At 59.8% G+C, this 55553-nt stretch carries 58 protein-coding genes (2 of these 58 running past the window's edge); 14 read left to right on the top strand and 44 right to left on the bottom strand.

What is annotated here, in order from left to right:
• The 5 genes from ASD95_RS08410 to ASD95_RS29425 form a co-directional block, all read right to left on the bottom strand.
• Positions 1 to 301, bottom strand: the beginning of a protein-coding gene (locus ASD95_RS08410) for an OprD family porin (protein WP_056723858.1). Its footprint begins 1025 nt before the window's first position; 301 of the gene's 1326 nt are visible here — the first part of the coding sequence; it begins with the start codon at positions 299 to 301; its stop codon lies beyond the left edge, outside the window.
• Between the two features lie 295 nt (positions 302 to 596).
• A complete protein-coding gene (locus tag ASD95_RS08405; RefSeq protein ID WP_056723856.1) occupies positions 597 to 1475 on the bottom strand; it encodes an alpha/beta fold hydrolase in 879 nt (292 codons plus the stop codon).
• Entirely contained in the window at positions 1472 to 2431 is a 960-nt protein-coding gene (locus ASD95_RS08400; RefSeq protein WP_056723854.1) for a class I SAM-dependent methyltransferase, read from the bottom strand. Before ASD95_RS08400 ends, ASD95_RS08405 begins: the two co-directional genes overlap by 4 nt.
• Entirely contained in the window at positions 2428 to 3663 is a 1236-nt protein-coding gene (locus ASD95_RS08395) for a YcaO-like family protein (protein WP_056723852.1), read from the bottom strand. The genes ASD95_RS08400 and ASD95_RS08395 overlap by 4 nt, the downstream gene beginning before the upstream one ends.
• Positions 3664 to 3709: 46 nt before the next feature.
• Positions 3710 to 3850, bottom strand: a complete 141-nt coding sequence (locus ASD95_RS29425) for a hypothetical protein (protein ID WP_177336466.1) — start codon at positions 3848 to 3850, stop codon at positions 3710 to 3712.
• A gap of 92 nt (positions 3851 to 3942) precedes the next feature.
• Between ASD95_RS29425 and ASD95_RS08390 the strand changes: the two genes are divergently transcribed.
• On the top strand, positions 3943 to 4287 hold the full coding sequence (locus tag ASD95_RS08390) for a hypothetical protein (protein WP_156385748.1): 345 nt from the start codon (positions 3943 to 3945) through the stop codon (positions 4285 to 4287).
• A gap of 75 nt (positions 4288 to 4362) precedes the next feature.
• Here the strand turns inward: ASD95_RS08390 and nuoN are convergent, their stop codons facing one another.
• The 23 genes from nuoN to ASD95_RS29420 form a co-directional block, all read right to left on the bottom strand.
• Complete coding sequence (nuoN, locus tag ASD95_RS08385) at positions 4363 to 5826, bottom strand: NADH-quinone oxidoreductase subunit NuoN (RefSeq protein WP_056723848.1); 1464 nt, start codon at positions 5824 to 5826, stop codon at positions 4363 to 4365.
• A 7-nt stretch (positions 5827 to 5833) separates the two neighbouring features.
• Positions 5834 to 7366 carry an NADH-quinone oxidoreductase subunit M gene (gene nuoM, locus ASD95_RS08380; RefSeq protein WP_056723846.1) on the bottom strand — a complete coding sequence of 511 codons (1533 nt, stop codon included), beginning with the start codon at positions 7364 to 7366 and terminating at the stop codon, positions 5834 to 5836.
• Between the two features lie 39 nt (positions 7367 to 7405).
• Positions 7406 to 9259, bottom strand: a complete 1854-nt coding sequence (gene nuoL / locus ASD95_RS08375; protein WP_056723844.1) for an NADH-quinone oxidoreductase subunit L — start codon at positions 9257 to 9259, stop codon at positions 7406 to 7408.
• Positions 9256 to 9564, bottom strand: coding sequence for an NADH-quinone oxidoreductase subunit NuoK (gene nuoK, locus ASD95_RS08370; protein ID WP_007946416.1), 309 nt, complete (start codon positions 9562 to 9564; stop codon positions 9256 to 9258). The genes nuoL and nuoK overlap by 4 nt, the downstream gene beginning before the upstream one ends.
• Before the next feature lie 2 nt (positions 9565 to 9566).
• Positions 9567 to 10070: an NADH-quinone oxidoreductase subunit J gene (gene nuoJ / locus ASD95_RS08365; RefSeq protein WP_053161453.1), complete on the bottom strand. Its 504-nt coding sequence runs from the start codon at positions 10068 to 10070 to the stop codon at positions 9567 to 9569.
• A gap of 9 nt (positions 10071 to 10079) precedes the next feature.
• Positions 10080 to 10625, bottom strand: coding sequence for an NADH-quinone oxidoreductase subunit NuoI (nuoI, locus tag ASD95_RS08360; protein ID WP_015094374.1), 546 nt, complete (start codon positions 10623 to 10625; stop codon positions 10080 to 10082).
• Positions 10626 to 10637: 12 nt separating this feature from the next.
• Positions 10638 to 11645 carry an NADH-quinone oxidoreductase subunit NuoH gene (gene nuoH, locus ASD95_RS08355; protein WP_056723843.1) on the bottom strand — a complete coding sequence of 336 codons (1008 nt, stop codon included), beginning with the start codon at positions 11643 to 11645 and terminating at the stop codon, positions 10638 to 10640.
• Complete coding sequence (gene nuoG, locus ASD95_RS08350) at positions 11642 to 14356, bottom strand: NADH-quinone oxidoreductase subunit NuoG (RefSeq protein WP_056723839.1); 2715 nt, start codon at positions 14354 to 14356, stop codon at positions 11642 to 11644. The genes nuoH and nuoG overlap by 4 nt, the downstream gene beginning before the upstream one ends.
• A 136-nt stretch (positions 14357 to 14492) precedes the next feature.
• Positions 14493 to 15848: an NADH-quinone oxidoreductase subunit NuoF gene (nuoF, locus tag ASD95_RS08345; protein ID WP_056723837.1), complete on the bottom strand. Its 1356-nt coding sequence runs from the start codon at positions 15846 to 15848 to the stop codon at positions 14493 to 14495.
• The gene (gene nuoE / locus ASD95_RS08340; RefSeq protein ID WP_046037843.1) at positions 15845 to 16342 is read right to left on the bottom strand and encodes an NADH-quinone oxidoreductase subunit NuoE; all 498 of its coding nucleotides are present in this window, start codon (positions 16340 to 16342) and stop codon (positions 15845 to 15847) included. Before nuoE ends, nuoF begins: the two co-directional genes overlap by 4 nt.
• Before the next feature lie 2 nt (positions 16343 to 16344).
• Entirely contained in the window at positions 16345 to 18129 is a 1785-nt protein-coding gene (nuoC, locus tag ASD95_RS08335; RefSeq protein ID WP_056723835.1) for an NADH-quinone oxidoreductase subunit C/D, read from the bottom strand.
• 73 nt (positions 18130 to 18202) lie between these two features.
• The gene (locus ASD95_RS08330; RefSeq protein ID WP_007970441.1) at positions 18203 to 18877 is read right to left on the bottom strand and encodes a NuoB/complex I 20 kDa subunit family protein; all 675 of its coding nucleotides are present in this window, start codon (positions 18875 to 18877) and stop codon (positions 18203 to 18205) included.
• Between the two features lie 10 nt (positions 18878 to 18887).
• Positions 18888 to 19301 (bottom strand): NADH-quinone oxidoreductase subunit A, encoded by a 414-nt coding sequence (locus tag ASD95_RS08325; protein WP_003223812.1) that lies wholly within the window; start codon positions 19299 to 19301, stop codon positions 18888 to 18890.
• A gap of 544 nt (positions 19302 to 19845) precedes the next feature.
• On the bottom strand, positions 19846 to 21171 hold the full coding sequence (gene aceA / locus ASD95_RS08320) for an isocitrate lyase (protein ID WP_034146910.1): 1326 nt from the start codon (positions 21169 to 21171) through the stop codon (positions 19846 to 19848).
• 473 nt (positions 21172 to 21644) lie between these two features.
• A complete protein-coding gene (locus ASD95_RS08315; RefSeq protein ID WP_056723834.1) occupies positions 21645 to 22406 on the bottom strand; it encodes a secretin N-terminal domain-containing protein in 762 nt (253 codons plus the stop codon).
• Between the two features lie 223 nt (positions 22407 to 22629).
• Positions 22630 to 23055 carry a GNAT family N-acetyltransferase gene (locus ASD95_RS08310; RefSeq protein WP_056723832.1) on the bottom strand — a complete coding sequence of 142 codons (426 nt, stop codon included), beginning with the start codon at positions 23053 to 23055 and terminating at the stop codon, positions 22630 to 22632.
• Positions 23048 to 24217, bottom strand: coding sequence for a ribosomal protein uL16 3-hydroxylase (locus ASD95_RS08305; RefSeq protein WP_056723830.1), 1170 nt, complete (start codon positions 24215 to 24217; stop codon positions 23048 to 23050). Before ASD95_RS08305 ends, ASD95_RS08310 begins: the two co-directional genes overlap by 8 nt.
• A gap of 87 nt (positions 24218 to 24304) precedes the next feature.
• A complete protein-coding gene (gene purB / locus ASD95_RS08300; RefSeq protein ID WP_007972090.1) occupies positions 24305 to 25675 on the bottom strand; it encodes an adenylosuccinate lyase in 1371 nt (456 codons plus the stop codon).
• 124 nt (positions 25676 to 25799) lie between these two features.
• A complete protein-coding gene (gene hflD / locus ASD95_RS08295) occupies positions 25800 to 26423 on the bottom strand; it encodes a high frequency lysogenization protein HflD (protein ID WP_008053455.1) in 624 nt (207 codons plus the stop codon).
• Positions 26420 to 27553 (bottom strand): tRNA 2-thiouridine(34) synthase MnmA, encoded by a 1134-nt coding sequence (gene mnmA / locus ASD95_RS08290; protein WP_056723828.1) that lies wholly within the window; start codon positions 27551 to 27553, stop codon positions 26420 to 26422. Before mnmA ends, hflD begins: the two co-directional genes overlap by 4 nt.
• A gap of 59 nt (positions 27554 to 27612) precedes the next feature.
• Positions 27613 to 28059, bottom strand: coding sequence for an NUDIX hydrolase (locus ASD95_RS08285; RefSeq protein WP_056723827.1), 447 nt, complete (start codon positions 28057 to 28059; stop codon positions 27613 to 27615).
• A 169-nt stretch (positions 28060 to 28228) separates the two neighbouring features.
• On the bottom strand, positions 28229 to 30454 hold the full coding sequence (locus tag ASD95_RS08280) for an NADP-dependent isocitrate dehydrogenase (protein WP_056723825.1): 2226 nt from the start codon (positions 30452 to 30454) through the stop codon (positions 28229 to 28231).
• Positions 30455 to 30781: 327 nt separating this feature from the next.
• Positions 30782 to 30949, bottom strand: a complete 168-nt coding sequence (locus ASD95_RS29420) for a hypothetical protein (RefSeq protein ID WP_177336465.1) — start codon at positions 30947 to 30949, stop codon at positions 30782 to 30784.
• On the opposite strand from ASD95_RS29420, the gene icd reads away from it, so the two are divergent.
• On the top strand, positions 30948 to 32204 hold the full coding sequence (gene icd / locus ASD95_RS08270; RefSeq protein ID WP_007972065.1) for an NADP-dependent isocitrate dehydrogenase: 1257 nt from the start codon (positions 30948 to 30950) through the stop codon (positions 32202 to 32204). The genes ASD95_RS29420 and icd overlap by 2 nt on opposite strands.
• Positions 32205 to 32285: 81 nt before the next feature.
• On the opposite strand, the gene cspD is transcribed toward icd, so the two are convergent.
• Positions 32286 to 32540 carry a cold shock domain-containing protein CspD gene (gene cspD, locus ASD95_RS08265; protein ID WP_056723821.1) on the bottom strand — a complete coding sequence of 85 codons (255 nt, stop codon included), beginning with the start codon at positions 32538 to 32540 and terminating at the stop codon, positions 32286 to 32288.
• 224 nt (positions 32541 to 32764) lie between these two features.
• On the opposite strand from cspD, the gene clpS reads away from it, so the two are divergent.
• Positions 32765 to 33148 (top strand): ATP-dependent Clp protease adapter ClpS, encoded by a 384-nt coding sequence (gene clpS, locus ASD95_RS08260; RefSeq protein ID WP_056723819.1) that lies wholly within the window; start codon positions 32765 to 32767, stop codon positions 33146 to 33148.
• 30 nt (positions 33149 to 33178) lie between these two features.
• Entirely contained in the window at positions 33179 to 35449 is a 2271-nt protein-coding gene (clpA, locus tag ASD95_RS08255) for an ATP-dependent Clp protease ATP-binding subunit ClpA (protein ID WP_056723817.1), read from the top strand.
• Between the two features lie 204 nt (positions 35450 to 35653).
• On the opposite strand, the gene infA is transcribed toward clpA, so the two are convergent.
• The 4 genes from infA to trxB all read right to left on the bottom strand — a co-directional run bounded on the left by infA (position 35654) and on the right by trxB (position 38451).
• Positions 35654 to 35872, bottom strand: a complete 219-nt coding sequence (gene infA, locus ASD95_RS08250; RefSeq protein ID WP_002553999.1) for a translation initiation factor IF-1 — start codon at positions 35870 to 35872, stop codon at positions 35654 to 35656.
• 111 nt (positions 35873 to 35983) lie between these two features.
• Positions 35984 to 36691, bottom strand: coding sequence for an arginyltransferase (locus ASD95_RS08245; protein ID WP_056723815.1), 708 nt, complete (start codon positions 36689 to 36691; stop codon positions 35984 to 35986).
• 57 nt (positions 36692 to 36748) lie between these two features.
• On the bottom strand, positions 36749 to 37429 hold the full coding sequence (aat, locus tag ASD95_RS08240) for a leucyl/phenylalanyl-tRNA--protein transferase (protein ID WP_056723866.1): 681 nt from the start codon (positions 37427 to 37429) through the stop codon (positions 36749 to 36751).
• A gap of 62 nt (positions 37430 to 37491) precedes the next feature.
• Positions 37492 to 38451 (bottom strand): thioredoxin-disulfide reductase, encoded by a 960-nt coding sequence (trxB, locus tag ASD95_RS08235; RefSeq protein WP_056723812.1) that lies wholly within the window; start codon positions 38449 to 38451, stop codon positions 37492 to 37494.
• A 306-nt stretch (positions 38452 to 38757) separates the two neighbouring features.
• Here trxB and ASD95_RS08230 point away from each other — a divergent pair, with 306 nt between their 5' ends.
• From ASD95_RS08230 to cysG, 6 genes are all read left to right on the top strand, one after another.
• Complete coding sequence (locus tag ASD95_RS08230; protein ID WP_056723810.1) at positions 38758 to 41169, top strand: DNA translocase FtsK; 2412 nt, start codon at positions 38758 to 38760, stop codon at positions 41167 to 41169.
• Positions 41170 to 41235: 66 nt separating this feature from the next.
• Positions 41236 to 41859, top strand: a complete 624-nt coding sequence (gene lolA, locus ASD95_RS08225) for an outer membrane lipoprotein chaperone LolA (RefSeq protein WP_008049385.1) — start codon at positions 41236 to 41238, stop codon at positions 41857 to 41859.
• A 171-nt stretch (positions 41860 to 42030) separates the two neighbouring features.
• Positions 42031 to 43353, top strand: a complete 1323-nt coding sequence (locus ASD95_RS08220) for a replication-associated recombination protein A (RefSeq protein WP_056723808.1) — start codon at positions 42031 to 42033, stop codon at positions 43351 to 43353.
• Entirely contained in the window at positions 43353 to 43727 is a 375-nt protein-coding gene (gene crcB, locus ASD95_RS08215; RefSeq protein ID WP_056723806.1) for a fluoride efflux transporter CrcB, read from the top strand. The genes ASD95_RS08220 and crcB overlap by 1 nt, the downstream gene beginning before the upstream one ends.
• Before the next feature lie 16 nt (positions 43728 to 43743).
• Positions 43744 to 45024: a serine--tRNA ligase gene (gene serS / locus ASD95_RS08210; protein ID WP_056723804.1), complete on the top strand. Its 1281-nt coding sequence runs from the start codon at positions 43744 to 43746 to the stop codon at positions 45022 to 45024.
• Positions 45025 to 46419: a siroheme synthase CysG gene (gene cysG, locus ASD95_RS08205; protein ID WP_056723802.1), complete on the top strand. Its 1395-nt coding sequence runs from the start codon at positions 45025 to 45027 to the stop codon at positions 46417 to 46419.
• Positions 46420 to 46536: 117 nt separating this feature from the next.
• Here the strand turns inward: cysG and ASD95_RS08200 are convergent, their stop codons facing one another.
• From ASD95_RS08200 to ASD95_RS08160, 9 genes are all read right to left on the bottom strand, one after another.
• Complete coding sequence (locus tag ASD95_RS08200; protein WP_056723801.1) at positions 46537 to 47538, bottom strand: glutathione S-transferase family protein; 1002 nt, start codon at positions 47536 to 47538, stop codon at positions 46537 to 46539.
• A 91-nt stretch (positions 47539 to 47629) separates the two neighbouring features.
• Positions 47630 to 48631, bottom strand: a complete 1002-nt coding sequence (locus ASD95_RS08195) for a glycosyl transferase family protein (protein ID WP_056723799.1) — start codon at positions 48629 to 48631, stop codon at positions 47630 to 47632.
• Entirely contained in the window at positions 48628 to 48963 is a 336-nt protein-coding gene (locus ASD95_RS08190) for a TusE/DsrC/DsvC family sulfur relay protein (protein WP_046037873.1), read from the bottom strand. The genes ASD95_RS08195 and ASD95_RS08190 overlap by 4 nt, the downstream gene beginning before the upstream one ends.
• Positions 48960 to 49253 (bottom strand): sulfurtransferase complex subunit TusB, encoded by a 294-nt coding sequence (tusB, locus tag ASD95_RS08185; protein ID WP_056723797.1) that lies wholly within the window; start codon positions 49251 to 49253, stop codon positions 48960 to 48962. The genes ASD95_RS08190 and tusB overlap by 4 nt, the downstream gene beginning before the upstream one ends.
• Positions 49253 to 49615, bottom strand: coding sequence for a sulfurtransferase complex subunit TusC (tusC, locus tag ASD95_RS08180; protein WP_056723795.1), 363 nt, complete (start codon positions 49613 to 49615; stop codon positions 49253 to 49255). The genes tusB and tusC overlap by 1 nt, the downstream gene beginning before the upstream one ends.
• Before the next feature lies 1 nt (position 49616).
• On the bottom strand, positions 49617 to 50009 hold the full coding sequence (gene tusD / locus ASD95_RS08175; RefSeq protein ID WP_056723864.1) for a sulfurtransferase complex subunit TusD: 393 nt from the start codon (positions 50007 to 50009) through the stop codon (positions 49617 to 49619).
• A 200-nt stretch (positions 50010 to 50209) separates the two neighbouring features.
• The gene (locus tag ASD95_RS08170; protein WP_056723793.1) at positions 50210 to 50914 is read right to left on the bottom strand and encodes a YoaK family protein; all 705 of its coding nucleotides are present in this window, start codon (positions 50912 to 50914) and stop codon (positions 50210 to 50212) included.
• Positions 50915 to 50939: 25 nt separating this feature from the next.
• Entirely contained in the window at positions 50940 to 51269 is a 330-nt protein-coding gene (locus tag ASD95_RS08165; protein WP_056723791.1) for a DUF6388 family protein, read from the bottom strand.
• 20 nt (positions 51270 to 51289) lie between these two features.
• Positions 51290 to 51538 (bottom strand): hypothetical protein, encoded by a 249-nt coding sequence (locus ASD95_RS08160; protein WP_008049352.1) that lies wholly within the window; start codon positions 51536 to 51538, stop codon positions 51290 to 51292.
• A 148-nt stretch (positions 51539 to 51686) separates the two neighbouring features.
• On the opposite strand from ASD95_RS08160, the gene ASD95_RS08155 reads away from it, so the two are divergent.
• Positions 51687 to 52037, top strand: a complete 351-nt coding sequence (locus tag ASD95_RS08155) for a hypothetical protein (protein WP_056723789.1) — start codon at positions 51687 to 51689, stop codon at positions 52035 to 52037.
• Positions 52038 to 52181: 144 nt separating this feature from the next.
• Here the strand turns inward: ASD95_RS08155 and ASD95_RS08150 are convergent, their stop codons facing one another.
• A complete protein-coding gene (locus tag ASD95_RS08150) occupies positions 52182 to 52607 on the bottom strand; it encodes a GNAT family N-acetyltransferase (RefSeq protein WP_056723787.1) in 426 nt (141 codons plus the stop codon).
• Positions 52608 to 52753: 146 nt separating this feature from the next.
• Between ASD95_RS08150 and ASD95_RS08145 the strand changes: the two genes are divergently transcribed.
• Both ASD95_RS08145 and ASD95_RS08140 read left to right on the top strand, forming a co-directional pair.
• The gene (locus tag ASD95_RS08145) at positions 52754 to 53191 is read left to right on the top strand and encodes a hemerythrin domain-containing protein (protein ID WP_056723785.1); all 438 of its coding nucleotides are present in this window, start codon (positions 52754 to 52756) and stop codon (positions 53189 to 53191) included.
• Positions 53192 to 53256: 65 nt separating this feature from the next.
• Positions 53257 to 53844 carry an NUDIX domain-containing protein gene (locus ASD95_RS08140; RefSeq protein WP_056723783.1) on the top strand — a complete coding sequence of 196 codons (588 nt, stop codon included), beginning with the start codon at positions 53257 to 53259 and terminating at the stop codon, positions 53842 to 53844.
• 99 nt (positions 53845 to 53943) lie between these two features.
• On the opposite strand, the gene ASD95_RS08135 is transcribed toward ASD95_RS08140, so the two are convergent.
• Positions 53944 to 54456 carry a methylated-DNA--[protein]-cysteine S-methyltransferase gene (locus ASD95_RS08135; protein ID WP_056723781.1) on the bottom strand — a complete coding sequence of 171 codons (513 nt, stop codon included), beginning with the start codon at positions 54454 to 54456 and terminating at the stop codon, positions 53944 to 53946.
• A 136-nt stretch (positions 54457 to 54592) separates the two neighbouring features.
• On the opposite strand from ASD95_RS08135, the gene ggt reads away from it, so the two are divergent.
• Positions 54593 to 55553, top strand: partial view of a gamma-glutamyltransferase gene (ggt, locus tag ASD95_RS08130; protein ID WP_056723779.1) — the 5' portion only. Its footprint extends 767 nt past the window's final position; only the first 961 of its 1728 coding nucleotides appear in the window; it begins with the start codon at positions 54593 to 54595; its stop codon lies beyond the right edge, outside the window.

The following is a 55553-nucleotide window of genomic DNA, read 5'->3' as shown; positions in this document are numbered from 1 at the left end:
CGGTATCGAGTTTCACGCCGATCATCGCAAATGCATCGACGCCCACCCCGACGGTGCCTTGGGTGTACCCGGATTCGAATTTGCTGATGATCGCGTGCGCCCAGGTTTCGGAGTATCCATTGCCGGTGGGGCTGGACTGGCCTTTGCGGTAATCACGATTGAAGTAGAAGTTGCGGTTGAGCACCGTCAGGCTGCTGCCCTCGATAAAGCCCTCGGCCTTATCTTGCGCAAACACCATGGACGGTCCGGAGACGACCGCCACCGCTAAAGCGGCCATCGACATTTTTAAATTGTTAACCATTTATCACTCCTGGGGTTCGGCAGAACGGGAACGTGCGTCGGCGTGGGTTTTATTGTTCGACGGAGAAGGCCCGCCGGCATGGTCGCCGAGTGACATCGTTGCAAGCTGCGGATAACGCCAAGGTGATGGGGGAATTACAATTTCGTCATGTGGGCAGGCGGACTCAGTAAGGCAAGGCAAAATCCCCCAAACGCAAAAACGGCACCCGAAGGTGCCGTCTTTTGGTGGTATCTCTTGATCCAGACAAAGCTCAAGAGATCGAGTCCTCCGGGCAGACTGTTCGGCTACCGCTGATTCAGTCTCGGGCAACACGCTTGAGCGCATATCGCACAGCCTTGAGCATGGGGGGGGCGAACGCGTTGTGCCCGGCATACAGCAGTCGGCAATCAAGATTCAAACGCTGTCGTAGCCAGCGCACACTGGCCATGCCGAAGGCGTCCCTGACTCCCTGCATCAGCAAAGTGTTTCTATCCAGGGTCAACTCTTCGTTGGCTGGTGTGAAGCAGTATTGCTGCATGTGGTAATGCAGCTCCAGGCGTATGGCGCGAATGGCTTCGTCGTCGACGAAATCCTCAAGGGTGTTCCGGCCAATGGATTGTCCTGTCTGTTGCAAAAGGGCTTGTAACCATTGAATGGCCGCGTGGCGCTGCTGTAGCGGACAGCCCTCGCAGAGTATCCGGAAGATGTCGCGTAGGGAATGGCTTGCATGGCAGCCAGTGAGTGTCGACAGTCCGTGGTTAAGCATTTGTTCGTAGGCACTGACATTATCGGCGAAAGGCACGAAAACCGAGACCAGTGTGGTTTTCAGCAGGGTGTCGCGATAGCGCTGCTGGTACTGAATTGCCAGCCAGCTGCCCCAGGAAACCCCCAGCAGACTGATTTTTTCGAAGTCCAGATGCTGACGTAACCCATCGATGTCTTCTACTGACAGTCCGCAGGTGTTATCGCGGAGCTCGCCATGGGGGAGGGAGCGTCCACACCCGCGTTGATCGAAGAGAACGACGTCGAAGCACTCCAGGTCGAAAAACTCAAGGTGTTCATGCCGGCAGCGACCGCCTGGGCCGCCGTGGAGGAAAAATACCGGTTCGGCTCCCGGTGTTCCGTGACGCTCCCAATACAGTTGATGGCCGTCGCCGGTTGGGTAGTATCCGTTTGTTTGGAGAGTGCCGGTCATGAAGTCGGGACCAGCAAACGATAGAACTGGAACAGTTCTGTCTGGCCGGAGCGTGCCGCCACGCTGGACAACAAATGCAGGTGGTACTGCTGGGCCAGCCAGGGTACAGGAATCAGAACAGGGGTATGACCGAAGATCAGGAGGTTGCCGCCGGGCTTTACGCAGTGCACCAGGGAGCGGAAAGCGGTGTGAGCGTCGCTGCGGGTCAGAACTTCGGCATTAAGAAATCGAAGGATAAGGACGTCGCATTGAATGCCGCAAATGGCGGCGTCGCTGGAGTCGAGCAGGCGAAATTCGACTGGCGATGTCACGTGGCGGTTTTTTGCATACGCAATCATCGAGGCCGAGCGATCGGATGCCAGAAAGCGATAGTCGGTGAGTTCCCGGGCCAGATGGGATATGAACTCGCCGGTGGAGCAGGCCGGGTCGTAAATTACTTGCCCCTTCATTGGCATTGTCTTGAGCAGTTGGACGCAATGGTCGCGAAAATGCGCTTCGTCTGCGTTCAGTTGTGTGGCGAGGACCTCGTTGCACTGCCAGAACTCGTCAGGACAGACCGCTTCCTGATTCGAGTCGTCACATAACGGAAACGGGAAGTTAACCTCGCTATCAGATAGCGCCAGTGCGGTGTCGAAGGCCTTGGTTTTTTCAGCCAGGGTCGCTGTTCGAAAGTAAATTGATACACCTTCGTTACTCCACTGCCACTGGACGAGAGGCCCAAGCAACATGAAAGGGGTGAGCACACTGCTCAGGTGCAACCGCTGGTGTGCGTCACGTTGCAGGGTCTTTCGGCCAACCCAGTCACGACCTTTCACTCGTAGAAAAAATAGATGATTCAGGCTGGCGCCCGCAGGCTCGACGTAGCAACCCATGGTACCGGATTGGATGACGTGCCTGGCCAGGCCTTGAGCCAATGCCACCTCTCGGTCGGGAGTAACCACCGTTGGAGTATTCATGCGCATGTCGCCTGCCGGTTTTTTTCCAGGCGTCGACCCCGGGACTGGGGGATAACAACATTGCCGCTGGAAACAATGAAAAAGCGCTCCAGACCGGGAATGACTACGTTGACCAGTGTGGTGCCCAAAGCTGTTTGATGAAGAGTAGTTACACCTAATGTCCGTCCGTGACGTTGCAGGTCTTGCAGCAACTGGTCGATTTGCTCGGTCAATGGTCGTTCATCCCACGCGTCGGGCAGCACCACGCTATGTTGGGGAGACAGTAGCGACGGGGTATGGAACTGCGAGCAGCGCAACAGACGGGGAAAGCGCTGTAAATGTCGCTGTGCATTGATCAGGTGTTGCCGATATTGCGACTGCGACTGCGACACGGCGTGATGCAGTTGTACCAGTTCGGTCAGCGCACGCCAGGCACCATGCCGTGGGTCAAGGGAACAACCCGTACCGTACAGGCTGATGTGGGTGTCTGGCGTTGCTGGGAAAGCCAGGAATGTTCGTGCCTGGAATTCATTGCTGATTTCCAGCAACACGATTTCTGCGCCAATCTCCCTTTCGGCATCGGTCCACAAACGGCCGAGGATATCGCTTTGACGCAGGCGTGCAACCCGTCGCTGAGGTGGATGATTTTCATAATAAAAGTGGTTCAGCAAAAATAAAGAAACGGCATCCCGTTCAATGCATTCGTTGGTGGCATGGAGTAATGCTTCGTTGTAACTCGCTCCGATCGCCGTACCACTGTTACTTGAATATCGGCGCAGGGCACAATAGTTGGCATTGTCCTGTTCAAATGCCCGCTCTGGATAACCTGGCAGAGTCAGTGCTATCGGGTAGTGAAAGTGAGTGTCTTGCAAGGGGCATTTATAAGTTCGGCAAGCGATCCGGGTGTCTTTTTGGTCGCAAACAAGCTGCAGTACTGAGTCATCGTTAAAAAGCTTTGTTTCCGTAAAGTATTGCGCAGTTGCAAAGTGAATGTCTTTAGCGCTCAGATCTTCCGTCCAATAGTGCTCGAGGGCTTCATAGAGTGCGCCGATCCGAGCCTGGTCCGGATAGCCTTTGCCGGCGCCACAGATCGGTTCATGCGTGTTGCTACCGAGACTGGCCAACACCGAGACAACTTTACGTCCTAGTGTGCGGATGCTGGGTTCGAGCCCCAAAAAGCGCAGTTCGGCGAGAATGCGCTTTTGTGCCTCGTCCGCTGACAGTTCCCGTTCGGCAATCCTTGTCCTGTCCATTGTTTTTCCTCGTGAGAACGGGGGAACCTGTCCCCCGTTCGTATTGTTACTCGACGTCTTGTTCTACAAGTTCCGCCAATTCAGCTTCGGTCAATTGCAATGCTTCGATCTGCTCAGGCGTAGGTGTTTCCTGTTGCTCGATATCCGTGATTTTGTTGGCATTCCAGCCGCTGACCATATAACCCATTGGGAAGTTTCCTTTGATTAGAAATGGAGTGTGCTGTTTTCAGCACGAGTCGAATCTATAATCAAAGGGGTATTTGGGTCAAAAGTGTGCAGATGTTGCAGTTCTTGGCTGTCGGCGCCGATGAAATATGTACACATCAATTTTGGTTTGTTATTTGTTTTCCAATAGATGTCGCCGCATTTCAAGAGTTGAATGCAGAGAGGCAGGGGCTTGCGTGGGGGGCGATAAACGAAAGTGGATACTTATATATTCGGATTCCCGGTATATCCGGGCGCCGCTTTCCAGGTTTTGTAGTCGTTGTGTGTCGGATCTTTCAGAAAGAGGTGGATCAAAAATTACGCTGGGAGAAACTGGCCGGTTTTCGGCTGGTGCGTATGGTGAGTTTTCCTATAGCGATCGAAAAACTCTCACACATCCGACGGCAGGGGAGGCTCTGAACTATTTTTCAGGCGCCAATGCAAACGGCACCCGAAGGTGCCGTTTGTGTTTTCTACCGAGTGTCGCTTAAGCGATCAACCCACCAGGCCCGATTGCTGAACCAGGTTCAGCAGCGGTTGTGGGTAGACGCCGAGGAAGAACGCGACCAGGGCGATGGCCAGCAGCATCACGCCACCTGCCTTCTGTTCCCAGTGCAGTTGCGCATCGACGCGACGCAGGTTCGGTTCGATCAGGTACAGGGTGACCATCACGCGCAGGTAGTAGAAGACGCCAATGGCGCTGCCCAGTACCAGCGAGCCGACCAGCCACCACTGATGGGACTCGACACCGGTGGCGATGATGTAGAACTTGCCGATGAAGCCCGCGGTCAGCGGGATACCGGCCAGGGACAGCATCATCACGGTCAGGACAGCGGTCAGGTACGGACGGCGCCAGAACAGGCCGCGGTATTCGTACAGGGCGTCCGCGTCACGGCCTTTGTACGGCGAGGACATCAGGGTGATCACACCGAAAGCACCGAGGCTGGTGATCACGTAGGTGACCAGGTACACGCCGATGGCTTCCACGGCCAGGCCCTTGCTTGCCACCAGGGCGATCAGCAGGTAACCGAAGTGGGCGATGGACGAGTAACCCAGCAGACGCTTGAGGTTGCTCTGGGTCAGTGCCAGCAGGTTACCGAACAGGATCGACGCGATGGCAATGATGGTCAGCACGTCGCTCAGGACACCGCTGCTCGCCGCTGGCGAGATCTGGAACAGACGCACCATCACGGCGAACACAGCCACTTTGGAAGCGGTCGCCAGGAACGCTGCGACCGGCGCCGGAGCACCCTCGTAAACGTCCGGAGTCCAGAGGTGGAACGGCACCAGCGACAGCTTGAACGCCAGGCCGATCAGCATCATGCCCAGGCCCAGTTGTGCCAGCGAGCTTGGCAGGCCGGTAGCCGCCAGTGCCTGACCGATGCCGACGAAGCTCAGGGAGCCGGAGTCAGCGTAGAGCAGGGCCATGCCGAACAACAGGAACGCGGAACCGGCCGCCGACAGCACCATGTACTTGATGCCGGCTTCCAGCGAGCGCTTGTTGAAGAAGGCATAAGCCACCAGACCGTAGACCGGTACCGACAGCAGTTCCAGACCGATGAACAACCCGGCCAGGTGCTGCGCGCTGACCAGAACCAGGCCACCGGCGGCGGCCATCAGGATCAGCAGGTACAGTTCTTCACGGTTGCCCGGGTAACCCGTGCCGCCATCGCCGAGGTAGGCGTGGGCGAGGGTGACACAGGCGAGGGTGGCGACCAGGATCAGCGCCATGTACAGACAGGCGAAGCTGTCGATCTGCAGCAAGGGCGTCACGGCCAGGGGCGCGACTTTCAAGGCAGGCAGGATCGACAACAGTGCCAGGTTCAAACCCGCCACGGAAATCAGGAAGGTCTGCGAGTGGTTGCGGCGCCAGGCGATCGCCAGCATCACCACGATGATCGTGGCGCTGGTGATCAACAGCGGCGCTAGCGCGATAAAGTGTTGGGTCGTGAATTCCATAGCGCTCTTACCGGGCCGAAGCGAGTTGAGTGAAGGCGGTGCCGAGCCACTGCTGCACGCCATGCATCGTCGCGGCAGAGGTATCGAGGAACGGTTGTGGGTACACGCCGATGTAGATCAGCAGTGCGGCCAGACCGACCACCATGATCATTTCGCGACCGTCCATGCCATGCAGCACCGCGTCCGATTTGGCCGGGCCGAAGTACGCACGGTGGATCATGATCAGCGAGTAGACCGAACCGAACACCAGGCCGGACGTCGCGATGATGGTCACCCATGGGGCGATCGGGAAGGTGCCGATCAGGATCAGGAACTCTCCGACGAAGTTACCGGTACCCGGCAAGCCCAGGGATGCCGCTGCAAAGAACAGGCTGAGGGCCGGCAGGTAAGCGATCTTCGACCACAGGCCACCCATTTCACGCATGTCGCGGGTGTGGGTGCGCTCGTACAGCTGACCGGAGAGGATAAAGAGTGCCGCGGCCGACAGACCGTGAGCCAGCATCTGCATCACCGCGCCCTGCAGCGCCAGTTGGCTGCCGGAGTAGATGCCGATCAGTACGAAGCCCATGTGGGAAACGGACGAGAAGGCAATCAGACGCTTGATGTCGGTTTGCGCGAACGCCAGGAACGCACCGTAGAAGATCCCGATCAGGCCCAGGGCCATCGCAAACGGCGCGAACTCGGCCGAAGCATTCGGGAACAGCGGCAGGGCGAAGCGCAGCAGGCCGTAGGCAGCGGTCTTCAGCAAGATACCGGCGAGGTCGACGGAACCTGCGGTCGGCGCCTGGGCGTGAGCATCAGGCAACCAGGAGTGGAACGGCACGACCGGCAGCTTGACCGCGAAGGCGATGAAGAAGCCGAGCATCAGGATGTACTCGGTGGTCATCGACATCTTGGTCTTCAACAGGTCGGCGTAGTTGAAGGTAATCACGCCGGTGTCGTTGAAGTTGACCAGTACCAGGCCCAGGATCGCCACCAGCATGATCAGGCCGGAAGCCTGAGTGAAGATGAAGAACTTGGTCGCCGCGTAGATCCGGGTTTTCTTGCCGTCCGAAGAACTGTGACCCCAGAGCGCGATGAGGAAGTACATCGGCACCAGCATCATTTCCCAGAAGAAGAAGAACATGAACAGGTCGAGGGCGAGGAACACGCCGACGACACCGCCCAGGATCCACATCAGGTTCAGGTGGAAGAAGCCCACGTGACGCTGGATTTCTTTCCACGAGCAGAGTACCGAGAGCACACCCAGCAGACCGGTCAGCATGATCATCAACAGCGACAGGCCGTCGAGGGCCAGGTGCACGTTGATGCCGAAGCGCTGGATCCAGACTTGCTTGAACTCAAGCGCCCAGGTCGGATCGGCGCCAGGCTTTGGTGCAAATGAATAATCACCGTTGGCCCACAGCCAGAGGCCGAGGGAGAGCAACAGGGACATGGTGATCAGCGCAATCCAGCGGGGGAGGGTGGCGCCGAAGCGCTCACCCATCCAGCACAGCAGGCCGCCGATGAAGGGGATCAGGATTAGCCAAGGCAGAATCATGACGGGTTCGTTTCCTTTCGCAAATTCGCAAGGTTCATATCAGACCGCTACCAGCACGACGGCGCCGATTACCAGCACGGCACCAGCAGCCATCGAGGCGGCGTACCAACGCAGTTGACCGGTCTCGGTACGGCTCAGGGCGGTGTGACCGCCTTTGGCCATGCGCGGGATCAGACCGATGGTCTGGTCGAGCGGGTCTTTGCGCAGGATGTGGCTGATCGCCAGGTACGGCTTGACGAACAGTTTGTCGTAGATCCAGTCGAAGCCCCAGGCAGCGAACCACCAGGCCGAGAGGAAACGGCCGATGCCGCTGTTGGCGACGGCGGTGACGAAGCGACGCTTGCCGAGGAACAGCAGCGCGGCCAGCAGGATACCGGCCAGGGCGATGGCGCCCGAGGCGATTTCCAGGCTGTGCTTGGCTTCGCCGCCGGCATGGCCGACGCTTTGCGGCAGCACGCCGTGCAGCGGTGGAACGATCATCGCGCCGATGAAGGTCGACAATACGATCAGCACCGACAGTGGCAGCCAGTGCGCAATGCCATGACCGGCGTGGGCTTCGGTCTTCACTTCACCGTGGAACGCGATGAAGATCAGGCGGAAGGTGTACAGCGAAGTCATGAACGCACCGACCAGACCGGCGTAGAGCAGACCGTTGTTGCCGCTGGCGAAGGCTTCCCAGAGGATTTCGTCCTTGGAGTAGAAGCCTGCGGTTACCAGTGGCAAGGCCGCCAGGGCCGCGCCGCCGACGATGAAGCTGGCGTAGGCCAGTGGCAGTTTCTTCCACAGACCACCCATCTTGAAGATGTTCTGCTCGTGGTGGCAGGCAACGATCACCGCACCGGACGCAAGGAACAGCAGGGCCTTGAAGAAGGCGTGGGTCATCAGGTGGAAGATCGCGCCGTCCCAGGCACCAACGCCCAGGGCCAGGAACATGTAGCCGATCTGGCTCATGGTCGAATAGGCGAGGATACGCTTGATGTCGGTCTGGACCAGGGCTGCGAAACCAGCCAGTACCAGAGTCACACCGCCAACGATGCCCACCAGGTGCAGGATTTCCGGCGCCAGGGTGAACAAGCCGTGGGTACGGGCGATCAGGTAGACGCCCGCGGTCACCATGGTTGCAGCGTGGATCAGTGCCGAAACCGGAGTCGGGCCGGCCATCGCGTCCGCCAGCCAGGTTTGCAGCGGCAACTGCGCGGATTTACCGACAGCGCCACCGAGCAGCATCAGGGTGGCCATGACCATCCAGAAGTCGCCGGACTGGAATTTCTGTGGAGCCAGCACCAGCAGTTCCTGAACGTTCAGCGTGCCCAGTTGGGCAAACAGAATGAACAGGCCGATGGCCATGAACACATCACCGATACGGGTCACGATGAAGGCCTTGAGTGCGGCGTTACCGTTGTTGCGGTTGCTGTAGTAGAAACCGATCAACAGGTACGAGCACAGGCCCACGCCTTCCCAGCCGAAGTACAGGAACAACAGGTTATCGCCCAGCACCAGGAACAGCATGCTGGCGATAAACAGGTTGGTGTAGGCGAAGAAGCGCGAGTAGCCGTCTTCACCGCGCATGTACCAGGACGCGAACAGGTGGATCAGGAAGCCGACGCCGACGACCACACCGAGCATGGTCAGCGACAGGCCGTCCAGATACAGGGCGAAGTTCGGCGTGAAGCCTTCCACCGCCATCCACTGCCACAACACCTGGGTGTAGTGGCCGCCTTCCGGCGGGGCGACGTTGAATTGCCAGATCACGTAGGCGGTAACGATCGCAGACAGACCGATGGAGCCCACGCCGATCAGCGCGGCCAGGTTTTCCGAAATGCGGCCGCGTGAGAACGACAGCAGCAGGAAACCAATGAGAGGGAATACGAAAGTCAGAAAGAGTAGGTTCATCCGCGCATCTCACTGGCAGCGTCGATATCGAGCGTGTGGAAGCGGCGATACAGTTGCAGCAGGATCGCCAGGCCAATACTGGCCTCGGCGGCTGCGAGGCTGATCACCAGGATGAACATGATCTGTCCATCCGGCTGCGCCCAGCGGCTACCGGCAACGATGAACGCCAGCGCGGAGGCATTCATCATGACCTCCAGGCTCATCAGCACGAAAAGGATGTTGCGGCGGACCATCAGGCCGACCAGACCGAGGCAGAACAGGATGCCGGCGACCGCCAGACCATGCTCCATGGGGATAGCAGGCATCGTCATTGCTCCTTGGCTTCGTTGCGGCCCAAGTGGAACGCCGTGACAGCTGCGGCGAGCAGCAGCATCGAGGCGAGTTCGACCACCAGCAGGTAAGGACCGAACAGGCTGATGCCCACGGCCTTGGCGTCTACGGTGGTGTGGCCGATGGCTTCACCGGTCTGGTGGGAGAACAGCACGTACAGCAGTTCCACCAGCAGCAGCGCGGCGAGGAGGACCGGGCCGCCCCAGATACCGGGCTTGAGCCAGACGCGCTCTTGCTGAACCGAGGCCGGGCCCAGGTTCAGCATCATCACCACGAACACGAACAGCACCATGATGGCGCCAGCGTAGGCGATCACTTCCAGGACACCGGCAAACGGTGCGCCGAGGGCGAAGAACGTCATGGCCACGGCGATCAGCGAAATGATCAGGTAGAGCAGGGCATGCACAGGGTTGGTGTTGGTGATCACGCGAAGCGTGGACACCACAGCGATACCCGATGCGAAATAGAAAGCGAATTCCATCTTTCTTCCTTAAGGCAGCAAGCTCTTCACGTTGATCGGCTGGGCTTCATTCTGCGCGGAGCCTTTCGGCTTCCCGGCAATCGCCATACCTGCAACACGATAGAAGTTGTAATCAGGGTTTTTGCCGGGGCCGGAGATCAGCAGATCTTCTTTCTCGTAAACCAGGTCCTGACGTTTGAACTCGGCCATTTCGAAATCCGGTGTCAGCTGGATCGCGGTGGTCGGGCAGGCTTCCTCGCAGAGGCCGCAGAAAATGCAGCGCGAGAAGTTGATGCGGAAGAAGTCCGGGTACCAGCGACCGTCTTCGGTTTCAGCTTTCTGCAGCGAGATGCAACCGACCGGGCACGCCACGGCGCACAGGTTGCAGGCTACACATCGCTCTTCGCCGTCGGGGTCGCGGGTCAGGACGATACGGCCACGGTAGCGCGGCGGCAGGTAGACCGGTTCTTCCGGGTACTGCAGCGTGTCGCGCTTGCGGAAGGCGTGGCCGAAAATCATCACCAGGCTGCGAAGCTGGGTGTAGAAGCCATGCACGATGTCAAATATGTACTTCATGATTCTCTATCCTCACTGAGCCGCGACGGCGGGCGTGTTGAGCAACACGATCGCAGCGGTCACCAGCATGTTGACGAGGGTCAGCGGCAAGCAGAACTTCCAGCTGAAATCCATCACTTGGTCATACCGTGGGCGCGGAATCGAGGCGCGCAACAGAATGAAGATCATGATGAAGAACGCGGTTTTCAGTGCGAACCAGATGAACGGGATCTGCGGCAGGATGCCGAACGGACCGTGCCAGCCACCGAAGAACAAGGTCACCAGCAGCGCCGAGATCAGCACGATGCCGATGTACTCGCCGACGAAGAACATGCCCCATTTCATGCCGGCGTATTCAATGTGGTAACCGTCAGCCAGTTCCTGTTCCGCTTCCGGCTGGTCGAACGGGTGACGGTGAGTCACGGCCACGCCAGCGATGAAGAAGGTCAGGAAACCGAAGATCTGTGGAATGATGAACCACAGGTTCTGCGCTTGATATTCAACGATGTCGCGCATGTTGAACGAGCCGACCTGGATCACGATGCCCATCAGCGACAGGCCCATGAACACTTCGTACGACACGGTCTGCGCCGAGGCACGCAAGCTGCCCAGCAGGGCGAACTTGTTGTTGCTCGACCAGCCGGCGAACAGTACCGCGTAGACCGACAGGCCAGCCATGGCGAAGAAGAACAGGATGCCGATGTTGATGTCCGCCACGCCCCAGGTCGGGGTGATCGGGATGATCGCGAAGGCAATCAGCAGGGCGCTCATGGCCACGACTGGTGCCAGGGTGAAGATCATCTTGTCGGCGAATGGAGGCGTCCAGTCTTCCTTGAAGAACATCTTGATCATGTCGGCAGCGATCTGGAACGCGCCGAACGGACCGACGCGGTTCGGACCGTAACGGTCCTGCCAGAGGGCGAGCAAACGACGCTCGACCCAGCTCAGCAGTGCGCCGCAAACCACCACGGCGAGCAGAATCACCACGGCCTTGAGGACCGCGATGATCACATCGATCACTTCAGGAGTGAACAAGGTCATTGAGCTGCCTCCTGCAGACCGTCAACGGATTTACCGAAAATTGCTGGCGGAATGCCGGCGATGCCCGCAGGCAGTGCCACCAGGCCAGCGCCCAGCTCTTCGTTGATACGCAGCGGCAGACGCAGGGTCTGGCCAGCCACGTTCAGGCTCAGCATGGCACCGTCGTTGACGCCCAGGCGGTCGGCTTCGGACTTGGCCAGTGCAACATAAGCAGCCGGAATGCGTTCCTGAACCGGAGCGGCTTTCGAAGAGTTCTCTTCGCTGCCGAACAGGTGGAAGAACGGCACGGCCTGCCAGGTACCAGGAGCTGGGTTGAACGCACGCGGAGCGCTGGCGAACCAGTTCAGCGAGTCACCGGTGCTTTCGATCAGGCGGGTGCCCGGGTCGCCAGCGCGGATGTGACCACCGACTTCGTCCTGGAACTTGTTCCAGGCTTGCGGCGAGTTCCAGCCCGGAGACCAGGCGAATGGCACTTGCTGACGCGGTTCGACCGAGCCCGAGTAACCTTCCATCGAGAAGTTGAACGCGGTGTCGTTGTCTTGCGGAGTACGCGGTTCGTGCACGTTGATGTCGGCACGCATGGCGGTACGACCGGAGTAACGCAACGGTTCACGGGCCAGTTTCATGCCCTTGATGCGGAACGCGGCGGACGGCGCGGCATCGACGATGCGGTTCAGGATCGAGGTGCTGGAAGCGACGGCGGCGGTGGCGTGGTCCAGTTGGGTCCAGTCGATCGGCTGGTTCAACAGGGTTGCGCGCAGGGCATGCAGCCAGCGCCAGCCTTCGTGAACCAGGATGCTCGCGTCCATGTACTTCGGATCGAAGACCTGGAAGAAGCGCTGGGCGCGGCCTTCCTGGCTGACCAGGGTACCGTCGCCTTCAGCGAAGCTGGCGGCTGGCAGAACCAGGTGCGCGCGATCGCTGGTGGCAGTCTTCTGATGGTCGGCCACGATCAGCACTTTGGCGGCGGTCAGGGCAGCATCGACCTTGGCCTTGTCGGTACGGGTGTACAGATCGTTTTCCAGCACGACGATGGCGTCGGCTTTACCATCGATCACCGCTTGCAGCGCGGCGTCAACCGATTCGCCACCGAGCATGGCCAGGCCGAGGCTGTTGGCCTCTGGCACGATCAGGCTGATGGAACCGTTCTTCTCGCGCAGCTTCAAGGCTTTGGCGATGTTCGCGGCGGCTTCGATCAGGGCTTTGGAGCCCAGGGAAGTGCCGGCGATGATCAGCGGACGCTTGGCTGCGAGCAGGGCGTCGGCGATGCGCTTGGCCAGTTCGAGGGCTTCAGCGTCCAGGCCTTCAACGGCCGGAGCGCTGGCGTCGAGGGCGTGAGCCACGGCGAAACCGATGCGGGCCAGGTCGTCTGGAGCGGCGTGAACGCACTCTTCGGCGATGTCGTCGAGCTTGGTTTCAGCCAGGCTGGCGATGAACAGCGGGTTCAGCGCGTGCTGACCGATGTTCTTCACGGCGGCGTCGAGCCAAGGCTGGACGCGCATGGCGTCGGCCATGTCTTCGGCCTTGCCCTTGACCGATTGACGCAGGGACAGGGCCATGCGCGCAGCCGTCTGGGTCAGGTCTTCACCGAGGACGAACACGGCGTCGTGGTCTTCGATGTCGCGCATGTTCGGCACTGGCAGCGGGCTGTCTTTGAGCACTTGCAGGACCAGGCGGATGCGCTCCAGCTCGGCAGCTTCGATACCCGAGTAGAAGTGCTCGGCGCCGACCAGTTCGCGCAACGCGTAGTTGCTTTCGAGGCTGGCACGTGGCGAACCGATACCGACGATGTTGCGACCGCGCAGCAGGTCGGCGGCTTTATCCAGCGCTTCGTCGAGGCTCAGCTTGGTGCCGTTGGCCAGCAGCGGCTGGCGTGGGCGGTCTTCGCGGTTGACGTAGCCATAGCCGAAACGGCCACGGTCGCACAGGAAGTACTGGTTCACCGAACCGTTGAAACGGTTTTCGATACGACGCAGTTCGCCGTAACGTTCGCCCGGGGAAATGTTGCAACCGCTGGAGCAGCCATGGCAGATGCTCGGCGAGAACTGCATGTCCCACTTGCGGTTGTAGCGCTCGGAGTGAGTCTTGTCGGTGAACACACCGGTCGGGCAGACCTCGGTGAGGTTGCCGGAGAACTCGCTTTCCAGGGTGCCGTCTTCTACACGTCCGAAGTACACGTTGTCGTGGGCGCCAAACACACCGAGGTCGGTGCCGCCAGCGTAGTCTTTATAGAAGCGCACGCAGCGGTAGCAAGCGATGCAGCGGTTCATCTCGTGGGAAATGAACGGGCCCAGTTGCTGGTTCTGGTGGGTACGCTTGGTGAAGCGGTAACGGCGCTCGTTGTGGCCGGTCATTACCGTCATGTCTTGCAGGTGGCAGTGACCGCCTTCCTCACAGACCGGGCAGTCGTGGGGGTGGTTGGTCATCAACCATTCAACAACACTGGCGCGGAAGGCCTTGGATTCTTCATCTTCGATGGAGATCCAGGTGTTGTCGGTGGCAGGGGTCATGCAGGACATGACGATACGACCACGGGTGTCGTTCTCGTCGGTGTACTGCTTGACCGCGCACTGGCGACAAGCGCCAACGCTGCCGAGGGCAGGGTGCCAGCAGAAATACGGAATATCGAGGCCCAGAGACAGACATGCCTGTAACAGGTTGTCTGCCCCATCGACTTCGAGCGCTTTGCCGTCTACGTGGATAGTGGCCATGGTTCAAAGTTCTTCGTTGGCCCGGTGTCAGCGGGCGTGGCTAATGGAATCTTGTTATCCGCGTGAATCAACACAGCCGTTAAAGGCGTCATCACACGAAAAGCGAAGGGCACGGACCCTTCGCTTTTTTAAGCGTTTACGCGCCGACTACGATCGGCCTTGCCAGGGGCGGGACGGCGGCGCTGACAGGCGCGATACCGGCTTCGAACTCTGGACGGAAGTATTTGATTGCGCTGCCCAACGGCTCCACGGCGCCCGGTGCGTGAGCACAGAAGGTCTTGCCTGGGCCGAGGAAGCCGACCAGACCCAGCAGGGTCTCGATGTCGCCTGGCTGGCCTTCACCGTTCTCGATGGCCATCAGGAGCTTGACGCTCCATGGCAAGCCATCGCGGCACGGGGTGCAGAAGCCACAGGACTCGCGGGCGAAGAACTGCTCCATGTTGCGCAGCAGGGACACCATGTTGACGCTGTCGTCCACCGCCATGGCCAGGCCGGTACCCATGCGGGTGCCCACTTTGGCGATGCCGCCGGCGTACATTTGTGCGTCCAGGTGTTCCGGCAACAGGAAGCCGGTACCGGCGCCGCCAGGCTGCCAGCACTTGAGCTTGTAACCGTCGCGCATGCCGCCGGCGTAGTCTTCGAATAGCTCGCGACCGGTAACGCCGAACGGCAGTTCCCACAGGCCAGGGTTCTTGACCTTGCCGGAGAAGCCCATGAGCTTGGTGCCCATGTCTTCGCTGCCTTCGCGGGCCAACGATTTGTACCAGTCCACGCCGTCAGCGATGATCGCCGGCACGTTGCACAGGGTCTCGACGTTGTTCACGCAAGTCGGCTTGCCCCATACGCCAACGGCGGCAGGGAAGGGCGGCTTGGAGCGCGGGTTGGCGCGGCGGCCTTCGAGGGAGTTGATCAGCGCGGTTTCTTCACCGCAGATGTAACGCCCGGCGCCGGTGTGGACGAACAGCTCGAAATCAAAACCCGAGCCCAGGATGTTCTTGCCCAGCAGGCCGGCTGCCTTGGCTTCTTCCACGGCACGGTTGAGGTGCTTGGCGGCGGTGGTGTACTCGCCACGCAGGAAGATGTAGCCACGGTAGGTTTTCAGCGCGCGGGCACTGATCAGCATGCCTTCGATCAGCAGATGGGGCAGTTGCTCCATCAGCATGCGGTCTTTCCAGGTGTTGGGCTCCATTTCATCCGCGTTGCACAGCAGGTAGCGGATGTTGATGGATTCGTCCTTTGGCATCAGGCCCCACTTAACACCAGTGGGGAAGCCAGCACCGCCGCGACCCTTGAGGCCGGAGTCTTTCACGGTCTGGACGATGTCGTCCTGGGCCATGTCGGCGAAGGCCTTGCGCGCAGCGGCGTAACCGTTCTTGGCCTGGTACTCGTCGAGCCATACGGCTTCGCCGTCGTCACGCAGGCGCCAGGTCAGCGGGTGAGTCTCGGCCGAACGCTTGATGAGGTTGGCCGGACCGAAAGAAGTCAGGGTCATACGTAGCCCTCGAGCAAATTGGCAACGCCTGCTGGCTGCACATCACCGAAAGTGTCGTCGTCGATCATCAACGCCGGCGCCTTGTCGCAGTTGCCGAGGCAGCAGACCGGCAGCAGGGTGAAACGACCGTCGGCGGTGGTCTGACCCAGGCCGATGCCCAGCTTGCTCTGGATTTCGCTGACCACGGACTCGTGGCCGCCGATGTAGCAGACCATGCTGTCGCAGACGCGAATGATGTGACGGCCAACCGGCTGACGGAAGATCTGGCTATAGAAAGTAGCCACGCCTTCAACGTCGCTGGCCGGGATGCCGAGGATCTCGCCGATGGCGTACAAGGCGCCGTCCGGCACCCAGCCACGTTCCTTCTGGACGATCTTCAGGGCTTCGATCGACGCCGCGCGCGGGTCTTCGTAGTGATGCAGCTCGTGCTCGATGGCCGAGCGCTCGGTTTCACTCAAGGTGAAACGGTCTGTCTGGATAAGCGTGCTGTTCATGCTTAGCGGTCCACGTCGGCCATAACGAAATCGATACTACCCAGGTACGCAATCAAGTCCGCGACCATGCTGCCTTTGATCACCGAAGGGATCTGCTGCAGGTGCGGGAAGCTTGGGGTACGAATCCGGGTGCGGTAGCTCATGGTGCCGCCATCGCTCGTCAGGTAATAACTGTTGATGCCCTTGGTCGCTTCGATCATCTGGAAGGATTCGTTGGCCGGCATGACCGGGCCCCACGATACTTGCAGGAAGTGCGTGATCAAGGTTTCGATGTGCTGCAGGGTGCGCTCTTTCGGTGGCGGCGTGGTCAGCGGGTGATCCGCCTTGTACGGGCCTTCCGGCATGTTGCGCAGGCACTGGTCGATGATCTTGATGCTCTGGCGCATCTCCTCGACACGCACGATGCAGCGGTCGTAGGCATCGCCATTGGCGGCCAGCGGCACTTCGAATTCGAAGTTCTCGTAGCCCGAGTACGGACGCGCTTTACGCAGGTCGAAATCGCAGCCGGTCGAACGCAGGCCGGCACCGGTGACGCCCCATTCCAGGGCCTCTTTGGTGTTGTAGGCGGCAACGCCGATGGTCCGGCCACGCAGGATGCTGTTGTCCAGTGCGGCTTTCTGATATTCGTCCAGACGCTTGGGCATCCACTCGACGAAGTCTTTAACCAGTTTTTCCCAGCCCCGCGGCAGGTCGTGGGCGACGCCACCGATGCGGTACCAGGCCGGGTGCAGGCGGAAACCGGTAATGGCCTCGATCACCGTGTACGCCTTCTGGCGGTCGGTGAAGGTGAAGAACACCGGGGTCATGGCGCCGACGTCCTGGATGTAGGTACCCAGGAACAGCAGGTGGCTGGTGATCCGGAAGAACTCGGCCATCATGATGCGGATGACGTCGACCTTCTCCGGCACCTTGATGCCGGCCAGCTTCTCGACCGAGAGCACGTACGGCAGGTTGTTCATCACGCCGCCGAGGTAGTCGATACGGTCGGTGTACGGGATGAAGCTGTGCCAGGACTGACGCTCGGCCATCTTCTCGGCACCACGATGGTGGTAACCGACGTCCGGTACGCAGTCGACGATTTCTTCACCGTCCAGCTGCAGGATGATACGGAACGCACCGTGCGCGGACGGGTGGTTCGGGCCGAGGTTGAGGAACATGTAGTCCTCGTTCGGGCCGGAACGCTTCATGCCCCAGTCTTCCGGCTTGAAGCGCGCGGACTCTTCCTCGAGTTGCTGCTTGGCCAGGTTCAGGGTGAACGGGTCGAACTCGGTGGCGCGGGCCGGGAAGTCCTTGCGCAGCGGGTGACCTTCCCAGGTCGGCGGCATCATGATGCGCGACAGGTGAGGGTGACCTTTGAAGTCGATGCCGAACATGTCCCAGACTTCACGCTCGTACCAGTTGGCGTTCGGCCAGATGCTGGTGACGGTCGGCAAGCTGAGGTCGCTCTCGGACAAGGCGACCTTGATCATTACGTCACTATTACGTTCGATCGACATCAAGTGATAGAACACGGAGAAGTCGGCGCCGCTCGGCAGCCCTTGACGCTTGGTGCGCAGACGCTCGTCCACGCCGTGCAGGTCATAGAGCATGACGTATGGCTTGGGCAGGTTACGCAGGAAGCCCAAGACTTCGACGAGTTTGGCGCGGGCAACCCAAAGCACCGGCATGCCGGTGCGGGTCGGCTGGGCGGTGAACGCCTCCGGGCCAAAACGGTTGTTCAGTTCGACGACCACATCCTGGTCGTCTGCCTTGTAAGGCGGGATGTACAGAGCACTGCCTGTAGTCATGGTTATTTTATCGCTTTCGGTCAACGTAAAGAATGAAGCCAGGTTCTTGTTCTATTAAAGAAGCAGGTCTGGATCAGACTTCGTCGGGGCTGCGCAGGTTGGTTACCTGAATACGCTGTTCGCGGCGCTTTTCCTTTTCGGAAGGCATCTCGGCGCGATACACGCCTTGATCACCAACGACCCAGGAAAGTGGACGACGCTCCTGGCCAATCGACTCCTGCAACAGCATCAAGCCTTGCAGGAAAGCCTCAGGGCGGGGCGGGCAGCCAGGCACGTAGACGTCCACGGGCAGGAACTTGTCCACCCCTTGAACGACGGAGTAGATGTCGTACATGCCACCGGAGTTGGCGCACGAACCCATGGAAATGACCCATTTAGGTTCGAGCATTTGCTCGTAGAGACGCTGAATGATCGGCGCCATCTTGATGAAGCAGGTACCGGCGATAACCATGAAATCCGCCTGGCGCGGCGATGCCCGGATAACCTCGGCGCCAAAGCGCGCGATGTCGTGGGGCGCCGTGAAGGCGGTGGTCATTTCCACGTAGCAGCACGAAAGACCGAAGTTATACGGCCACAGGGAGTTCTTGCGCCCCCAGTTGATCGTGCCGTTAAGCACGTCTTCGAGCTTGCCCATGAAAATGTTTTTGTGGACTTGATCTTCTAACGGATCGGAAACGGTTTCCCGCTGGCCAATCGGATACTGCTCGTTAGGAGCATCGGGGTCGATCCTGGTGAGATTGTATTGCATTGCCAAAGCCTCATTGTTTCAGCTTCGCTTGCCGCTTGCGCCGAGCTTCCGGAGCCCAGTCAAGGGCGCCCACTCGGAATAGGTAGACAAGACCTGCCAACAGAATTGCTATGAAAACGAGAGCTTCGACGAATCCGGTCCAGCCGCTTTCGCGGACGGACACAGACCATGCAAAGAGAAAGAGGGCTTCAATATCGAAGATCACGAACAACATCGCGACCAGATAGAATTTGGCTGAGAGCCGCAAGCGGGCGCCACCTGTAGGTAGCATGCCGGACTCGAACGGTTCGTTTTTGCTGCGGCCCCAGGCTTTTGACCCGAGGAGGCTGGAGACGCCCAGCATGAAGGCACAGAGGCCGACGACGCCTAGAAGGAAAATGGCAAAGCCCCAGTTATGGGCCATGAGTCCTGTCGCTTCGGGCATGCTGGTAATCCTTAACAGAGAGCAAAGGTCTCTGAGCTTGAAAAGAAACAAAAGCAGTGACGATATGTCGCAGCAATCAATCCCGCTGATTTTATGGCTAAACACCCGGCAAGTAAAATTCCTATAGCGAAATTTATTATAGGAATAAGGACATAGCGAGCCTCAAAAGCCCTGTGGCCCTTGGCCCGTGGGCATTAGCCGGCATTTCGTCAATTATGTTTTGTAGGGAATGTAACGAACATAGTTGATGCTAAATGATAATCAATATTGTTTGTGGTGGTTTTTAAACTGTTTATTCCGCAAGTGCGCAGAAAGTTGCCTTATATGCGCGTTACTGTAGGAGCTGACGAGTGAAACGAGGCTGCGATCTTTTGATCTTGCCTTTGAAAGATCGCAGCCTCGTTTCACTCGTCAGCTCCTACAGGGGGTGGCGGTGTTTGGGAAAACGCGCACAAAAAAACGCCCCGAACCAGTCGGGGCGTCAGATGGGCGGCGTTGCGGTTTCTAATCAGTCCGCAACGGCCGTTGACTCAGGCGAAGCAGATCAGTGGAACTGTTCTTCTTCGGTCGAACCGGTCAGTGCGGTTACCGAGGACGAGCCACCCTGGATCACGGTGGTCATGTCGTCGAAGTAGCCGGTGCCCACTTCCTGCTGGTGAGCCACGAAGGTGTAGCCCTTCGAAGCGTCAGCGAATTCCTGCTCTTGCAGCTTCACGTAGGCAGTCATGTCGTTGCGGGCGTAGTCGTGCGCCAGGTTGAACATGCTGTGCCACATGTTGTGAATGCCGGCCAGGGTGATGAACTGGTGCTTGTAACCCATGGCGGACAGTTCGCGCTGGAACTTGGCGATGGTCGCGTCGTCCAGGTTTTTCTTCCAGTTGAAGGAAGGCGAGCAGTTGTACGACAGCAGTTGGTCCGGGTATTCCTTCTTGATCGCTTCGGCGAAGCGACGAGCTTCGTCCAGGTCCGGCTTGGCGGTTTCGCACCAGATCAGGTCGGCGTACGGAGCGTAGGCCAGGCCGCGAGCGATGGCCTGGTCCAGACCGGCGCGCACTTTGTAGAAGCCTTCCTGGGTACGTTCGCCAGTCACGAATGGCTGGTCGTACGGGTCGCAGTCCGAAGTCAGCAGGTCAGCTGCGTTAGCGTCGGTACGGGCCAGGATGATGGTCGGAGTACCGGCAACGTCAGCAGCCAGGCGGGCAGCGGTCAGCTTCTGTACGGCTTCCTGGGTAGGAACCAGTACCTTGCCGCCCATGTGGCCGCATTTTTTCACGGAAGCCAGTTGGTCTTCGAAGTGAACGCCGGCGGCGCCTGCTTCGATCATGCTCTTCATCAACTCGTAAGCGTTCAGTACGCCGCCGAAACCGGCTTCGGCGTCAGCAACGATAGGCGCGAAGTAGTCGATGTAGCCGTCGTCGCCCGGGTTCTTGCCGGCTTTCCACTGGATCTGGTCGGCACGACGGAACGAGTTGTTGATGCGCTTGACCACGGTTGGAACCGAGTCCACCGGGTACAGCGACTGGTCCGGGTACATCGATTCGGCGGAGTTGTTGTCCGCAGCCACTTGCCAGCCAGACAGGTAGATCGCCTGGATGCCGGCCTTGACTTGTTGTACAGCCTGGCCGCCGGTCAGGGCGCCCATGCAGTTGACGAAATCTTTCTCAGGACGGAAGGCTGGCTTGGCACCCTGGGTCACCAGGTTCCACAGCTTCTCGGCGCCCATTTTTGCAAAGGTGTGCTCAGGTTGAACCGAGCCACGCAGGCGGACGACGTCAGCAGCGGAGTAAGTGCGTGTCACGCCTTTCCAGCGCGGGTTTTCAGCCCAGTCTTTTTCGAGGGCTGCAATTTGCTGTTCGCGTGTCAGTGCCATGGGAGATAAACCTCGTCGCGTCTTTATGAAAAGTTGTTCTGCGGTGGAAAATTCCTGCGCTCGCTGACCAGAAGCTTAAGCGGTCAAGTCGGGTTCGGCGGGGAGGGCGACGGGATGAACGATCGGCTCGAGGGGAAGTGAGCAGGTAAAGGCGGACTGCGGGCGCATTCGGGCGTCGTGGGCCTTGGTGCGAACATCAGTGTGGTGCCGGGTTACCTATTACGCTTCCGTCCCTCGGGACAACTTCGTTCCAGTCGACAACCTCGTCAAACACACCTTGTGGGCGGTACAGACACGAAGCGGTTCGCGGGGTAGGTGCGAACATCGCCTCGAAGGCCCTTGCCAGGGCCTCTGATTAGCGGGAGCGAGGCCATCATGCCTTTGCTTTTTTGGCTCGTCAAACGTTTTGTAGTGCTTTTTTTCAGGCACTACATCTTTGGTCTAATACGACTCGTCAGTCAGTTTTTGGTGCTTTAGTCCAGGGTGTCGACTTTCACCCGCAATGTCATGTCGTTGCGGCTCTGGGTCGAGTAGCTGCGGGTCTGGCCCTGTTTGTCGGCCTGGGTCTGGCCGTTGACCCCGGCCAGCAGGATCCATTCACCGAGGTGGCCGGTGACGGTTGTGTCGGTGCTTTGTACGTTCACTACATCAGGACGTTCCTGGCTCATGCGGTCACGGTTGGTGCTGATCGACAGGTGAACGATGTCGCCGGTGACGTTTGCCGTGACGTAGAAGCCCTGGGTGACGTTGCGGTATTCGGTCTGGCTGCGCAGGTCGCCGTAGGAGTCGGTCTGCGCACTGGTCAGCGGCACGCTCTGGCCGACCTGGATCAGCGCCGGTGCGCCTTCGCTGGCCTGCACTTGCTGGATGCCGCCGTCGCGGCTGTCGGTGCTGTAGTTGATGATGCGGGCCTGGCTTGGCTTGGCGCCGTTCACCGAATGACCCTGGTCACCCTGGAAGTTGTTGTCGCTGGTGTCGACGGTGATCAGCAGGCGCTTGGGTGCGGTGTCGAGTTGCGAAAGAAGGGCTTTAAGTTCGTCGATCTTGCGCTGATCGGCGTTGACGATGAGTTGATTGCCGTAGGCGCTGACCTGTCCGTCCTTGCCGATGAAGTCCTGCGCCACCGGCAGCAGGTCGGCGCTGGTGTGGTACTTGAGGGGCACAATTTCTGTGGCTGCCATCACCGAAAAACTGCAACCGAGCAGCAAGGTGGTGAGCAGGGTGCGTAGGGACATGTCCGTTATCTCCGCGTTCTGAAGCTTGATATTGCCAGTTTGTCGGCCTGGCGTGGCGCTAGTTGAATCGTAGACAGCAAAACGCCCCGGCATCGTGCGATGTCGGGGCGTTTTGTGGCGTGCTTTCTGGCCTCTTCGTCGGAACGCCGCCCGGAGCAAGCCCGCTCCCACAGGTTCAGCGTGAACCTTGTGGGAGCGGGCTTGCTCGCGAAAGGGGCACCTCTCAGGCCGAATGGCGGACCATGTCCACATGCGGAATCCCGGCTTCAAGGAACTCCTCACTGACCAGGTGAAAGCCCAGGCGCTCATAGAATGCCGTGGCTTGTACCTGAGCGCTGAGCATCTGCTGCTTGAGTCCGCGCTCTTCGGCCTCTGCGATGACCGCTTGCATCAGTGCATCACCGACTTTCAGGCCGCGCCAGTCCTTGAGTACCGACACCCGGCCGACGTGGCCGTCGGGCAGCAGGCGGGCGGTGCCGATTGGAAAGTCGCCTTCGTAAGCGAGGAAATGCACTGCATCAATGTCATCGGCGTCCCATTCCAGTTCTGGCGGAACGGATTGCTCGGCAACGAAAACCGTCTCACGAATGCGCCGGATCTCGGCGTTGTCCTTTTGCCAGTCTGCGACACGTACGTGAATCTTATTCATCGGCAAACCCCAGGCTTCCTTGCTTGACCAGTTCGCACAGCAGGCCACGACCGTCTTCGTCGCTTAGCCAGTCGCCAAGGTTGTCGGCGTGCAGCGCGTCGGCGGCGCAGATCATCTTCAGCAGTTCGCGCAGTTTGCCCGGCAGGTAACGGCTTTGGCCGCTGGCGAACAGCAGCAGGTCGTCATCGACTTCAGACCACGCCAGGCGTGCGCTCGGGTTGCGAATCAGGATCGCGCCTTGTTCCAGGGCGGACATGAAGTCTTCTTCTTCGACCTCTTCCGGGCCCACCACCAGTTCCGGGTAGCGTGGCTCGGTCATGAACTGGCCGAACCAGGTCAGCAGCAGGCGCTCGTCGCTCATGTGCTCGGCCAGCAAGCCTTTGAGGCGGTCGAGTGCGTCACGCTGGATCTGGTGAGGGTCGGCAGTCGGCAAGGCGTCGGCGTCGGTGTAGCGTTCTTCGTCCGACAGGAACTGGCTGAGGAAGTCGGTGAAGTGGGTCAGCACTTCAGCGGCGCTCGGTGCGCGGAAGCCGACCGAGTAGGTCATGCATTCATCAACGGCAACGCCGCAATGGGCCAGGCGCGGTGGCAGGTAGAGCATGTCGCCCGGTTCCAGCACCCATTCATCGGTGGCTTCGAATTCGGAGAGGATGCGCAGGTCGGCGTGGGCCAGCATCGGGCTCTCGGTGTTGCACATCTGGCCGATCTTCCAGTTGCGCTTGCCGTGGCCTTGCAGCAGGAACACGTCGTAGTTGTCGAAGTGCGGACCGACGCTGCCACCCGGTGCGGCGTAGCTGATCATCACGTCGTCGATGCGCCAGCTTGGCAGAAAGCGGAAATTTTCCAGCAGTTCGCTGACTTCCGGGACGAACTGATCCACGGCTTGAACCAGCAGGGTCCAGTCAGTTTCAGGCAGCTTGCTGAATTCATCTTCGGCGAACGGGCCGCGACGCAGTTCCCACGGACGCTCGCCATTCTCGATGATCAGTCGCGATTCGACTTCTTCTTCCAGCGCCAGGCCGGCCAGTTCGTCGGCGTCGATCGGGCTTTCGAAATCAGGAATGGCCTGACGGATCAGCAGCGGCTTTTTCTGCCAGTAGTCGCGCAGGAATTCCCGTGCCGTGATGCCGCCCAGAAGTTGAAGAGGAATATCAGGATTCATGTGTAACCTATTGAAAAAATGCACTTTTCAGACGGGAATAAAAACGCCCGGCGCGGCCGGGCGTCTTATAAAGGGTCTAGCGGTCGATCAGATGCGCTTGGCTTGTTCTACAGCGTTGCCGATGTAGTTGGCCGGGGTGAGCAATTTCAACTCGGCCTTGGCGGCGGCTGGCATGTCCAGGCCGTCGATGAAAGTCTGCAGCGCTTCTGGGCTGATGCCCTTGCCGCGGGTCAGTTCTTTCAGCTTTTCGTACGGGTTTTCGATGTTGTAGCGACGCATCACGGTCTGGATCGGCTCGGCCAATACTTCCCAGCAGGCGTCCAGGTCAGCGGCAATCTTCTGCTCGTTGAGCTCAAGCTTGCTGATGCCCTTGAGGCTGGCTTCGTACGCGATCACGCTGTGGGCGAAGCCGACACCGAGGTTGCGCAGTACGGTGGAGTCGGTCAGGTCGCGCTGCCAGCGGGAGATCGGCAGCTTGCTCGCCAGGTGCTGGAACAACGCGTTGGCGATACCCAGATTGCCTTCGGAGTTTTCGAAGTCGATCGGGTTGACCTTGTGTGGCATGGTCGACGAACCGATTTCGCCAGCGATGGTGCGCTGTTTGAAATAACCCAGGGAGATGTAGCCCCAGATGTCGCGGTCGAAGTCGATCAGGATGGTGTTGAAACGGGCGATCGCGTCGAACAGCTCGGCAATGTAGTCGTGCGGTTCGATCTGCGTGGTGTACGGGTTGAAGCCCAGGCCCAATTCGTCTTCGATGAAGGCGCGGGCGTTGGCTTCCCAGTCGATCTCAGGGTAGGCCGACAGGTGGGCGTTGTAGTTGCCGACGGCGCCGTTGATCTTGCCCAGCAGCGGAACGGCAGCGACTTGAGCGATCTGGCGCTCCAGGCGGTAAACCACGTTCGCCAGTTCTTTGCCCAGGGTGGTCGGCGAGGCCGGCTGACCGTGGGTGCGCGACAGCATCGGCACGTCGGCGAAGCGGATCGCCAGTTCGCGGATGGCGTTGGCGGTCTGGCGCATCAGCGGCAGCATCACGTCATCGCGGCCTTCGCGCAGCATCAGGGCGTGGGACAGGTTGTTGATGTCCTCGCTGGTGCAGGCAAAGTGGATGAACTCGCTGACCTTGGCCAGTTCCGGCAGCTTGGCCGCTTGCTCTTTGAGCAGGTATTCGATGGCCTTGACGTCGTGGTTGGTGGTGCGCTCGATCTCTTTGACGCGCTCGGCGTGCTCCAGAGAGAAGTTTTCCGCCAGGGTGTTGAGCACAGCGTTGGCTTCGGCGGAGAACGCCGGCACTTCACTGATGGCAGGGTGAGCGGCCAGGCGCTGGAGCCAGCGCACTTCAACCAGGACGCGGGCACGGATCAGGCCGTACTCGCTGAAAATTGGGCGCAGGGCCTGGGTTTTGCCGGCGTAGCGGCCGTCAACAGGGGAAACCGCAGTGAGCGAAGAAAGCTGCATGGGGTGTTCTCGGACAGTCGGGCAACGAAATGGGGCGCGTATCATACATGAAAAAATCCGCCGGTCCGTCGCCAACTGACCGGCGTATTACGCGTATTGCTGAGTTCGTATCTGTCGATGCGGGTTATTCGTTACGCATCAAGGGGTAAAGCTCTTTGAGCAATTTGCGGCGACTGATCACCAGCTGCCAGCGATGACCGCCCAATTGCCGCCAAAGGCGCGCCGAACGAATGCCTGCCAGCAGCAGGGCACGAATTTTCGAGGCATTGCTCGGTTGTTGCAGGTTGCGCATGTCGCCGTGCACCTGGATGCGTTGGCGCAGGGTGCTCAGGGTGTCCTGATACAGCGCGCCGCAGGCGGCGACCACGTTTTCGTGGGCCGGGCCGAAGTGTTCGACCTGGGACTGGATCTGCGGCAGGCGCTTGCCGATCACGTCGAGCATGTCGTTGCGCTTGGCCAGCTGGCGCTCAAGGCCGAGCATGGCCAGGGCATAACGCAATGGCTCGCGCTGCAGGGCACTTGGGTCGCGTTCGAGGGCGCCGATCAGTGCGCGGTAACCTTCACGCAGGTTGATGTCGTCGCCGCCGTAGACTTCCAGGGTGTCCTTGGGGTCGCGGATCAGCAGGCTGCCGAGCATGCAGGTCAGGCCGGCTTCGTTGGTCTGGCCGGTCTTGGCGATCCTGTCCACCAGCACCGCGGCGAGAAACACGCCGCCCAGTGCCGTCAGTTGCTCCTGAATCGGGTTCATAGGGCCTGGCCCTTGCTCGTCCACGGCTCGGCTACTTCAATCACGCCGCCGCCGAGGCAGATTTCACCGTCGTAGAACACCACGGACTGGCCTGGGGTGACCGCGCGCTGCGGATCATCGAAGGTCGCGCGATAACCGGTGGCGGTTTTTTCCAGGGTGCACGGCTGGTCGCTCTGGCGATAACGAACCTTGGCGGTCAGCTTGCGTGGCTGGCTCAGGTCGACCGGGTTGACCCAGTAGATATCGGAAGCGAGCAGGGCGCGGGAGAACAGCCACGGGTGATCATTGCCTTGGCCAACGATCAGCTCGTTGTGTTCCAGGTCCTTGATCAGCACGTACCACGGCTCATCGCTGGCGTCTTTCAGGCCGCCAATACCCAGGCCCTGACGCTGACCGATGGTGTGGTACATCAGGCCGTGGTGGCGGCCGATGATTTCACCTTCGGTGGTTTTGATCTCGCCCGGTTGCGCCGGCAGGTACTGCTTGAGGAAGTCGCTGAAGCGGCGTTCGCCGATAAAGCAGATCCCGGTGGAGTCCTTTTTCTTCGCGGTCGCCAGCTCGTATTTCTCGGCAATGGCGCGCACTTGTGGTTTTTCCAGTTCGCCGACCGGGAACAGGGTCTTGGCGATCTGTTCACCGCCGACGGCGTGCAGGAAGTAGCTCTGGTCCTTGTTCGGGTCCAGGCCCTTGAGCAGTTCGGTGCGGCCATCGATGTCGCGGCGACGCACGTAGTGGCCGGTGGCGATCAGGTCGGCGCCAAGCACCATGGCGTAGTCGAGGAACGCCTTGAACTTGATTTCGCGGTTGCACAGGATGTCCGGGTTCGGCGTGCGTCCGGCCTTGTATTCGGCCAGGAAATGCTCGAACACGTTGTCCCAGTACTCGGCGGCGAAGTTGGCGGTGTGCAGCTTGATGCCAATCTTGTCGCACACGGCCTGGGCGTCCGCCAGGTCATCCATGGCGGTGCAATATTCCGTTCCATCGTCTTCTTCCCAGTTCTTCATGAACAGGCCTTCCACCTCATAGCCTTGCTCGATCAGCAGGAGGGCGGAAACGGAAGAGTCCACGCCGCCGGACATGCCGACAATGACGCGCTTCTTTTGTGTGTCAGAAGGGGCTGGATCACGCATAGGGATTCAATGAGTGTCTTGAAAAAGGACGCGATTCTATCAGGCTCGGGCCTGCATGGCTAAAGAGAAGGTCGGATCAATTCGAGGTCGAAGTGTTGGCCTGCCAGATAGTCGTCGATGCAACGGATGATCAGCTCGCTGCGCCAGTTGTCGCGTTGCTCGATTAATTCCTCGCGGGTCAACCACTTGGCGCCGACGATGCCGTCGTCCAGTTGATAATCCGGGTGGTGTTTCAGTGGTTTGGCGATAAAGCAGACCCGCTGGTAGGTCACGCCGTTGCTCGGGGCGGTATACAGATAAATCCCCAGCACGCCGGTGGGCTCGACGTCCCAGCCGGTTTCCTCGAGGGTTTCGCGCACGGCGGCTTCAATCAGGGTCTCGTTCGGGTCCAGATGACCTGCAGGCTGGTTGAGCACGTTGCGACCGGCCTTGTGTTCTTCGACCATCAGGAAGCGGCCGTTGTCCTCGACGATGGTGGCGACGGTGATGTGGGGTTTCCAGTCCATCAGTTTTCCTCGGTAAGGTCTTCGGTGTATTCGGAATTGCCAAGATCGCAGCCTTCGGCAGCTCCTACAAGGATCGGTGTAGGAGCTGCCGAAGGCTGCGATCTTTTGATCGTCGCCAGAAACACAAACCCCGGCACAGGGCCGGGGTTTGTGGTGTTCCCTTACAACCTTAAACCAGCGCAGCAACTGCCGCGTTGAAGGTAGCGCTTGGGCGCATGGCCTTGCTGATCAGCTCGGCGTCGGCGTGGTAGTAGCCGCCGATGTCCACTGGCTTGCCCTGGACGGCGTTGAGTTCGGCAACGATGGTCGCCTCGTTCTCGGTCAGGGTCTTGGCCAGGGTCGCGAACTGCGCTTGCAGTGCAGCGTCTTCGGTCTGGGCAGCCAGGGCCTGGGCCCAGTACAGCGCCAGGTAGAAGTGGCTGCCGCGGTTGTCGATGTTGCCGACTTTGCGCGATGGCGACTTGTTGTTGTCCAGGAACTGGCCGGTGGCCTGGTCCAGGGTCTTGGCCAGGACCAGCGCCTTTGGATTGTTGTAGGTCACGCCCAGGTGTTCCAGGGACGCGGCCAGGGCCAGGAATTCACCCAGCGAATCCCAGCGCAGGAAGTTCTCTTCCAGCAGCTGCTGAACGTGCTTCGGAGCCGAACCGCCAGCGCCGGTTTCGAACAGGCCACCGCCGTTCATCAGCGGCACGATCGACAGCATCTTGGCGCTGGTGCCCAGTTCCATGATCGGGAACAGGTCGGTCAGGTAGTCGCGCAGTACGTTGCCGGTCACCGAGATGGTGTCCTTGCCGGCGCGGGTGCGCTGCAGGGTGTACTTCATTGCGTCGACCGGCGCCATGATCTGGATGTCCAGGCCGGCAGTGTCGTGATCCTTCAGGTAAGCCTGAACCTTCTCGATCACTACGCCGTCGTGGGCGCGCATCGGGTCCAGCCAGAAGATCGCCGGGGTCGCGCTTGCGCGAGCACGGTTGACGGCCAGCTTGACCCAGTCCTGGATCGGCGCGTCTTTGGTCTGGCACATGCGGAAGATGTCGCTGGCTTCAACAGCCTGTTCCATCAGTAGGTTGCCCTTGCCGTCGGTGACGCGAACAACGCCGTCAGCCTTGATCTGGAAAGTCTTGTCGTGGGAGCCGTACTCTTCGGCTTTCTTCGCCATCAGGCCAACGTTCGGCACACTGCCCATGGTGGTCGGATCGAACGCACCGTTGGCTTTGCAATCTTCGATCACGGCCTGGTAGATGGTGGCGTAGCAGCGATCCGGGATCACGGCCTTGGTGTCGTGCAACTGGCCGTCGGTGCCCCACATCTTGCCGGAGTCACGGATCATCGCAGGCATCGAGGCGTCGACGATCACGTCGCTCGGCACGTGCAGGTTGGTGATGCCTTTGTCGGAGTTGACCATCGCCAGGGAAGGGCGAACGGCGTAGACCGCCTGGATGTCAGCTTCGATGGCCGCTTGCTGTTCAGCAGGCAGGGCCTTGATGCGAGCGTACAGGTCGCCGATGCCGTTGTTCAGGTTGAAGCCGATCTGTGCCAACACGTCAGCGTGCTTGGCCAGTGCGTCTTTATAGAACTCGGCAACGATCTGGCCGAACATGATCGGGTCGGAGACCTTCATCATGGTGGCTTTCAGGTGAACCGACAGCAGCACGCCTTGTGCCTTGGCGTCTTCGATTTCGGCCGCGATGAAGCTGCGCAGGGCGTTTTTGCTCAGTACCGCGCAATCGAGGATCTCACCGGCTTGTACGCTGGTCTTTTCTTTCAGGACGGTAGCAGTGCCGTCTTGAGCGATCAGTTCGATTTTCACGGCGTCAGCGGCGTCGATCAGGGCGGCTTTTTCGCTGCCGTAGAAATCGCCGGTGCCCATGTGCGCGATGTGGGACTTGGAGTCCTTGGCCCACGCGCCCATTTTGTGCGGGTGCTTGCGTGCGTAGTTCTTGACCGACAACGGAGCGCGGCGGTCGGAGTTGCCTTCACGCAGGACCGGGTTCACGGCGCTGCCCTTGATCTTGTCGTAACGCGCCTTGGCTACTTTGTCGGCGTCGCTGGTGACGGTCTCGGGGTAGTCCGGAAGTGCATAGCCCTGGGCTTGCAGCTCTTTGATCGCGGCTTGCAGTTGTGGAACCGAAGCGCTGATGTTCGGTAGCTTGATGATGTTGGCTTCAGGCGTAACGGCCAGGGCGCCCAGTTCGGCGAGGTGGTCGGCTACGGCTTTGTCACCCAGTTGCTCGGGGAAGCTGGCCAGGATGCGCCCTGCAAGAGAGATATCGCGGGTTTCAACGGCGATATCAGCCGAGGCGGTGAACGCCTCTACGATAGGCAACAGTGAATAGGTGGCGAGGGCAGGAGCTTCGTCGGTGAAGGTATAGATGATCTTCGAGCGGGTGGGCATATTCGGATTAACTCTCTCTTCTTTGCTAAAGCGTGCGCAGAAACTCGAGGGCGCCGGGTAAGCGCGTTCGTTCAAAGTCATCCATGAGCCGAATATCGAGGTTTCGTTGCTGTGATGTTGGGTGCATCAGTAGGGCGTCAAGTAGCCGGACTGCGATAACAGGCCGGCTTGCCGGGCGGAAAGTCTCGTCGTAGAGCACTTCAGCCGTCGTGACCCTGTGGTCAGCGGGCGGCATTATACATAGGTAGCTGGCAATCTGCCGATGGTTCATATGCAACGAATGTCGTCCATTGGTCTAAAGGTCGCAGGGGCGAGCAGGGCGTAAGGTCACACGTCGTGCTTGGTTTTGGCGCTTTTCCCTTTGCTTTCAGGCTTGTAGCGCACGAGTTGCAAGGCTTTGCGCCAGATCGATGGAACATAGGGTTTGCGCGCCGATTCAACTGGGTTACGCTCGAACCAAGCCAGATGTTCAATCCAATCAATGGAGTTCAGCATGGGTTACAAGAAGATTCAGGTTCCAGCCGTCGGCGACAAAATCACCGTCAATGCAGACCATTCTCTCAATGTTCCTAATAACCCGATCATCCCCTTCATCGAAGGCGACGGCATTGGCGTCGACATCAGCCCGGTCATGATCAAGGTTGTCGATGCTGCCGTTAAGAAGGCTTACGGCGGCGAGCGCAAGATTTCCTGGATGGAGGTGTACGCCGGGGAGAAAGCGACTCAGGTTTACGATCAGGACACCTGGCTGCCTCAGGAAACCCTGGACGCGGTCAAGGATTACGTGGTTTCCATCAAGGGCCCGCTGACCACTCCGGTCGGTGGCGGCATCCGTTCCCTGAACGTGGCCCTGCGCCAGCAACTCGACCTGTACGTCTGCCTGCGCCCGGTGCGCTGGTTCGAAGGCGTGCCTAGCCCGGTGAAAAAGCCTGGCGATGTCGACATGACCATTTTCCGCGAGAACTCCGAAGACATCTACGCGGGCATCGAGTGGAAGGCCGGTACGCCGGAAGCCACCAAGGTCATCAAGTTCCTGAAAGAAGAAATGGGCGTTACCAAGATCCGTTTCGACGAGAACTGCGGTATCGGCGTCAAGCCGGTGTCCCTGCAAGGCACCAAGCGTCTGGCACGCAAGGCCCTGCAATATGTGGTCGATAATGATCGCGATTCGCTGACCATCGTGCACAAAGGCAACATCATGAAGTTCACCGAAGGTGCCTTCAAGGAATGGGCCTACGAAGTGGCGGCTGAAGAGTTCGGCGCGACCCTGCTCGACGGCGGTCCGTGGATGCAGTTCAAGAACCCGAAAACCGGCAAGAACGTCATCGTCAAGGATGCCATCGCCGACGCCATGCTCCAGCAGATCCTGTTGCGCCCGGCCGAGTACGATGTGATCGCGACCCTGAACCTGAACGGCGACTACCTCTCCGACGCCCTGGCGGCGGAAGTGGGCGGTATCGGTATCGCGCCGGGTGCCAACCTGTCCGACACCGTGGCCATGTTCGAAGCCACCCACGGTACTGCGCCGAAGTACGCAGGCAAGGACCAGGTCAACCCGGGTTCGCTGATCCTGTCCGCTGAAATGATGCTGCGCCACATGGGCTGGACCGAAGCGGCCGACCTGATCATCAAGGGCACCAACGGCGCGATTTCCGCCAAGACCGTGACCTATGACTTCGAGCGCCTGATGGAAGGTGCCAAGTTGGTGTCGTCTTCCGGCTTCGGCGATGCGCTGATCTCGCACATGTAAGAAAACGCTGGCACACAAAAAACCGCCTGATTCGAGAGATTGAACCAGGCGGTTTTTTTATGTCGCAATGACGGTGTGGGCTTACACTGTAACGGTCTGTTGCGGGGTGGATTCCGTCGCTTTTGAAGCGTCCACCGGGTTCCCGATGTTGACCGCGTGCAGGCCCTTGGGGCCCTGGATGATATCGAATACGACAGCTTGCCCGGCTTTCAGGGTTTTATAACCATCCATTTTAATGGCTGAGTAGTGGGCAAACAGATCTTCTGTCTTGCCTTCCTCGTTGATGAATCCGTAACCCTTGGCATTGTTGAACCACTTCACCTTGCCGACAGCCATACCCAACTCCCTCTGCAACAGACTCCATCACTGGAGTATCATCCAGTACATCCGCAGTCGAATCTGTAAATAAGATTGACTCCGCGGACCTTTTTTACCCACTGTGGGCTCTATTGGTTGTAACACCCTTTTGCCGATAGTCAAGCTGACCCGGCAGTCGGAGTTGAAATCGCTGATAGCCGCCCCCACCACTGTATTTGAACAACTGACGAACCTTTCTTTCCATGCATGCAATCAGCCAGATTCGACTAACATTCAATCAGGATCGCCCGGTTCTTCAAAAAGATCAGCCGGGGGCACACGACGACGATTCCGCAGGCATTGCTGTTCAGGAGGCAAAGCCTGCACTACAGGCGCCGCCGATGTACAAGGTGGTTTTGTTCAATGATGACTACACACCGATGGATTTCGTCGTCGAAGTGCTCGAGGTGTTTTTTAACCTGAATCGCGAGCTGGCGACCAAGGTCATGCTGGCCGTCCATACAGAAGGACGGGCAGTATGTGGAGTGTTTACCCGCGACATCGCCGAGACCAAGGCCATGCAGGTCAACCAGTACGCCAGGGAAAGCCAGCATCCGCTACTCTGTGAAATCGAGAAGGACGGTTAATCGCCGACCACTTGGGTATGAGGTGAAGCTATGTTAAACCGCGAGCTCGAAGTCACCCTCAATCTTGCCTTCAAGGAAGCTCGTTCGAAGCGTCATGAGTTCATGACTGTCGAACACCTCTTGCTGGCCCTATTGGACAATGAGGCTGCCGCCACCGTTCTGCGTGCGTGCGGCGCAAACCTCGACAAACTCAAGCATGACCTGCAGGAGTTCATCGACTCCACCACGCCATTGATTCCCGTGCATGACGAGGATCGCGAAACCCAGCCAACCCTGGGCTTCCAGCGTGTACTGCAACGTGCTGTGTTTCACGTACAGAGCTCGGGCAAACGCGAAGTGACTGGTGCCAATGTGCTGGTCGCGATCTTCAGTGAGCAAGAGAGTCAGGCGGTGTTCCTGCTGAAACAGCAGAGCGTTGCCCGTATAGATGTCGTCAACTACATCGCCCATGGCATTTCCAAGGTGCCGGGGCATGGCGATCACTCTGAAGGTGAGCAAGATATGCAGGACGACGAGGGCGGTGAGTCTTCTTCCTCGGGCAATCCCCTGGATGCTTATGCCAGCAACCTCAACGAACTCGCGCGCCAGGGTCGCATCGATCCGTTGGTAGGTCGTGAGCTGGAAGTCGAGCGTGTCGCGCAGATCCTGGCGCGTCGCCGCAAGAACAATCCGCTGCTGGTGGGCGAGGCGGGCGTGGGTAAAACCGCGATTGCCGAAGGCCTGGCCAAGCGCATTGTCGACAACCAGGTGCCGGACCTGCTGGCCAACAGTGTGGTTTACTCCCTCGACCTGGGTGCCTTGCTGGCCGGTACCAAGTACCGTGGCGATTTCGAGAAGCGCTTCAAGGCGTTGCTCAATGAACTGAAAAAACGTCCGCAGGCGATCCTGTTCATCGACGAGATCCACACCATCATTGGTGCGGGTGCCGCGTCCGGTGGCGTCATGGATGCCTCGAACCTGCTCAAGCCGCTGCTGTCGTCCGGTGATATCCGTTGCATCGGTTCGACCACCTTCCAGGAATTCCGCGGCATCTTCGAGAAGGACCGTGCCTTGGCCCGGCGCTTCCAGAAGGTCGATGTGTCGGAGCCTTCGGTGGAAGACACCATTGGCATTCTGCGTGGCCTGAAAGGGCGTTTCGAAAGCCATCACAATATCGAATACAGTGATGAAGCCCTGCGCGCGGCTGCCGAACTGGCTTCGCGCTACATCAATGACCGTCACATGCCGGACAAGGCCATCGACGTCATCGACGAGGCGGGTGCCTACCAGCGCCTGCAACCGGTCGAGAAGCGTGTGAAGCGCATCGAAGTGCCGCAAGTCGAGGATATCGTCGCGAAAATCGCGCGGATTCCGCCAAAACACGTCACCAGCTCCGACAAGGAACTGCTGCGTAACCTCGAGCGTGACCTGAAGTTGACCGTGTTCGGTCAGGACGCCGCGATCGACTCGCTGGCTACCGCGATCAAGCTGTCCCGTGCCGGCCTCAAGTCCCCTGACAAGCCTGTCGGTTCGTTCCTGTTCGCAGGGCCTACCGGTGTCGGTAAAACCGAAGCGGCGCGTCAGTTGGCCAAGGCCCTGGGTGTCGAGCTGATTCGTTTCGACATGTCCGAGTACATGGAGCGCCACACCGTATCGCGTCTGATCGGTGCGCCTCCAGGCTATGTCGGGTTCGATCAGGGCGGTCTGCTGACCGAAGCCATCACCAAGCAGCCACACTGCGTGCTGTTGCTCGATGAGATCGAGAAGGCGCATCCGGAAGTCTTCAACCTGCTGCTGCAGGTCATGGACCACGGTACGCTGACCGATAACAACGGGCGCAAGGCGGATTTCCGCAACGTGATCGTCATCATGACGACCAACGCCGGTGCCGAGACCGCAGCCCGCGCTTCGATCGGTTTCACCTATCAGGATCACTCGTCCGATGCGATGGAAGTGATCAAGAAGAGCTTCACGCCGGAATTCCGCAATCGTCTGGACACCATCATCCAGTTTGGTCGCCTCAGTCATGAGGTCATCAAGAGCGTGGTGGACAAGTTCCTTACCGAGCTTCAGGCGCAACTGGAAGACAAGCGTGTGTTGCTGGAGGTCACCGATGCAGCCCGCAACTGGCTGGCCGAAGGTGGCTATGACGCGGCGATGGGGGCTCGCCCAATGGCTCGCCTGATCCAGGACAAGATCAAGCGTCCGCTGGCGGAGGAGATTCTCTTTGGCGAACTGGCCGAGCATGGCGGTGTGGTACACATCGACATCAAGGATGGTGAGCTGACCTTCGAGTTCGAGACCACGGCCGAGATGGCCTGACGTTAAACCGCAATAAAGCAAAAAGGCGCCAATTGGCGCCTTTTTGCTGTCTGTAGGAGCTGCCGAAGGCTGCGATCTTTTGATTTTGTTTTTAAGATCAAAAGATCGCAGCCTTCGGCAGCTCCTACAAGGGCAGCGTGCGGCAGCTAAATCGCAGGCAAACAAAAACGCCCGGCATGAGCCGGGCGTCTTGTATTGACTTGATTAACGGGCGCGGTAAGTGATGCGCCCTTTGCTCAAGTCATAGGGAGTCAGCTCTACGCGCACTTTGTCGCCGGTAAGAATACGGATGTAGTTCTTGCGCATCTTGCCGGAGATGTGCGCGGTTACGACGTGCCCATTTTCCAACTCCACACGAAACATGGTGTTGGGCAGGGTGTCGACGACAGTGCCTTCCATTTCGAAGCTGTCTTCTTTCGACATGCAGTAAAGCCCTCGGTGTCCAATGAATGGCCCGGTGCAACTGCGCCAGGCAAAAGCGGCGTGCATTGTGCCCGAAAAGTGGGGTTTAAGCCAAGGGGTTTAGGGCCGGCTCTAGTTTAGAACCACCCAGCGCTGATTAATCAGCAACTCAATAGGGCGATATTGAGTCTTGTAGTTCATTTTTTTGCAGTTTTTGATCCAGTAGCCGAGGTAGACCGCATCCAGCCCCAGCCGCCTGGCCTCGGCGATTTGCCAGAGGATTGCATAGCGCCCAAGGCTGCGGCGCTCTTCGGCCGGTTCGTAGAAGGTGTAGACCGCCGAAAGACCGTTCGGCAGTAAATCGGTGACGGCGACGGCCAGAAGCTGGCCGTTCAGGCGGAACTCGTAAAATCGGGAAAACGGCAGGTCCCGCACCAGGAATGTCGAGAACTGGTCGCGACTCGGCGGATACATGTCGCCATCGGCGTGACGCTGTTCGATATAGCGCTGGTAAAGGTCGAAGTACTCTTCATTGAAGCCGGGCCTGGCCGGGCGCACCTGCAAATCCACGTTGCGCTTGAAGATGCGTTTCTGTTGCCGGTTGGGCGTGAACTGCCCCACGGGAATGCGCGCCGGAACGCAGGCATTGCAATTCTGGCAATGCGGCCGATAGAGATGATCGCCACTGCGACGAAACCCCATTTCCGACAGGTCTGCATAGACATGCACATCCATGGGCTGACTAGGGTCGAGAAACAGGGTTGTGGCCTGCTCCTCGGGCAGATAACTGCAAGAGTGCGGCTGAGTGGCATAGAACTTCAAACGCGCCAACTCGGTCATGATCAACCCTCGGGATAATGCTTTTGAATAAGTGTAAGCCACACGGGAGAAAGTCGCTCAGCAAACCCAGGTGGCGGTGTTGGCTTGGTCCAGGTGCCTGGCCAGATAGCTGGCAAATTCACGGCGAGGAATGGCGCGTGCGCCCAGGCTGTGCAGGTGGTCGGTGGGCATCTGGCAATCGATCAGTACAAAACCCGAGTCTTTCAGATGCCGCACCAGTGTGGCAAAGCCGAATTTCGAGGCGTTGTCGGCGAGGCTGAACATGGATTCGCCGAAAAACAGCTGGCCCATTGCCAGGCCGTAGAGCCCGCCCACGAGTTCGTCCCCGTCCCACACTTCCACCGAGTGCGCGTGTCCACGCCTGTGCAGCTCGATGTAGGCGTCCTGCATGGCCTCGGTAATCCACGTGCCGTCAGCGTACTCCCGGGGGGCTGCACAGGCGCGGATGACGGCAGCGAAGTCCTGGTCAAAGGTCACTTGATAGCGTTGCTGGCGCAGCAGTTTGTTCAGACTGCGCGAGATGTGCAATTCGTCGGGAAACAGCACGGTACGCGGGTCCGGCGACCACCAGAGGATCGGCTGGCCTTCGGAAAACCATGGGAAGCAGCCGTGGCGATAAGCCGAGATCAGCCGATCGGCAGACAGATCACCACCGGCAGCCAGAAGCCCGTTGGGGTCGCGCATGGCCTTTTCCAGCGGTGGGAAATGCAAGGTGTTGCGTTGTAACCAAGTCAGCATGGCATCCAGGCTTGCAGAAGGGGAGGGCAGTGGCGGGTGTTGGCCCGCCATAAAGTTTGCCTTTAAACGGTTGGAATGTCGTCGAGGTATTTTTCAGCGTCCAGCGCCGCCATGCAACCGGCCCCGGCAGATGTAACGGCCTGGCGATAAACGTGGTCGGCCACGTCGCCGGCGGCAAACACCCCTGCAATCGCCGTAGCGGTGGCATCGCCTTCGCTGCCACCCTTGACCTGCAGATATCCGTCGCGCATTTCCAGCTGGCCCGCGAACAGGTCGGTGTTGGGTTTGTGGCCGATGGCGATAAACACCCCGGCCAATGTCAGCTCCTTGGTTTCACCGGTGTGGCTGTCCCGCAGGCGGGCGCCGGTCACGCCGCTGGCATTGCCGAGCACTTCGTCCAGGTTCTGGTTCCAGTGCAGGCGGACATTGCCATTGGCGGCTTTTTCGAAGAGTTTGTCCTGGAGGATCTTCTCCGAGCGCAGCTTGTCGCGCCGATGGATCAGGTGCACTTCCTTGGCGATGTTCGACAGGTACAAGGCTTCCTCGACCGCCGTATTGCCGCCGCCGACCACCGCAACCACCTGATTGCGATAGAAAAATCCATCACAGGTCGCGCACGCCGACACTCCTTTGCCGGCAAACGCTTCCTCCGACGGCAGACCCAGGTATTGCGCGCTGGCGCCGGTGGCAATGATCAGTGCGTCGCAGGTGTAGGTTCCGCCATCGCCAATCAGCTCGAACGGCCGTTGTTGCAACTTGGCGGTATGGATGTGGTCGTAAACGATCTCGGTGGCAAAGCGTTCGGCGTGTTTTTGCATGCGATCCATCAGCACCGGCCCGGTCAGGCCTTCAACGTCCCCTGGCCAGTTATCCACTTCGACGGTGGTGGTGAGCTGGCCACCCGCCTGGATGCCGGTAATGACAACGGGCTTGAGGTTGGCGCGGGCGGCATACACGGCCGCGCTGTAACCGGCGGGGCCGGAGCCCAGGATGATCAGGCGTGAATGCTTCGCTTCGCTCATAAAAACACCTCATAAGCCTTTGTCACAAAAGAGAATGCATGCTCAAATTGAACAGCATGTCATATGCTTTTGACTATGCTACACCCAAGGGTCTCAAGCATGGCGTCGTGCGTACAAACCCGTACAATGCCCTGCGTGTTACATATATTCAGTGCGCGCCATGTTTATAAAAACCGGGGCGCAGTGTTAAAAGTAGTCCCGGTAACGCGTGTTAACTTTTTTACCTGCCTGGATTGGGCAGTTTTTTCGCGGTTTTTATAGACATTCACCAGATGGACGCGCCCATGGCGCAGGAAAAGAAGCGTTTTGAAGAAATCCACCGCAGCACCTAAACCAGCCGTCGTACCGCTCTGGCGCCAGCACTTGCACTACCGACTCAAGGAAGGTGCGCTGATCGCCATCGGTGCCTTGTGCCTGTTCTTGATGATGGCCTTGTTGACCTACGGCAAGGACGATCCGGGCTGGAGTCATAACAGCAAGATCGACGATGTGCAGAACTTCGGCGGGCCAGCGGGCTCCTACAGCGCCGATATCCTGTTCATGGTGCTGGGTTACTTCGCCTACATCTTCCCGTTGCTGCTGGCCGTCAAGGCGTACCAGATCTTCCGCCAGCGTCACGAACCGTGGCAGTGGAGCGGTTGGCTGTTCTCCTGGCGCCTGATCGGCCTGGTGTTCCTGGTGCTGTCGGGGGCCGCGCTGGCCCATATCCATTTTCATGCCGCGACCGGTCTGCCGGCCGGTGCGGGTGGCGCGCTGGGGGAAAGCCTCGGCGAACTGGCCAGGAACGCCCTGAATATCCAGGGCAGCACGCTGTTGTTCATTGCCTTGTTCCTGTTCGGCCTGACTGTGTTTACCGATCTGTCGTGGTTCAAGGTGATGGACATCACCGGCAAAATCACCCTCGACCTGTTCGAGCTGTTCCAGGGCGCCGCCAATCGCTGGTGGGCTGCCCGTACCGAGCGCAAACAACTGGTTGCCCGGTTGCGTGAAGTCGATGATCGTATGGATGAAGTGGTCGCGCCGACCGTCACCGACAAGCGCGAGCAGGCCAAGGTCAAGGAACGCCTGATCGAACGTGAGCAAGCCCTGAGCAAGCACATGTCCGAGCGTGAGAAGCAGGTGCCGCCGGTGATTGCGCCCGCGCCGCCAAAGCCCGCCGCGCCGAGCAAGCGCGTCGAGAAAGAGAAGCAGGCGCCGCTGTTCGTCGACAGCGCCGTGGAAGGCACCTTGCCGCCGATCTCGATTCTCGACCCGGCGGAAAAGAAACAGCTCAATTACTCGCCTGAATCCCTGGCTGCGGTTGGCCACCTGCTGGAAATCAAGCTCAAGGAATTCGGCGTCGAAGTCACGGTGGATTCGATTCACCCGGGCCCGGTGATCACCCGTTACGAGATCCAGCCGGCGGCCGGGGTCAAGGTCAGCCGTATTTCAAACCTGGCCAAAGACCTTGCCCGCTCCCTGGCCGTGACCAGCGTGCGCGTGGTGGAAGTGATTCCGGGCAAGACCACGGTCGGTATCGAGATTCCCAACGAAGACCGGCAGATCGTGCGTTTCTCCGAGGTGTTGTCGACCCCCGAGTACGACAACTTCAAATCCCCGGTCACCCTGGCCCTGGGCCACGACATCGGCGGCAAGCCGGTGATCACTGACCTGGCGAAGATGCCGCACCTGCTGGTGGCCGGTACCACCGGTTCCGGTAAGTCGGTGGGTGTGAACGCGATGATCCTGTCGATCCTGTTCAAGTCCGGCCCGGAAGACGCCAAGCTGATCATGATCGACCCGAAAATGCTTGAGCTGTCGATCTACGAAGGCATTCCGCACCTGCTGTGCCCGGTGGTCACCGACATGAAGGACGCCGCCAACGCCCTGCGCTGGAGCGTTGCCGAGATGGAGCGACGCTACAAGCTGATGGCCAAGATGGGTGTGCGAAACCTGTCGGGCTTCAACGCCAAGGTCAAGGAAGCCCAGGACGCCGGCGAGCCGTTGAGCGATCCGCTGTACAAGCGCGAAAGCATCCACGACGAAGCGCCGCTGCTGAGCAAGCTGCCGACCATCGTGGTGGTGGTCGACGAATTTGCCGACATGATGATGATCGTCGGCAAGAAGGTTGAAGAACTGATTGCCCGTATCGCGCAAAAGGCGCGTGCGGCCGGTATTCACTTGATCCTGGCGACCCAGCGTCCGTCGGTGGATGTGATCACCGGTCTGATCAAGGCCAACATCCCGACCCGCATGGCGTTCCAGGTATCGAGCAAGATCGACTCGCGGACCATCATCGACCAGGGCGGCGCCGAACAACTGCTCGGCCACGGTGACATGCTCTACATGCCACCGGGCACCAGCCTGCCGATTCGTGTTCACGGTGCTTTCGTGTCCGACGATGAGGTTCACCGCGTGGTGGAAGCCTGGAAGCTGCGGGGCGCGCCGGAATACAACGACGACATCCTCAATGGCGTCGAAGAGGCGGGCAGCGGCTTTGAAGGCAGCAGTGGTGGCGGCGACGGTGACGATCCCGAGGCCGACGCGCTGTACGACGAAGCCGTGCAGTTCGTGCTGGAAAGCCGTCGCGCCTCCATTTCCGCGGTTCAGCGCAAACTGAAGATCGGCTACAACCGCGCCGCGCGCATGATCGAAGCCATGGAAATGGCCGGGGTCGTGACGTCCATGAACACCAACGGTTCGCGTGAAGTCCTGGCCCCGGGCCCGGTGCGCGACTGACCCGAGTATGAAAAGGGTGGTGCCTTTGGCGCCGCCCGCACTCCCACGAATGTTATGAGGACTCCCATGCGTCTGATCCGCATGCTGTTGCTGCCGGTACTGGCCTTGACCACGCTCCAGGCTAACGCCGATGACAAGGACGTGGCGCGCCTGACCCAACTGCTGGAAAAATCCCAGACCCTGACCGCACGTTTCTCGCAACTGACCCTCGATGGCACCGGCACCCAGTTGCAGGAAACTGCTGGTGAGATGTCGCTGCAGCGTCCTGGCCTGTTCTACTGGCACACCGATGCGCCAGCCGAACAGACCATGATCTCCGATGGCAAGAAAGTCACCCTGTGGGACCCGGACCTGGAACAGGCCACCATCAAGAACCTCGACCAGCGCCTGACCCAGACCCCGGCCTTGCTGTTGTCCGGTGACGTGTCCAAGATCAGCCAGAGCTTCGACATCAGCGCCAAGGAAGCCGGTGGGGTGATCGACTTCACTCTCAAGCCGAAAACCAAGGACACCCTGTTCGACAGCCTGCGCCTGTCGTTCCGCAATGGCCTGGTCAATGATATGCAACTGATCGACAGCGTTGGTCAGCGCACCAATATCCTGTTCACCGGGGTGAAGGCCAACGAACCGATCCCGGCGTCCAAGTTCAAGTTCGATATCCCGAAAGGGGCTGACGTAATTCAGGAATAAGACAGATAACCTGTGGGAGCGAGCTTGCTCGCGATGGCGGCATAACATTCAACAGCAATGTCGACTGACCTGACGCTATCGTCGGAACGCCGCCCGGAGCAAGCTCGCTCCCACAGGGGCTTGCGGTGTTTAATGATTTGGCTGATAGGCAGTGAGGTTTTTTAGGTAACCATGGATCTGTTTCGCAGCGCCCCCATCGCCCAGCCCTTGGCCGCCCGCCTGCGTGCGGCCAATCTGGACGAGTACGTCGGTCAGGAACACGTGCTCGCTCGCGGCAAACCCCTGCGCGAAGCGCTGGAGCAGGGTGCCCTGCATTCGATGATTTTCTGGGGACCGCCGGGCGTGGGCAAAACCACCCTGGCGCGATTGCTCGCGGAAGTCTCGGATGCGCACTTCGAAACGGTCTCGGCGGTGCTGGCCGGGGTCAAGGAGATCCGCCAGTCGGTGGAAATCGCCAAGCAGCAGGCCGCGCAGTACGGGCGCCGCACCATCCTGTTCGTCGACGAGGTGCATCGCTTCAACAAATCCCAGCAGGATGCGTTCCTGCCCTATGTCGAGGACGGCACGCTGATTTTCATCGGCGCGACCACGGAAAACCCCTCCTTCGAACTCAACAACGCCTTGCTGTCACGGGCGCGGGTCTACGTGCTCAAAAGCCTCGACGAAGCGGCCCTGCGCAAACTGGTGCAGCGCGCGCTGACCGAAGAGCGTGGCCTGGGCAAGCGCAACCTGACCCTCAGCGACGAAGGCTTCCAGATGCTGCTGTCGGCCGCCGATGGTGATGGCCGGCGCCTGCTCAACCTGCTGGAAAACGCCTCGGACCTGGCGGAAGACAACAGCGAGATCGGCACCGATCTCCTGCAAAGCCTGCTCGGCGATACCCGCCGGCGGTTCGACAAGGGCGGCGAAGCGTTCTACGACCAGATATCCGCGCTGCATAAATCGGTGCGCGGCTCCAACCCTGACGGCGCCTTGTATTGGTTTGCACGGATGATCGACGGCGGTTGCGACCCCCTCTACCTCGCCCGGCGCGTGGTGCGCATGGCCAGCGAAGACATCGGCAATGCCGACCCCCGCGCCCTGAGCCTGTGCCTGGCGGCCTGGGAGGTGCAGGAGCGCCTCGGCAGCCCCGAAGGCGAACTGGCGGTGGCCCAGGCCATCACCTACCTGGCTTGTGCGCCAAAGAGCAATGCGGTCTACATGGGCTTCAAGACCGCATTGCGCGCCGCCGCCGAGCACGGTTCTCTGGAAGTGCCGCTGCACCTGCGTAACGCGCCGACCAAACTTATGAAACAACTGGGCTACGGCGATGAATACCGTTATGCCCATGATGAGCCGGACGCCTATGCCGCTGGCGAAGACTATTTCCCGGAAGAACTCGACCCAATCCCGTTCTATCAGCCCGTGCCCCGTGGCCTGGAGTTGAAGATCGGCGAAAAACTCAATCACCTGGCGAAACTCGACCGTTTAAGCCCAAGGCAGCGGAGAAAATAGTGCTTCCCTTGATCGTTGCGGTTTCCGTCGGCGGGATGGCCGGCACGTTGTTGCGCTTCGCCACCGGCAACTGGATCAACGCGAATTGGCCGCGGCACTTCTATACAGCGACGCTGGCCGTTAATATCGTGGGCTGTTTGCTGATCGGCGTTCTATACGGTCTGTTTTTGATACGCCCGGAGGTGCCCATCGAGGTGCGTGCCGGGTTGATCGTTGGCTTCCTCGGGGGCCTGACAACTTTTTCATCCTTTTCACTGGATACGGTGCGCCTGCTGGAAAGCGGGCAAGTGCCGCTGGCCCTGGGCTATGCGGCGCTCAGCGTATTCGGCGGGCTGCTTGCCACCTGGGCCGGCCTGTCCTTGACCAAACTTTGATAAACGAGAAACCGACATGCTCGATTCCAAACTGTTACGTAGCAACCTTCAGGACGTAGCGGACCGCCTGGCATCCCGTGGCTATACCCTGGATGTTGCGCGCATCGAAGCGCTGGAAGAACAGCGCAAGACCGTCCAGACCCGCACCGAAGCACTGCAGGCTGAACGTAATGCGCGCTCCAAATCCATCGGTCAGGCCAAGCAGCGCGGTGAAGACATCGCGCCGCTGATGGCGGACGTCGAGCGCATGGCGGGCGAATTGAGCGCCGGTAAAGTCGAACTGGACGCGATCCAGACCGATCTGGACTCGATCCTGCTGGGTATCCCCAACCTGCCGCACGAATCGGTACCGGTCGGCGAAGACGAAGACGGCAACGTCGAAGTGCGTCGCTGGGGTACCCCGACGGCCTTCGATTTCCCGGTTCAGGACCACGTCGCCCTGGGCGAGAAGTTCGGCTGGCTGGACTTCGAAACCGCCGCCAAGCTGTCCGGCGCCCGTTTCGCCCTGCTGCGCGGCCCGATCGCCCGTCTGCATCGCGCCCTGGCGCAATTCATGATCAACCTGCACGTCACCGAGCACGGCTACGAAGAGGCCTACACGCCTTATCTGGTCCAGGCCCCGGCGTTGCAAGGCACCGGTCAGTTGCCGAAGTTCGAAGAAGACCTGTTCAAGATCGCGCGCGAAGGCGAAGCCGACCTGTACCTGATCCCGACCGCCGAAGTGTCGCTGACCAACATCGTCGCCGGCGAAATCGTCGACTCGAAACTGCTGCCGATCAAGTTTGTCGCCCACACCCCGTGCTTCCGTAGCGAAGCTGGCGCGTCGGGTCGCGACACCCGCGGCATGATCCGCCAGCACCAGTTCGATAAAGTCGAGATGGTGCAGATCGTCGAGCCGTCGCAGTCGATGGCAGCGCTGGAAGGCCTGACTGCCAACGCCGAGAAGGTCCTGCAACTGCTGGAACTGCCTTACCGCACCCTGGCCTTGTGCACCGGCGACATGGGCTTCAGCGCGGTCAAGACTTACGACCTGGAAGTGTGGATCCCGAGCCAGGACAAATACCGCGAAATTTCGTCGTGCTCCAACTGTGGCGACTTCCAGGCCCGGCGCATGCAGGCGCGTTTCCGCAATCCGGAAACCGGCAAGCCGGAACTGGTACACACCCTGAACGGTTCCGGCCTGGCAGTCGGCCGCACCCTGGTGGCCGTGCTCGAGAACTATCAGCAGGCCGACGGTTCGATCCGCGTGCCTGAAGTCCTCAAGCCGTACATGGGTGGCCTCGAGGTCATCGGCTAAATGAACTATCTGCCGCTGTTCCATAACCTGCGCGGCAGTCGTGTGTTGGTCGTCGGCGGGGGGGAGATTGCCTTGCGCAAGTCCCGCCTGCTGGCCGATGCCGGTGCGCTGCTGCGGGTGGTTGCACCTGAAATCGAAGCGCAATTGCGCGAGCTGGTTACCGGCAGCGGTGGCGAGTGCCTGCTACGTGGCTACGCCGAGGCGGATCTGGACGGTTGCGGGCTGATCATTGCCGCCACCGATGACGAAACGCTGAACGCACAAGTCTCCGCCGACGCCCATCGGCGTTGCGTGCCGGTCAACGTGGTAGACGCGCCAGCCCTGTGCAGCGTGATCTTCCCGGCCATTGTCGACCGTTCTCCGTTGATCATTGCCGTGTCCAGCGGCGGCGATGCACCGGTGCTGGCGCGTTTGATCCGCGCCAAGATCGAAACCTGGATTCCTTCCACCTACGGTCACCTGGCCGGGCTTGCGGCGCGATTCCGCCATCAGGTCAAAGGCCTGTTTCCGGATGTGCAGCAGCGTCGGGCGTTCTGGGAAGATGTTTTCCAGGGACCTATTGCCGACCGGCAATTGGCCGGGCAGGGCGGTGAAGCCGAGCGCTTGCTCCAGGCGAAAATCGATGGCGAAGCGCCAGTGGCGACCGGTGAGGTCTATCTGGTGGGCGCCGGTCCGGGTGATCCCGATCTGCTGACGTTCAAGGCATTGCGTCTGATGCAGCAAGCCGACGTAGTGCTGTACGACCGTTTGGTCGCACCGGCGATTCTCGAACTGTGCCGTCGCGACGCCGAGCGGGTCTACGTCGGCAAGCGCCGAGCCGATCACGCGGTGCCGCAGGACCAGATCAACCAGCAATTGGTGGACCTGGCCAAGCAAGGCAAGCGCGTGGTGCGGTTGAAGGGCGGCGATCCGTTCATCTTCGGTCGTGGTGGTGAGGAGATCGAAGAACTGGCGGCCCATGGCATCCCGTTCCAGGTCGTGCCGGGTATCACGGCGGCCAGTGGTTGCGCGGCCTATGCCGGGATTCCGCTGACCCACCGCGATTATGCGCAGTCGGTGCGCTTCATCACCGGCCACCTCAAGGACGGCTCCAGCGATTTGCCATGGGCCGATCTGGTGGCCCCGGCACAGACCCTGGTGTTCTACATGGGCCTGGTGGGCTTGCCGATCATCTGCGAGCAGTTGATCAAGCATGGTCGCGCCGCCGATACCCCGGCGGCACTGATCCAGCAGGGCACCACAGTCAACCAGCGAGTGTTTACCGGCACCCTGGCGGACCTGCCACGACTGGTGGCGGAGCATGAAGTGCATGCGCCGACCTTGGTGATCGTCGGTGAAGTGGTGCAACTGCGCGAGAAACTGGCGTGGTTTGAAGGGGCTCAGGGGCAGGTCTGATTACTGCGTTGGCTGTTGCAAAAAGATCGCAGCCTTCGGCAGCTCCTACAGAGGTAAGGTGTACACCCTGTAGGAGCTGCCGAAGGTTCGGGCCGCGTTCGGACGATCTTTTGCTTTTTAACGCTTTTTCCAAACCCATTTCCCGCTCAACCGCTCCCGATCATGGGGCGCGGTGAAGTCCTGCGCCGGACCTTTGGGCACCACACCCGTCGGGTTGATGGTGCGGTGGCTGGCGTAGTAGTGGTTCTTGATGTGGGTGAAGTCCACCGTCTCGGCGATTCCCGGCCACTGATAAATCTCCCGCAGCCAGTTCGACAGGTTCGGATAATCCGCGATCCGCCGCAGGTTGCACTTGAAGTGCCCGTAGTACACCGCATCGAAGCGAATCAGCGTGGTGAACAGGCGGATGTCCGCTTCGGTCAGGTACTCGCCAGCCAGGTAGCGGTTGGCACTCAGTAACTGTTCCAGATGATTGAGCTCGGCAAACACTTCATCGAAGGCTTGTTCATAAGCCTGCTGCGAGGTGGCAAACCCGGCGCGGTACACGCCATTATTGACGGCCGGGTAGATCCGCTCGTTCAACGCATCGATCTCGCCGCGCAGCGGCGCCGGGTAGAAGTCCAGGTCGTTACCGGTCAGATCGTCGAAGGCGCCATTGAACATGCGGATGATTTCCGATGATTCATTGTTGACGATGCGCTTGTGCTGTTTGTCCCACAGTACCGGTACGGTGACGCGGCCGGTGTAGTCGGCGGTGTCGGCGGTATAGCGCTGGTGCATGAAGTCGAAGTGATCGAGCCTGTCGCCGGTCGAACCGAGGGTCTGGTCGAAAGTCCAGCCGTTTTCCAGCATCAACCAACTGACCACCGAAACGTCGATCAGGTTTTCCAGGCCTTTGAGTTTGCGCAGGATTAAAGTGCGATGAGCCCACGGGCAGGCCAGGGACACGTACAGGTGATAGCGCCCGGGCTCGGCCGCAAAACCGCCGACGCCGGTCGGTCCCGGCTTGCCGTCTGCGGTCAACCAGTTGCGACGCTGCGCCTGTTCACGCTGGAACGCACCGTCCTTGCTGCTTTCGTACCACTTGTCCTGCCAGCGGCCATCCACTAATAAACCCATGTTCAAGACTCCTGAAACCCATAATCGATGGAGTCGAGTCTATTCCGATGAGTTCGAACAAAAAGCGCAAAGATCGGGCGCGAATGATCGATTAAATCGATTTGTCCCGCGCCGCCCAGTATTTTTCAGCGGTTTCGAAGGCCTGTTCGCGGCTCTGTCCCAGGCCGCGCAGGGCCAGTGCCATGGTCGAGATCAGGGCCATTTGCGGGTAGCTGTCGACCACATCGCCACGCCAGACCGCTTTCAAATGTTCAGGATCAAGCGAGGCAGGCTTGACGTGACGCTGCGCCGACAACTGCGGCCATTCCTCGTCCCAGCTCTCGCCCCCGGTGGTGCCATACAGGTGACTGTCGGCGTCCGGGTTGATCTCGATCTCGCCGCCATCGCCTTTGACGACGATGGCAGTGTCACCCAGCAGGCCACTGGCATCGCGATGCACGGCCTGGTAACCCGGGTGGAAAATGCTCTGCAGGCCGCAGCGGGCGCCCAGCGGATTGAGAATCCGCGCCAGGGAGTGGATCGGCGAGCGCAGGCCCAGGGTGTTGCGCAGGTCGATCATCCGTTGCAGCTGTGGCGCCCAGTCCATCAAAGGCATGAAGGCCAGGCCGCCGTTATCCAGTGCCGAACCCACCTGTTGCCAGTTGCGGCACAGCGGGATGTTCAATTCGCCCAGCAGTTGCTCGCTGTACAAGCGACCGGCCGTGTGGGCGCCGCCGCCGTGCATGAAAATCCGCACGCCGTTTTGCGCCAGGCACTTGGCTGCCAGCAGATACCACGGCAGATGGCGTTTCTTGCCGGCATAGGTCGGCCAGTCCAGATCCACCGCCAGCGCCGGAGGATTCAGGCGTTCGCGCAAGGCTTCGGTGAAGCCCGCCATCTCTTGCGCGCTTTCTTCCTTGTGCCGCAACAGCATCAGGAATGCGCCGAGCTGGGTTTCCTCGACTTTTTCATCGAGCACCAGGCCCATGGCCTCGCGGGCCTCGACCCGGGTCAGGTCACGGGCGCCGCGCTTGCCTTTGCCAAGGATCCGCACGAACTGGGCGAACGGGTGCTCGGCGGGCGTTTCGAGTGTCAGTGCTGGGTAGTCGGTCATAAGCAATTCGTCGGTTTGGGCAGGCCCGCCAGTTTCGCGGCGAGTTTGGCGGGAGTGCCTTTGAACAGTCGGTTCAGGTGCAGGCTGTTGCCTTTTTCCGGGCCGAGTTTCAGGGCGGTGTACTTGATCAACGGGCGGGTGGCCGGTGACAGCTGGAATTCGGCGTAGAAACTGCGCAGCAGTTCGAGGACTTCCCAGTGTTCGGGCGTCAACTCGATGTCTTCGGCCGCCGCCAGGGCACTGGCCACGTCGGCGGACCAGTCACTCAGTTCGACCAGGAAACCGTCCTTGTCCAGTTCGATGGCGCGGGCGCCGACCGTCAATGCATTCATAGCCAACTGTTGACCTTGTCGTAGTGGATCGACAGTTCGACGAAGGCCGGGTAATCGATAGCTTTGGCCCAGTCTGGAACCGCAAGCGCACGGGCCTGGGCATCTTCAGCCAGCACGAACAGCTTCAGGCCGCGTGCGCTGAGCGCCGTGAACGGCGCGGTGCCTGGCTGCAACGCGTAGGCGGCATCACCGGACAACAGCAACCCGTCGTTGGCGCCGATCACGCGCAGGCAACTGGTCAGGCGTTCGTCGCCGAACGGGGAATGAGACAACACATGCAAAGTCGACATCAGAGGGTGATCACCTGGTCGTAACGGTCAATGAGGGCGGTGATTTCGTGGGCGGCCAACACCTGGGCTTCTTGCAGTGACAGGCCGCTCGGGTCCAGGCCGCGCTGGGTAATGCTGTCGCCGCAGGCAAACAATTCCTCGACACCGAACATCGGCAGGGCTTGCAGGTTGGCGCTCAGGTCTTTCTGTTGCAGGGCCTTGGCGTCCTGGCTGACGGCCAGCTGGAACACGCCGTCATCGAGAAACAGCAGGCCGATCGGCAGGTCGAAGGCGCCCCCGGCCAGCACGATATCCAGCGCTTCCCGCGCGCCCGGGCCGGACCAGGGCGACTGGCGGCTGATGATCAATATGGATTTGGCCATGTCATGCGCCTCCGAAACAGATCAGACGGTCGGCATCCTGCGCGGCGTCATGCAACTGGCCGAGGCCGGACAATTCCCACGGCGCGCCGACGGCAACCGCCTCGCGCTGATAGCGCCGGGCTTCTTCCTCGTTCAACACGCCACGACGCAGGGCAGCGGCGATGCATACCACGCCATCGAGTTGATGGTCGCTGACAAAGGCGTGCCATTGCCTGGGCAAGTCCAATTCATCCTGGGGCGTGACCACGCTGGCGGACGCGTTGTAGACGCCGTCCTGATAGAAAAACAGCCGGACAATCTCGTGCCTGCCGGCCAGCGCGGCTTGGGCGAACAACAGGGCGCGGCGCGAGGAGGGCGCATGGGCGGCGGAAAATACGGCGATGGCGAACTTCATGGTGCACTCGATCAGCGAAACTGCGGCCATGATAAAGCTTTATCGGCGGGGCAGCTAAATCGATGTTGTCTATTCTGGCCCCATCGCGAGCAAGCTCGCTCCCACAATTGTTTCGTGGTGGATTTCAATTTTGTATTCGACACCGATCCCCTGTGGGAGCGAGCTTGCTCGCGATGAGGGCCGCATAGGCACCGCCAAGCTCAGCGCGGCATATACCCCAACTGCCAGCGCCGCGGGATCTTCAACGACAACACCGCGAGCCCGGCAGCCAGCAGGCCGCTGGCATACAACGCCTTGAGCCCCAGGTGATGTTCCAGCACGGCACCGAGTACCGCGCCGGCGAACATGCCGGTCCAGGGGATCAGTTGCACGCGCCAGCCGTTACGGCGCTCGCCGAGCATCCAGCGGCCCAGCCCGCGGCCGAAACGCGACAGGGCGCCGGTGACGTAAGTCAGGCCAACCGGCAGGCCGTTCACTTCTTCCACCGCGGCGTTGAGCATGCCCATTGCGATGATCGCGGCCAGCAGGGCCGGCAGTTGCTCGTCATAAGGCCAGGCTGCGGCGGCGCACAGCAGGGCGGTAATGCACAGCAACAAGGGCAGGGCCCGGCGTCTGCCTAGGCGGCTGACGATAATGCCCAGCGCGTTACCGACGATGAAGGTGGCGACGAGGATCATCAGGCGCAGGGTCAACCCAAGGTCGCCAGCACTGATGGCGACCGCCATCCGGGTGGTATTGCCACTCATGAACGAGACGAAGTCGCCGCTGGCCATGAAGCCGATGGCGTCGGTCATGCCGGCGAGCACCGAGAGCATGGCCACCAGGCTCAGGCCTATGCGTCCGCGCCATTTCTGCGTGTGCAAGTGACCGGGGCTGGCGTGGGTCCTGGCGGTGTTGGGTAGCATCGGCGACGGTATCCTTGAACAGTGCTTAGGGTTTTATCCCATTCAACTCGCAATATTCCAGCCAGTCCATGCCGGCCATTTCCGCTACTTCCCGGTGCACTTCCAGGCGCTGCGCTTCGTACTCCTGGGGTGTGGTGGTGGTTAACTGCAACGTCAATTCCCAGGCGAACAACTGCTGGCGTTCTGCTTCGGCTTCAAACGCTTCGTGCAGCCGTTCCTCGCGATACTGAGCCGCCGATTCACCCTTGGCCTGAGCCAACAGCGGGTTGAGGTGGTCGAGTTCTTCGCGCAACTCGGGGCGCTCATCGAGAAACCTCTTGAGTGCTTGCTCATGCTGCAGTTCGGTTGCCGCCATGGTCGCTCCTTGAGAACGGATTACGAGGATTGCTTCTTGCCAGCCTTGGCCGCTGCCGCCAGGCATTCGAGGGCAAACTGTTCGGTGTAGGTCATCTGGATCGGCGTGGTTTCGCCTTTGACGGTTCTTTCGCCATCGAGGATGTAGCGAATCCGCTTGTCGGTGACGCCGATTCGCTTGGCAATCCAGGAAGGCGTTTGACCGATCTGGCTGATCAGCTTGTCAGCATATTCAGTGCTCGGTTTGTAGAACTCGGCATTAGGTGTCATCAGGTTTCCAGTCAGGGGTGCGATGGAGCGTTATTGGCGCGACAGGGTGCGCGAATCGTTGCGTGCTGTCGCGGTATAAATGCAGTAAAGCAGAACGATACGGGCTGCCGGGGTGATAAAGTCCGCTTTTTCCCGATGAGTGAATGCAATGCGAATTCTGATGGTGGCGCTGGCCGTGACGTTGCTGGCCGGATGCGCCGGCTCGGCAATGAACGAGGCCCGCACCAAGGCCCCGTACAAGACCCTGAACTCGGAAAAACCGGGAAAAGACGTCGCCCAGTGCGTGCAGTTTTCCTGGCAGGACGAAGCCGTGTTCGGCGTCGATGCCGCTGCCTATCTGCAACCGGGGGAGAAGGGCGGCACGACCGTTTACACCCGTTCGGCGGAGTCCTTCGTCGATGTGACCACCGATGCCTCGGGCACGGTGTTGAGCTACTACGCACAGAAAGACGATTTCGTGGCCAAGCGCCGGTTGGCGGCGTTGGCGACTTGCCTGTGATTTGAAGGCTAACGCAAGTCCCTTGTGGGAGCGGGCTTGCTCGCGAAGGCGACTGGTCAGTCAGTATTGATGTCGACTGACCCACCGCTTTCGTGAGCAAGCCGGATCGCCGCGCCGCCGCTCCCACATTGGTTTTTGTTTTGATCAGTAGCTCAGGCGCTTCTGGAAGAAGAAGTGCTTGTGGCCCGGCGGGTAATCGGCAATGTGCCCGATCTCGCTGTAGCCGCATTTCTTGTAGAACCCAGGCGCCTGGAATTCAAAGGTGTCGAGCCACAGCCCGACGCAACGCCGTTCCCGCGCCAGGTCTTCGGCCATCTGCATCAGTTTCGAACCCAGGCCCTGTCCCCGCGCCTGTTCCGGCACCACCAGCAAGTCGATGTACAGCCACTGGTAAAACAATCGGCCATGCAGGCCACCGAGGATCTCGTCGTTGTCGTCGCGCACCAGCAAGGCGATGTGCTCGGGCACGTTACCTTCGGCCCTCGAGCCATTGTAGGCGCGCAAGGGTTTGAGGATGGCCTGGCGTTGTTCATCCGTGGGGTTTTGCGACAATTCGATACGCAGGTTCATGGCTATATCCTTATGGCAGTGAAACCGCAGCCTAGCGTGGTCGCCGCCAATGTTCCATCAGCACAAAGCAGGTTGAACCGTCGCCTGCGCGCAGATGTCACTCATTAGTACGCGTCATTCCAGAGTGCGACCGATGAGGACACGCCGTGAATATCTTCGAAGCCCTGCGCGAAAGCCATGAACGTCAACGTACTTACGCCAAAGCCCTGATCCACACCAGCGGCGACAGCCCCGAACGCGTCGAGGCCTACAAGCAACTCAAGTCTGAATTGCAAGCTCACGCCACGGCCGAAGAGCGGTATTTCTACATCCCGTTGATGGAGTTCGACAACGGTGTCGACCTCAGTCGTCATGGCATCGCCGAACATCACGAAATGGACGAAATGATGGAGGCGCTGGATGACACCGAGATGTCCAGTCCGGCTTGGCTCGTGACCGCGAAGAAACTCTCGGAGAAGGTGCATCACCACCTTGAGGAAGAAGAGCAGAAGTTCTTCCAGATGGCTGGCAAACTGCTCGACGACAAACAGAAAGAGTCGTTGGCCGGACAATACGAGAAGGAGTACAAGGCGCAACTTGACTGAGGGGGAAAGGCTGTGCGTTTTCACTTAACATGTGGACCCTCAGACAAATAACAGGACGCGTTGTCATGTCGAACACGGCCGAGCGGGTCAATATCCTGGAGTCTCAGGTGTTGTCCCACGACTGGTACCTGCTCAAGAAAATCACCTTCGATTACCAACGCAACAACGGCGAATGGCAACGCCAGGTCCGCGAGGTCTACGACCGAGGCAATGGCGCGGCGATTCTCCTGTACAACCGCGAAAATAAAACCGTGGTACTGACCCGGCAATTTCGCTTGCCGGTGTTCGTCAACGGTCACGATGGGCTGTTGATCGAAGTCGCGGCGGGCCTGCTGGAAGGCGCGGCGCCTGAAGACCGCATCCGCGATGAGGCCGAGGAAGAGACGGGTTACCGTGTGCACCATGTGCAGAAGGTCTTCGAGGCATACATGAGCCCCGGGTCGGTGACGGAAAAACTGCACTTCTTCATTGCCGAATACGATGCGAAGTCGAAAGTCAGCGACGGTGGCGGCCTGGAGTCGGAAACCGAAGAACTGGAAGTGCTGGAGTGGGCGTTCGACGACGCGCTCGAAGCGTTTTACCGCGGCGAAATCTGCGATGCAAAGACCATCATGTTGTTGCAGTATGCGGCGATGAAAAACCTCTTCAATTAAACGCAATCTCCCGTAGGAGCTGCCGCAGGCTGCGATCTTTTGATCTTGCTTTTGAAAAGCACAGTCAAAAGATCGCAGCCTGCGGCAGCTCCTACAAGATCAAAAGCCTGGGAACCGTGCGGTGCCAGGCCTTTGCCCACCTTCAAGTGTGAGCAACAACGCCTTCGCCTCAAGCCCGCCGGCAAACCCGGTGAGCTTGCCCGACGCGCCTATCACCCGATGACAGGGCGCCACGATCGAAATCGGGTTCTTGCCATTCGCCGCACCCACTGCCCTGACCGCCGCCGGGTTGCCGATCTGTTCGGCGATCTGGCTGTAGCTGCGGGTCTCGCCGAACGGGATGGTCAGCAGCGCCGCCCAGACCTTCTTCTGGAATTGCGTACCGGCAAAATCCAGCTCCAGTTCGAAGCGATCGCGACTGCCGGAAAAATACTCGCGCAACTGCGCAGCCGTGCGCACCAGGATCGGGTTGTCCGGCGCTTCGCTCATCGGCCCCAGGCGCACTCGCCCGGGTTTGTCGTTTTCCCAGAGGATGGCCGCCAGTCGTGAACCGTTCGCGACCAGCTTCAACTGGCCCACGGGTGAATCCACGGTGGTGCAGGTATAGGTCATGCCAGGGCTCGCGCAAAATTGCTGAACAGGTGTTAAGGATACTGCCTCGACGGGGAGGCGCAATACGTAATCCCGACCATACTTGGCTACGGCTTTTGAAACGTTCCCCTGTTTAATGACAAGAAGAGACCGACTCATGAAGTACGAACCTTTTGCCAAATCGCTGATTGCGACCTCGTTGGCGCTCAGCTGCCTGACCGCCCATGCCGCCTCGGTGGCCCCGGCTACCGGGGAAAACGGCATGGTGGTCACGGCCCAGCACCTGGCCAGCCATGTGGGCGTGGATGTGCTCAAGAACGGCGGCAACGCCGTGGATGCGGCGGTCGCGGTCGGCTATGCGCTGGCGGTGGTGTACCCCGCGGCAGGCAACCTCGGCGGCGGTGGTTTCATGACCATTCAACTGGCGGACGGACGCAAGACCTTCCTCGACTTCCGTGAAAAAGCGCCGCTGGCCGCTACCGCCAACATGTACCTGGACAAGGAGGGCAACGTCGTTCCCGACCTGAGTACCCGTGGCCACCTGGCCGTGGGCGTGCCGGGCACCGTGTCGGGCATGGAACTGGCGCTGTCCAAGTACGGCACCAAGCCGCGCAAGGAAATCATCGCCCCGGCCATCAAGCTGGCCGAAGACGGTTTCGTGCTGGAGCAGGGGGATGTCGATCTGCTGGACTACGCCACCGACATGTTCAAGAAGGACATCAAGGATTCCGGCGCGATCTTCCTGAGCAAAGGCGAGCCGATGCAGGTCGGCCAGAAACTGGTGCAAAAGGACCTGAGCAAGACCTTGCGGGAGATCTCCGAGAAAGGCGCCGACGGTTTCTATAAAGGTTGGGTGGCGGACGCCATCGTCACCTCTAGCCAGGCCAACAAGGGCATCATCACCCAGGCCGACCTCGACAAATACAAGACCCGTGAACTGGCGCCCATCGAGTGTGACTACCGTGGCTACCACGTGGTTTCCGCACCGCCACCGAGCTCCGGCGGCGTGGTGATCTGCGAGATCATGAACATCCTCGAAGGCTATCCGATGAAGGACCTGGGCTACCACTCGGCCCAGGGCATGCACTATCAGATCGAGGCGATGCGCCACGCCTATG

The sequence above is a fragment of the Pseudomonas sp. Root71 genome, assembly GCF_001429045.1.
In the GTDB taxonomy this organism is placed as follows: domain Bacteria; phylum Pseudomonadota; class Gammaproteobacteria; order Pseudomonadales; family Pseudomonadaceae; genus Aquipseudomonas; species Aquipseudomonas monachiensis.
This window is presented reverse-complemented; position numbering and strand designations above follow the sequence as displayed.

Excerpts from the sequence above, each read along its gene's own strand:
- ASD95_RS29420 (WP_177336465.1), bottom strand. The coding sequence starts at position 30,949 with ATGCTGAACTCCATTGATTGGATTGAACATCTGGCTTGGTTCGAGCGT.
- ASD95_RS08150 (WP_056723787.1), bottom strand. The coding sequence starts at position 52,607 with ATGAACCTGCGTATCGAATTGTCGCAAAACCCCACGGATGAACAACGC.
- ASD95_RS08170 (WP_056723793.1), bottom strand. The coding sequence starts at position 50,914 with ATGCTACCCAACACCGCCAGGACCCACGCCAGCCCCGGTCACTTGCAC.
- ASD95_RS08325 (WP_003223812.1), bottom strand. The coding sequence starts at position 19,301 with ATGCCCGAAGCGACAGGACTCATGGCCCATAACTGGGGCTTTGCCATT.
- aat (WP_056723866.1), bottom strand. The coding sequence starts at position 37,429 with ATGCTGACTTGGTTACAACGCAACACCTTGCATTTCCCACCGCTGGAA.
- cysG (WP_056723802.1), top strand. The coding sequence starts at position 45,025 with ATGAACTATCTGCCGCTGTTCCATAACCTGCGCGGCAGTCGTGTGTTG.
- purB (WP_007972090.1), bottom strand. The coding sequence starts at position 25,675 with ATGCAGCTTTCTTCGCTCACTGCGGTTTCCCCTGTTGACGGCCGCTAC.
- cspD (WP_056723821.1), bottom strand. The coding sequence starts at position 32,540 with ATGGCTGTCGGCAAGGTGAAGTGGTTCAACAATGCCAAGGGTTACGGA.
- nuoN (WP_056723848.1), bottom strand. The coding sequence starts at position 5,826 with ATGGAATTCACGACCCAACACTTTATCGCGCTAGCGCCGCTGTTGATC.
- ASD95_RS08285 (WP_056723827.1), bottom strand. The coding sequence starts at position 28,059 with ATGGACTGGAAACCCCACATCACCGTCGCCACCATCGTCGAGGACAAC.
- ASD95_RS08165 (WP_056723791.1), bottom strand. The coding sequence starts at position 51,269 with ATGGCGGCAACCGAACTGCAGCATGAGCAAGCACTCAAGAGGTTTCTC.
- ASD95_RS08315 (WP_056723834.1), bottom strand. The coding sequence starts at position 22,406 with ATGTCCCTACGCACCCTGCTCACCACCTTGCTGCTCGGTTGCAGTTTT.
- nuoE (WP_046037843.1), bottom strand. The coding sequence starts at position 16,342 with ATGAACAGCACGCTTATCCAGACAGACCGTTTCACCTTGAGTGAAACC.
- mnmA (WP_056723828.1), bottom strand. The coding sequence starts at position 27,553 with ATGCGTGATCCAGCCCCTTCTGACACACAAAAGAAGCGCGTCATTGTC.
- ASD95_RS08220 (WP_056723808.1), top strand. The coding sequence starts at position 42,031 with ATGGATCTGTTTCGCAGCGCCCCCATCGCCCAGCCCTTGGCCGCCCGC.
- ASD95_RS29425 (WP_177336466.1), bottom strand. The coding sequence starts at position 3,850 with ATGGGTTATATGGTCAGCGGCTGGAATGCCAACAAAATCACGGATATC.
- aceA (WP_034146910.1), bottom strand. The coding sequence starts at position 21,171 with ATGGCACTGACACGCGAACAGCAAATTGCAGCCCTCGAAAAAGACTGG.
- ASD95_RS08395 (WP_056723852.1), bottom strand. The coding sequence starts at position 3,663 with ATGGACAGGACAAGGATTGCCGAACGGGAACTGTCAGCGGACGAGGCA.
- ASD95_RS08190 (WP_046037873.1), bottom strand. The coding sequence starts at position 48,963 with ATGAATGCATTGACGGTCGGCGCCCGCGCCATCGAACTGGACAAGGAC.
- ASD95_RS08305 (WP_056723830.1), bottom strand. The coding sequence starts at position 24,217 with ATGAATCCTGATATTCCTCTTCAACTTCTGGGCGGCATCACGGCACGG.
- tusD (WP_056723864.1), bottom strand. The coding sequence starts at position 50,009 with ATGAAGTTCGCCATCGCCGTATTTTCCGCCGCCCATGCGCCCTCCTCG.
- nuoC (WP_056723835.1), bottom strand. The coding sequence starts at position 18,129 with ATGACTACAGGCAGTGCTCTGTACATCCCGCCTTACAAGGCAGACGAC.
- nuoM (WP_056723846.1), bottom strand. The coding sequence starts at position 7,366 with ATGATTCTGCCTTGGCTAATCCTGATCCCCTTCATCGGCGGCCTGCTG.
- ASD95_RS08160 (WP_008049352.1), bottom strand. The coding sequence starts at position 51,538 with ATGACACCTAATGCCGAGTTCTACAAACCGAGCACTGAATATGCTGAC.
- ASD95_RS08390 (WP_156385748.1), top strand. The coding sequence starts at position 3,943 with ATGTTGCAGTTCTTGGCTGTCGGCGCCGATGAAATATGTACACATCAA.
- nuoL (WP_056723844.1), bottom strand. The coding sequence starts at position 9,259 with ATGAACCTACTCTTTCTGACTTTCGTATTCCCTCTCATTGGTTTCCTG.
- ASD95_RS08140 (WP_056723783.1), top strand. The coding sequence starts at position 53,257 with ATGTCGAACACGGCCGAGCGGGTCAATATCCTGGAGTCTCAGGTGTTG.
- ASD95_RS08330 (WP_007970441.1), bottom strand. The coding sequence starts at position 18,877 with ATGCAATACAATCTCACCAGGATCGACCCCGATGCTCCTAACGAGCAG.
- trxB (WP_056723812.1), bottom strand. The coding sequence starts at position 38,451 with ATGAGCGAAGCGAAGCATTCACGCCTGATCATCCTGGGCTCCGGCCCC.
- infA (WP_002553999.1), bottom strand. The coding sequence starts at position 35,872 with ATGTCGAAAGAAGACAGCTTCGAAATGGAAGGCACTGTCGTCGACACC.
- lolA (WP_008049385.1), top strand. The coding sequence starts at position 41,236 with ATGCGTCTGATCCGCATGCTGTTGCTGCCGGTACTGGCCTTGACCACG.
- nuoG (WP_056723839.1), bottom strand. The coding sequence starts at position 14,356 with ATGGCCACTATCCACGTAGACGGCAAAGCGCTCGAAGTCGATGGGGCA.
- ASD95_RS08195 (WP_056723799.1), bottom strand. The coding sequence starts at position 48,631 with ATGACCGACTACCCAGCACTGACACTCGAAACGCCCGCCGAGCACCCG.
- nuoK (WP_007946416.1), bottom strand. The coding sequence starts at position 9,564 with ATGCCTGCTATCCCCATGGAGCATGGTCTGGCGGTCGCCGGCATCCTG.
- ASD95_RS08245 (WP_056723815.1), bottom strand. The coding sequence starts at position 36,691 with ATGACCGAGTTGGCGCGTTTGAAGTTCTATGCCACTCAGCCGCACTCT.
- serS (WP_056723804.1), top strand. The coding sequence starts at position 43,744 with ATGCTCGATTCCAAACTGTTACGTAGCAACCTTCAGGACGTAGCGGAC.
- clpS (WP_056723819.1), top strand. The coding sequence starts at position 32,765 with ATGCATGCAATCAGCCAGATTCGACTAACATTCAATCAGGATCGCCCG.
- ASD95_RS08400 (WP_056723854.1), bottom strand. The coding sequence starts at position 2,431 with ATGAATACTCCAACGGTGGTTACTCCCGACCGAGAGGTGGCATTGGCT.
- tusC (WP_056723795.1), bottom strand. The coding sequence starts at position 49,615 with ATGGCCAAATCCATATTGATCATCAGCCGCCAGTCGCCCTGGTCCGGC.
- ASD95_RS08200 (WP_056723801.1), bottom strand. The coding sequence starts at position 47,538 with ATGGGTTTATTAGTGGATGGCCGCTGGCAGGACAAGTGGTACGAAAGC.
- nuoH (WP_056723843.1), bottom strand. The coding sequence starts at position 11,645 with ATGACCTTGTTCACTCCTGAAGTGATCGATGTGATCATCGCGGTCCTC.
- ASD95_RS08155 (WP_056723789.1), top strand. The coding sequence starts at position 51,687 with ATGCGAATTCTGATGGTGGCGCTGGCCGTGACGTTGCTGGCCGGATGC.
- icd (WP_007972065.1), top strand. The coding sequence starts at position 30,948 with ATGGGTTACAAGAAGATTCAGGTTCCAGCCGTCGGCGACAAAATCACC.
- nuoJ (WP_053161453.1), bottom strand. The coding sequence starts at position 10,070 with ATGGAATTCGCTTTCTATTTCGCATCGGGTATCGCTGTGGTGTCCACG.
- ASD95_RS08280 (WP_056723825.1), bottom strand. The coding sequence starts at position 30,454 with ATGCCCACCCGCTCGAAGATCATCTATACCTTCACCGACGAAGCTCCT.
- ASD95_RS08310 (WP_056723832.1), bottom strand. The coding sequence starts at position 23,055 with ATGAATAAGATTCACGTACGTGTCGCAGACTGGCAAAAGGACAACGCC.
- nuoI (WP_015094374.1), bottom strand. The coding sequence starts at position 10,625 with ATGAAGTACATATTTGACATCGTGCATGGCTTCTACACCCAGCTTCGC.
- clpA (WP_056723817.1), top strand. The coding sequence starts at position 33,179 with ATGTTAAACCGCGAGCTCGAAGTCACCCTCAATCTTGCCTTCAAGGAA.
- ASD95_RS08405 (WP_056723856.1), bottom strand. The coding sequence starts at position 1,475 with ATGACCGGCACTCTCCAAACAAACGGATACTACCCAACCGGCGACGGC.
- nuoF (WP_056723837.1), bottom strand. The coding sequence starts at position 15,848 with ATGACCCTGACTTCTTTCGGTCCGGCCAACCTCATCAAGCGTTCGGCC.
- tusB (WP_056723797.1), bottom strand. The coding sequence starts at position 49,253 with ATGTCGACTTTGCATGTGTTGTCTCATTCCCCGTTCGGCGACGAACGC.
- hflD (WP_008053455.1), bottom strand. The coding sequence starts at position 26,423 with ATGAACCCGATTCAGGAGCAACTGACGGCACTGGGCGGCGTGTTTCTC.
- ASD95_RS08135 (WP_056723781.1), bottom strand. The coding sequence starts at position 54,456 with ATGACCTATACCTGCACCACCGTGGATTCACCCGTGGGCCAGTTGAAG.